The 55372-nt window shown below is 65.1% G+C and carries 58 protein-coding genes and 1 tRNA gene (2 of these 59 cut by a window edge); 19 read left to right on the top strand and 40 right to left on the bottom strand.

Annotated features, from left to right (window positions below; translation table 11 throughout):
- The 4 genes in view from GRZ55_RS14440 to GRZ55_RS14425 are tightly spaced (each overlapping or abutting the next) and all read right to left on the bottom strand, a layout consistent with a single transcriptional unit that may run on beyond the window.
- A protein-coding gene (locus GRZ55_RS14440) for an enoyl-CoA hydratase family protein (RefSeq protein ID WP_169287644.1) crosses the window boundary here: on the bottom strand, positions 1–193 show its 5' portion. Its footprint begins 620 nt before the window's first position; the window shows 193 of its 813 coding nt (coding positions 1–193); its start codon is at positions 191–193; its stop codon lies off the left edge, out of view.
- Positions 190–666 (bottom strand): MarR family winged helix-turn-helix transcriptional regulator, encoded by a 477-nt coding sequence (locus GRZ55_RS14435; RefSeq protein WP_169287643.1) that lies wholly within the window; start codon positions 664–666, stop codon positions 190–192. Before GRZ55_RS14435 ends, GRZ55_RS14440 begins: the two co-directional genes overlap by 4 nt.
- Positions 666–1421: an SDR family NAD(P)-dependent oxidoreductase gene (locus GRZ55_RS14430; protein WP_169287642.1), complete on the bottom strand. Its 756-nt coding sequence runs from the start codon at positions 1419–1421 to the stop codon at positions 666–668. The genes GRZ55_RS14435 and GRZ55_RS14430 overlap by 1 nt, the downstream gene beginning before the upstream one ends.
- Positions 1421–3712 (bottom strand): bifunctional salicylyl-CoA 5-hydroxylase/oxidoreductase, encoded by a 2292-nt coding sequence (locus GRZ55_RS14425; RefSeq protein ID WP_169287641.1) that lies wholly within the window; start codon positions 3710–3712, stop codon positions 1421–1423. The genes GRZ55_RS14430 and GRZ55_RS14425 overlap by 1 nt, the downstream gene beginning before the upstream one ends.
- 167 nt (positions 3713–3879) lie before the next feature.
- Here GRZ55_RS14425 and GRZ55_RS14420 point away from each other — a divergent pair, with 167 nt between their 5' ends.
- Positions 3880–4710 carry an alpha/beta hydrolase gene (locus tag GRZ55_RS14420; RefSeq protein ID WP_169287640.1) on the top strand — a complete coding sequence of 277 codons (831 nt, stop codon included), beginning with the start codon at positions 3880–3882 and terminating at the stop codon, positions 4708–4710.
- A gap of 62 nt (positions 4711–4772) precedes the next feature.
- Positions 4773–5009: an Lrp/AsnC ligand binding domain-containing protein gene (locus tag GRZ55_RS14415; RefSeq protein WP_169287639.1), complete on the top strand. Its 237-nt coding sequence runs from the start codon at positions 4773–4775 to the stop codon at positions 5007–5009.
- Positions 5010–5012: 3 nt separating this feature from the next.
- On the opposite strand, the gene GRZ55_RS14410 is transcribed toward GRZ55_RS14415, so the two are convergent.
- From GRZ55_RS14410 to doeA, 5 genes are all read right to left on the bottom strand, one after another.
- Positions 5013–7553 carry a TRAP transporter fused permease subunit gene (locus GRZ55_RS14410; protein ID WP_169287638.1) on the bottom strand — a complete coding sequence of 847 codons (2541 nt, stop codon included), beginning with the start codon at positions 7551–7553 and terminating at the stop codon, positions 5013–5015.
- A gap of 92 nt (positions 7554–7645) precedes the next feature.
- Positions 7646–8599, bottom strand: coding sequence for a TAXI family TRAP transporter solute-binding subunit (locus GRZ55_RS14405; RefSeq protein ID WP_169287637.1), 954 nt, complete (start codon positions 8597–8599; stop codon positions 7646–7648).
- A 387-nt stretch (positions 8600–8986) separates the two neighbouring features.
- Positions 8987–10147, bottom strand: coding sequence for an MFS transporter (locus GRZ55_RS14400; RefSeq protein WP_246734774.1), 1161 nt, complete (start codon positions 10145–10147; stop codon positions 8987–8989).
- Positions 10148–10342: 195 nt separating this feature from the next.
- A complete protein-coding gene (locus GRZ55_RS14395; RefSeq protein WP_169287635.1) occupies positions 10343–11482 on the bottom strand; it encodes a GNAT family N-acetyltransferase in 1140 nt (379 codons plus the stop codon).
- 76 nt (positions 11483–11558) lie between these two features.
- The gene (doeA, locus tag GRZ55_RS14390) at positions 11559–12752 is read right to left on the bottom strand and encodes an ectoine hydrolase DoeA (RefSeq protein ID WP_169287634.1); all 1194 of its coding nucleotides are present in this window, start codon (positions 12750–12752) and stop codon (positions 11559–11561) included.
- Positions 12753–12903: 151 nt separating this feature from the next.
- Between doeA and GRZ55_RS14385 the strand changes: the two genes are divergently transcribed.
- Positions 12904–14280: an aspartate aminotransferase family protein gene (locus tag GRZ55_RS14385; protein ID WP_169287633.1), complete on the top strand. Its 1377-nt coding sequence runs from the start codon at positions 12904–12906 to the stop codon at positions 14278–14280.
- A gap of 106 nt (positions 14281–14386) precedes the next feature.
- Positions 14387–14509: a hypothetical protein gene (locus GRZ55_RS23635; protein ID WP_256379809.1), complete on the top strand. Its 123-nt coding sequence runs from the start codon at positions 14387–14389 to the stop codon at positions 14507–14509.
- A gap of 63 nt (positions 14510–14572) precedes the next feature.
- Here the strand turns inward: GRZ55_RS23635 and GRZ55_RS14380 are convergent, their stop codons facing one another.
- The 15 genes from GRZ55_RS14380 to GRZ55_RS14310 form a co-directional block, all read right to left on the bottom strand.
- Entirely contained in the window at positions 14573–15232 is a 660-nt protein-coding gene (locus GRZ55_RS14380) for a peroxiredoxin (RefSeq protein ID WP_169287632.1), read from the bottom strand.
- Between the two features lie 190 nt (positions 15233–15422).
- Positions 15423–16106, bottom strand: a complete 684-nt coding sequence (locus tag GRZ55_RS14375; RefSeq protein ID WP_169287631.1) for a glutathione S-transferase family protein — start codon at positions 16104–16106, stop codon at positions 15423–15425.
- A gap of 20 nt (positions 16107–16126) precedes the next feature.
- The gene (locus GRZ55_RS14370; RefSeq protein WP_169287630.1) at positions 16127–16708 is read right to left on the bottom strand and encodes a VOC family protein; all 582 of its coding nucleotides are present in this window, start codon (positions 16706–16708) and stop codon (positions 16127–16129) included.
- A 241-nt stretch (positions 16709–16949) separates the two neighbouring features.
- A complete protein-coding gene (locus tag GRZ55_RS14365) occupies positions 16950–17654 on the bottom strand; it encodes a tRNA (guanosine(46)-N(7))-methyltransferase TrmB (protein ID WP_169287748.1) in 705 nt (234 codons plus the stop codon).
- A gap of 8 nt (positions 17655–17662) precedes the next feature.
- Entirely contained in the window at positions 17663–18976 is a 1314-nt protein-coding gene (gene metK / locus GRZ55_RS14360) for a methionine adenosyltransferase (RefSeq protein WP_169287629.1), read from the bottom strand.
- 192 nt (positions 18977–19168) lie between these two features.
- Positions 19169–19585, bottom strand: coding sequence for a helix-turn-helix domain-containing protein (locus tag GRZ55_RS14355; protein WP_169287628.1), 417 nt, complete (start codon positions 19583–19585; stop codon positions 19169–19171).
- A 131-nt stretch (positions 19586–19716) separates the two neighbouring features.
- Positions 19717–21318, bottom strand: coding sequence for an apolipoprotein N-acyltransferase (gene lnt, locus GRZ55_RS14350; protein ID WP_368856620.1), 1602 nt, complete (start codon positions 21316–21318; stop codon positions 19717–19719).
- Between the two features lie 74 nt (positions 21319–21392).
- Positions 21393–22454, bottom strand: a complete 1062-nt coding sequence (locus GRZ55_RS14345; RefSeq protein WP_169287627.1) for a hemolysin family protein — start codon at positions 22452–22454, stop codon at positions 21393–21395.
- Positions 22455–22481: 27 nt separating this feature from the next.
- Positions 22482–22961, bottom strand: coding sequence for an rRNA maturation RNase YbeY (gene ybeY / locus GRZ55_RS14340; protein ID WP_246734762.1), 480 nt, complete (start codon positions 22959–22961; stop codon positions 22482–22484).
- A gap of 16 nt (positions 22962–22977) precedes the next feature.
- Positions 22978–23973 carry a PhoH family protein gene (locus tag GRZ55_RS14335; RefSeq protein ID WP_169287625.1) on the bottom strand — a complete coding sequence of 332 codons (996 nt, stop codon included), beginning with the start codon at positions 23971–23973 and terminating at the stop codon, positions 22978–22980.
- A gap of 58 nt (positions 23974–24031) precedes the next feature.
- A complete protein-coding gene (gene miaB, locus GRZ55_RS14330) occupies positions 24032–25435 on the bottom strand; it encodes a tRNA (N6-isopentenyl adenosine(37)-C2)-methylthiotransferase MiaB (protein WP_169287624.1) in 1404 nt (467 codons plus the stop codon).
- A 57-nt stretch (positions 25436–25492) separates the two neighbouring features.
- Positions 25493–26290 (bottom strand): 1-acyl-sn-glycerol-3-phosphate acyltransferase, encoded by a 798-nt coding sequence (locus GRZ55_RS14325; RefSeq protein WP_169287623.1) that lies wholly within the window; start codon positions 26288–26290, stop codon positions 25493–25495.
- Positions 26287–26805: a ribosomal protein S18-alanine N-acetyltransferase gene (rimI, locus tag GRZ55_RS14320; RefSeq protein ID WP_169287622.1), complete on the bottom strand. Its 519-nt coding sequence runs from the start codon at positions 26803–26805 to the stop codon at positions 26287–26289. Before rimI ends, GRZ55_RS14325 begins: the two co-directional genes overlap by 4 nt.
- Positions 26802–27488: a tRNA (adenosine(37)-N6)-threonylcarbamoyltransferase complex dimerization subunit type 1 TsaB gene (gene tsaB / locus GRZ55_RS14315; protein ID WP_169287621.1), complete on the bottom strand. Its 687-nt coding sequence runs from the start codon at positions 27486–27488 to the stop codon at positions 26802–26804. Before tsaB ends, rimI begins: the two co-directional genes overlap by 4 nt.
- Positions 27489–27516: 28 nt before the next feature.
- Positions 27517–29691, bottom strand: a complete 2175-nt coding sequence (locus GRZ55_RS14310; protein ID WP_169287620.1) for a malate synthase G — start codon at positions 29689–29691, stop codon at positions 27517–27519.
- Between the two features lie 139 nt (positions 29692–29830).
- Between GRZ55_RS14310 and GRZ55_RS14305 the strand changes: the two genes are divergently transcribed.
- From GRZ55_RS14305 to GRZ55_RS14290, 4 genes are read left to right on the top strand one after another with little or no spacing between them, the layout of a single operon-like run.
- The gene (locus GRZ55_RS14305; protein WP_169287619.1) at positions 29831–30184 is read left to right on the top strand and encodes a helix-turn-helix transcriptional regulator; all 354 of its coding nucleotides are present in this window, start codon (positions 29831–29833) and stop codon (positions 30182–30184) included.
- Positions 30177–30731 carry an SRPBCC family protein gene (locus GRZ55_RS14300; protein ID WP_169287618.1) on the top strand — a complete coding sequence of 185 codons (555 nt, stop codon included), beginning with the start codon at positions 30177–30179 and terminating at the stop codon, positions 30729–30731. The genes GRZ55_RS14305 and GRZ55_RS14300 overlap by 8 nt, the downstream gene beginning before the upstream one ends.
- A complete protein-coding gene (locus tag GRZ55_RS14295; protein ID WP_210257352.1) occupies positions 30731–31093 on the top strand; it encodes a hypothetical protein in 363 nt (120 codons plus the stop codon). The genes GRZ55_RS14300 and GRZ55_RS14295 overlap by 1 nt, the downstream gene beginning before the upstream one ends.
- A complete protein-coding gene (locus GRZ55_RS14290; protein ID WP_169287616.1) occupies positions 31090–31482 on the top strand; it encodes a VOC family protein in 393 nt (130 codons plus the stop codon). The genes GRZ55_RS14295 and GRZ55_RS14290 overlap by 4 nt, the downstream gene beginning before the upstream one ends.
- Here GRZ55_RS14290 and GRZ55_RS14285 read toward each other — a convergent pair.
- The 4 genes from GRZ55_RS14285 to ubiE all read right to left on the bottom strand — a co-directional run bounded on the left by GRZ55_RS14285 (position 31460) and on the right by ubiE (position 35770).
- Entirely contained in the window at positions 31460–32002 is a 543-nt protein-coding gene (locus GRZ55_RS14285) for a GNAT family N-acetyltransferase (RefSeq protein WP_368856619.1), read from the bottom strand. The two genes, GRZ55_RS14290 and GRZ55_RS14285, sit on opposite strands and share 23 nt — an antisense overlap.
- 21 nt (positions 32003–32023) lie before the next feature.
- Positions 32024–33250, bottom strand: a complete 1227-nt coding sequence (gene coaBC / locus GRZ55_RS14280) for a bifunctional phosphopantothenoylcysteine decarboxylase/phosphopantothenate--cysteine ligase CoaBC (protein WP_169287614.1) — start codon at positions 33248–33250, stop codon at positions 32024–32026.
- Between the two features lie 158 nt (positions 33251–33408).
- Positions 33409–34983 carry a 2-polyprenylphenol 6-hydroxylase gene (gene ubiB, locus GRZ55_RS14275; protein ID WP_169287613.1) on the bottom strand — a complete coding sequence of 525 codons (1575 nt, stop codon included), beginning with the start codon at positions 34981–34983 and terminating at the stop codon, positions 33409–33411.
- A gap of 13 nt (positions 34984–34996) precedes the next feature.
- Positions 34997–35770, bottom strand: a complete 774-nt coding sequence (gene ubiE / locus GRZ55_RS14270) for a bifunctional demethylmenaquinone methyltransferase/2-methoxy-6-polyprenyl-1,4-benzoquinol methylase UbiE (protein ID WP_169287612.1) — start codon at positions 35768–35770, stop codon at positions 34997–34999.
- A 111-nt stretch (positions 35771–35881) separates the two neighbouring features.
- On the opposite strand from ubiE, the gene GRZ55_RS14265 reads away from it, so the two are divergent.
- Both GRZ55_RS14265 and upp read left to right on the top strand, forming a co-directional pair.
- A complete protein-coding gene (locus tag GRZ55_RS14265; protein ID WP_169287611.1) occupies positions 35882–36856 on the top strand; it encodes an adenosine deaminase in 975 nt (324 codons plus the stop codon).
- A gap of 91 nt (positions 36857–36947) precedes the next feature.
- Positions 36948–37589: a uracil phosphoribosyltransferase gene (gene upp, locus GRZ55_RS14260; protein WP_169287610.1), complete on the top strand. Its 642-nt coding sequence runs from the start codon at positions 36948–36950 to the stop codon at positions 37587–37589.
- Positions 37590–37603: 14 nt separating this feature from the next.
- Here upp and deoA read toward each other — a convergent pair whose 3' ends face one another.
- From deoA to GRZ55_RS14230, 6 genes are read right to left on the bottom strand one after another with little or no spacing between them, the layout of a single operon-like run.
- Positions 37604–38923 carry a thymidine phosphorylase gene (gene deoA, locus GRZ55_RS14255; RefSeq protein ID WP_169287609.1) on the bottom strand — a complete coding sequence of 440 codons (1320 nt, stop codon included), beginning with the start codon at positions 38921–38923 and terminating at the stop codon, positions 37604–37606.
- Positions 38924–38925: 2 nt separating this feature from the next.
- Positions 38926–39729 carry a purine-nucleoside phosphorylase gene (locus GRZ55_RS14250; RefSeq protein ID WP_169287608.1) on the bottom strand — a complete coding sequence of 268 codons (804 nt, stop codon included), beginning with the start codon at positions 39727–39729 and terminating at the stop codon, positions 38926–38928.
- Positions 39726–40118: a cytidine deaminase gene (locus GRZ55_RS14245; RefSeq protein WP_169287607.1), complete on the bottom strand. Its 393-nt coding sequence runs from the start codon at positions 40116–40118 to the stop codon at positions 39726–39728. The genes GRZ55_RS14250 and GRZ55_RS14245 overlap by 4 nt, the downstream gene beginning before the upstream one ends.
- On the bottom strand, positions 40118–41089 hold the full coding sequence (locus tag GRZ55_RS14240) for an ABC transporter permease (protein WP_169287606.1): 972 nt from the start codon (positions 41087–41089) through the stop codon (positions 40118–40120). The genes GRZ55_RS14245 and GRZ55_RS14240 overlap by 1 nt, the downstream gene beginning before the upstream one ends.
- Position 41090: 1 nt before the next feature.
- On the bottom strand, positions 41091–42230 hold the full coding sequence (locus GRZ55_RS14235) for an ABC transporter permease (protein ID WP_169287605.1): 1140 nt from the start codon (positions 42228–42230) through the stop codon (positions 41091–41093).
- A complete protein-coding gene (locus tag GRZ55_RS14230; protein ID WP_169287604.1) occupies positions 42230–43762 on the bottom strand; it encodes an ABC transporter ATP-binding protein in 1533 nt (510 codons plus the stop codon). The genes GRZ55_RS14235 and GRZ55_RS14230 overlap by 1 nt, the downstream gene beginning before the upstream one ends.
- Positions 43763–43874: 112 nt before the next feature.
- Between GRZ55_RS14230 and GRZ55_RS14225 the strand changes: the two genes are divergently transcribed.
- The 3 genes from GRZ55_RS14225 to GRZ55_RS14215 are packed head-to-tail and all read left to right on the top strand — an operon-like array spanning position 43875 to position 45684.
- On the top strand, positions 43875–45047 hold the full coding sequence (locus GRZ55_RS14225) for an iron-containing alcohol dehydrogenase (RefSeq protein WP_169287745.1): 1173 nt from the start codon (positions 43875–43877) through the stop codon (positions 45045–45047).
- The gene (locus GRZ55_RS14220) at positions 45041–45478 is read left to right on the top strand and encodes a thioesterase family protein (RefSeq protein ID WP_246734772.1); all 438 of its coding nucleotides are present in this window, start codon (positions 45041–45043) and stop codon (positions 45476–45478) included. The genes GRZ55_RS14225 and GRZ55_RS14220 overlap by 7 nt, the downstream gene beginning before the upstream one ends.
- Complete coding sequence (locus GRZ55_RS14215) at positions 45475–45684, top strand: SlyX family protein (RefSeq protein ID WP_169287603.1); 210 nt, start codon at positions 45475–45477, stop codon at positions 45682–45684. Before GRZ55_RS14220 ends, GRZ55_RS14215 begins: the two co-directional genes overlap by 4 nt.
- A gap of 59 nt (positions 45685–45743) precedes the next feature.
- Here GRZ55_RS14215 and GRZ55_RS14210 read toward each other — a convergent pair whose 3' ends face one another.
- A complete protein-coding gene (locus GRZ55_RS14210; protein WP_246734760.1) occupies positions 45744–46544 on the bottom strand; it encodes a DUF4394 domain-containing protein in 801 nt (266 codons plus the stop codon).
- 218 nt (positions 46545–46762) lie between these two features.
- On the opposite strand from GRZ55_RS14210, the gene GRZ55_RS14205 reads away from it, so the two are divergent.
- Positions 46763–47296 (top strand): sigma-70 family RNA polymerase sigma factor, encoded by a 534-nt coding sequence (locus GRZ55_RS14205; RefSeq protein ID WP_246734759.1) that lies wholly within the window; start codon positions 46763–46765, stop codon positions 47294–47296.
- Entirely contained in the window at positions 47293–48018 is a 726-nt protein-coding gene (locus tag GRZ55_RS14200) for an anti-sigma factor (protein WP_169287602.1), read from the top strand. The genes GRZ55_RS14205 and GRZ55_RS14200 overlap by 4 nt, the downstream gene beginning before the upstream one ends.
- A gap of 9 nt (positions 48019–48027) precedes the next feature.
- Here the strand turns inward: GRZ55_RS14200 and GRZ55_RS14195 are convergent, their stop codons facing one another.
- The 4 genes from GRZ55_RS14195 to GRZ55_RS14180 all read right to left on the bottom strand — a co-directional run bounded on the left by GRZ55_RS14195 (position 48028) and on the right by GRZ55_RS14180 (position 51500).
- A complete protein-coding gene (locus GRZ55_RS14195) occupies positions 48028–49191 on the bottom strand; it encodes an MFS transporter (protein WP_169287601.1) in 1164 nt (387 codons plus the stop codon).
- Between the two features lie 135 nt (positions 49192–49326).
- Complete coding sequence (locus tag GRZ55_RS14190; protein ID WP_169287600.1) at positions 49327–50319, bottom strand: BMP family protein; 993 nt, start codon at positions 50317–50319, stop codon at positions 49327–49329.
- A gap of 156 nt (positions 50320–50475) precedes the next feature.
- Entirely contained in the window at positions 50476–51138 is a 663-nt protein-coding gene (msrA, locus tag GRZ55_RS14185; protein ID WP_169287599.1) for a peptide-methionine (S)-S-oxide reductase MsrA, read from the bottom strand.
- A 32-nt stretch (positions 51139–51170) separates the two neighbouring features.
- A complete protein-coding gene (locus tag GRZ55_RS14180) occupies positions 51171–51500 on the bottom strand; it encodes a hypothetical protein (RefSeq protein ID WP_169287598.1) in 330 nt (109 codons plus the stop codon).
- A gap of 241 nt (positions 51501–51741) precedes the next feature.
- Here GRZ55_RS14180 and GRZ55_RS14175 point away from each other — a divergent pair.
- Both GRZ55_RS14175 and GRZ55_RS14170 read left to right on the top strand, forming a co-directional pair.
- A tRNA-Ser gene (locus GRZ55_RS14175) sits at positions 51742–51831 on the top strand.
- Between the two features lie 310 nt (positions 51832–52141).
- On the top strand, positions 52142–53386 hold the full coding sequence (locus GRZ55_RS14170; RefSeq protein WP_169287597.1) for a ParB/RepB/Spo0J family partition protein: 1245 nt from the start codon (positions 52142–52144) through the stop codon (positions 53384–53386).
- A 4-nt stretch (positions 53387–53390) separates the two neighbouring features.
- On the opposite strand, the gene GRZ55_RS14165 is transcribed toward GRZ55_RS14170, so the two are convergent.
- The gene (locus GRZ55_RS14165; RefSeq protein ID WP_169287596.1) at positions 53391–54374 is read right to left on the bottom strand and encodes a hypothetical protein; all 984 of its coding nucleotides are present in this window, start codon (positions 54372–54374) and stop codon (positions 53391–53393) included.
- A gap of 146 nt (positions 54375–54520) precedes the next feature.
- On the opposite strand from GRZ55_RS14165, the gene GRZ55_RS14160 reads away from it, so the two are divergent.
- Together GRZ55_RS14160 and GRZ55_RS14155 are read left to right on the top strand one after the other, a co-directional pair.
- Positions 54521–54703, top strand: coding sequence for an AlpA family transcriptional regulator (locus tag GRZ55_RS14160; protein WP_169287595.1), 183 nt, complete (start codon positions 54521–54523; stop codon positions 54701–54703).
- A gap of 26 nt (positions 54704–54729) precedes the next feature.
- Positions 54730–55372, top strand: partial view of a hypothetical protein gene (locus GRZ55_RS14155; RefSeq protein WP_169287594.1) — the 5' portion only. Its footprint extends 365 nt past the window's final position; 643 of the gene's 1008 nt are visible here — the first part of the coding sequence; it begins with the start codon at positions 54730–54732; its stop codon lies off the right edge, out of view.

Here is a 55372-nt window from a genome sequence, read left to right as displayed (position 1 = left end):
CGCCATTGGGCATGAAGACGACCACATCGACATCGTCGGCATAGACGAGGTCGCGGAAGGTGTCGCGCAGTTCGGCGTAGGACTCGAAGGTGAGCGGGTTCTTGCGCTCGGGCCGGTCGAGCTGGACGATTGCGACAGCGCCCTCCATGCGCCAGAGAAAATGCTTCGGCTTCAGTCCGGCCATCGCCGTCATGCTTCACCTTCCCAATTGCTGCGGAATGATTTGAGCGTGGCGGAGAGCGCACGCGCCTCGGACTCGCTCACCCCGGCGAGCAGTTCGGCCACCCAGACCTCATGCTCCTCAGCCATCGCGGCGAACAGTTCGCGTCCCCGCGGCGTCAGGCTGACGATCGAGGTGCGACGATCGCCCTCGCGCGCGGCGCGCATGACAAAACCATCCGCGACCAGCCGGTCCACGATGCCGGTCACGTTGCCGTTGGAGACGAGCAGGAAGCGCGAAAGGTCGCTCATCAGCATGCCTTCGGGCCGACGGTAGAGCGCCGACATCACGTCGAAGCGCGGCAAGGTCGTCTCGAAGCGGCGTTTGAGCCGATCGCGCAGTTCCGCCTCGACGGTACGCTGGGCACGCAGCAGCCGGATCCAGAGGCGCAGCCGCTCCTTGTTCGCGGCGGCTGGCTTCACGGTTGCAAGAGGGGCGGCATCCATCATGCGCCTCCCGAAATCGGAATGGCTTCGCCTGTTACCGAGATGGCCGCGTCGCTGACCAGCCACAGGGCGGCAGCCGCGACTTCCTCGGGCTGGACGAGGCGGTGATTGGGATTGATCTCGGCGAAGCCCTGTCGGGCTTCCGCTTCCGACCGGCCGGTCTTTTCCATGACGCGGCGGATCGACTCCTCCAGCATCTCGGTCTCGACATAGCCGGGGCAGATGGCGTTGACGGTCACGCCCTTCTTGAGCAGTTCGGCCGCCAGCGCACGCGTCAGGCCGATCACGCCGTGCTTGGAGGCGACGTAGGGCGCGACATAGGCGGAGCCGCGCAGGCCGGCCACGGAGGCCACGAAGATCACCCGTCCGCGGCCTCGATCGGCCATGCCCTTGAGGGCCGGACGAACGGTGAGGAACGCCCCGGTCAGATTGACGCCGAGGATGCGGTTCCATTCCTCCAGCGTCGTCTTGTGGGCGGGTGCGCTGGAGGCGATGCCGGCATTGGCGATGACCACGTCGAAGGGCCCGCGGGCTGCCTCGGCCTCCTCGTAAAGCCTGGCAACGGAGGCCTCGTCGGTCACGTCCGCCGTCATGGCATGGAGCTTCGGGTTCTCGGCCGCCACCTTCTCCAGCGGCTCGGCGCGCCGCCCGCAGATCGTCACGTCCATTCCCGCATTGGCCAGTTCGAGCGCGATGGCACGGCCTATGCCGGTGGCGCCGCCGGTGACGAGTGCGTGGGCGAAGGAGACGTTCATCAGACCTTGCCCGTCATCTGTTCCTGGCGCTCGGCCAGGCGGTAGAGCTGGTCGCGCCCGTTGAGATAGGGATCGGGCCAGGTCACGCCCTTGTCGCCCAGCTGGGCGGCGGCATGCAGCGTCCAGTAGGGGTCGGCCAGATGCGGACGCGCCAGGCAGACGAGATCGGCGCGGCCGGCCATCAGGATCGAATTGACGTGGTCCGGCTCGTAGATGTTGCCGACGGCCATCGTCTTCATGCCGGTCTCGTTGCGGATACGGTCGGAGAACGGCGTCTGGAACATGCGGCCATAGACAGGCTTGCCCAGCAGTGAGGTCTGCCCTGCCGACACGTCGCAGATGTCGACGCCGGCCTCCTGCAGCATACGCGCGATCTCGACGGCGTCGGCGGGCGTGATACCCTCCTCGCCGACCCAGTCATTGGCCGAAATGCGCACGGCGATCGGCTTGTCCTCGGGCCAGACCGCGCGAACCGCCTGGAATATCTCCAGCGGATAACGCATCCGGTTCTCGAGCGAGCCGCCATACTCATCCGTGCGCCGGTTGGTGAGCGGCGAGATGAAGGAGGACAGGAGATAACCGTGGGCGTAGTGCAGCTCCAGCATGTCGAAGCCGCAGCGCTCGGCCATCTGCGCCGACGTCACGAACTGGTCGCGGACGGCATCCATGTCGGCGCGGTCCATCGGCCGGGGCACCTGGTTGCGCGGCGACCACGGGACGTCGGATGCCGCCATCAGCGGCCAGTTGCCGTCTTCGAGCGGCGCGTCGATCTCTTCCCAGCCGAGCTGGGTGGAGCCTTTGGGGCCGGAGTGTCCGAGCTGGGCACAGATCTTGGCGTCCGTCTCCCGATGCACGAATTCCACGATGCGCTTCCACTGCGCTTCGTGTTCCGGCTCATAGAAGCCCGGACACCCCGGCGTGATGCGCCCCTCTGGCGACACACATGTCATTTCGATGTAGACGAGCCCCGCCCCGCCCTTGGCGCGCTCGGCATAATGCACGAGATGCCAGTCGGTGGGCGTGCCGTCGACGGCCTTGTACTGGGCCATGGGCGAGACCACGACGCGGTTCTTCAGCTCCAGCCCGCGCAGCTTGAACGGCGCGAACATCGGCGCGCGGGGTGTGTTCCCGTTGGCGCCCGCCTGGCGCTGGAACCAGGCTTCGGCGCTGCCCAGCCATTCGGCATCGCGCAGGCGCAGGTTCTCGTGGCTGATACGCTGCGAGCGGGTCAGCAGCGAATAGTTGAACTGAACCGGGTCGAGATCGAGATAGCGCTCGACCTCCTCGAACCATTCCATCGAGTTGCGGGCCGCCGATTGCAGCTTGAGAACCTCGGTGCGGCGCGCGTCCTCGTATTTTGCGAAGGCCTCGGCAAGCGTCGGCTCCGAGTGGAGATAATCCGCCAGCGCGATCGCGGATTCCAGCGCCAGCTTGGTGCCCGAACCGATCGAGAAATGCGCGGTCGCAGCCGCATCGCCCATCAATGCCAGGTTCTCGTGGCTCCAGCGCTCGCACAGGACGCGCGGGAAGTTGATCCAGGCGGAGCCGCGGACGTGGTTGGCGTTGGACATCAGCGAGTGGCCGCCGAGATGGTCCTTGAAGATCGCCTCGCAGGTGGCGATCGACTCTTCCTTGGTCATGTCGCCGAAGCCGAACTTCGCCCACGTCTCCTCGGTGCATTCGACGATGAAGGTCGCGGTGTCCGGGTCGAACTGGTAGGCATGGGCCCACACCCAGCCATGTTCGGTCTTCTCGAAGATGAAGGTGAAGGCGTCGTCGAATTTCTGATGCGTGCCCAGCCAGACGAATTTGCACTTGCGGGTGTCGATGTCGGGCTTGAACACATCGGCGAAGGTCGAGCGCGTGCGCGAATTCAGCCCGTCGGCGGCCAGCACCATGTCGTTGTCGGCCATGAACGGACGCGGATCGCCAATGTCGGTCTCGAACTCCATCTTCACGCCGAGTTCGCGTGCCCGCTCCTGCAGCAGCAGCAGCAGGCGCATGCGCCCGATGCCGCAGAAGCCGTGGCCGGTCGACACGGTGCGCGTGCCCTTGTGGATGACGGCGATGTCGTCCCAATAGGCGAAATGGGCGCGAATGCTCTTGGCAGAGACGGGATCGTTGTCGGCGAGGTTGTCGAGGGTTTCGTCGGAGAGCACCACGCCCCAGCCGAAGGTGTCGTCGGGGCGGTTGCGCTCATAGATCGTGATGTCGTGCGCGGCGTCGCGCAGCTTCATCGAAATGGCGAAATACAGTCCGGCGGGACCACCGCCGAGTACGGCCACCTTCATCCGACACGTTCCCCTTGTTCAGGCCTGTTTTCGACCCTGTTGAAGGGAGCATGACAGCAAGCAGCCCTTGTTTCAAGCATGAAATTTTAAGGTTGAAATATCTCGGCCATGGGCACAGGATGCGCGCTGTGGAAGCCTTGCGCTTCCTGGCACGCGGGAGGCTGGGCATGATCGACCACCACATAACCGACTGGGACGACGCCTACGCCAATGGCGCCAATATCGCCGGTGGGGACCGCTGGCCGGCGGCATGGGTTGAACCCGCGCGTGCATTCCGCGACGATCTTGTGAACAGGGGCCGGGCGCGTCTCGACCTTCCTTATGGCGAGGCCAAGCGCAACAGGCTGGACCTGTTTCTGCCCGAGGGCACGCCGCAGGGTCTGGTCGTCTTTGTCCATGGCGGCTTCTGGATGAAGCTCGACAAGAGCTTCTGGTCGCATCTTGCCGCCGGCCCGCTCGCCCACGGCCATGCGGTCGTCATGCCGTCCTACACGCTGTGTCCCGATATCCGCATTGCCGGGATCACCCAGGAGGTAGGGGCGGCCATCGCGATGGCGGCGGGAGAGATCGACGGCCCGATCCGCCTTACGGGTCACTCCGCCGGCGGCCACCTCGTGACGCGGATGATCTGCGCCAGTTCTCCCCTGCCCGCTTCCGTGCGCGCGCGCGTCGCCAACACCGTGTCGATCTCGGGCGTGCACGATTTGCGGCCCATGATGAAGACCGCCATGAACGAAACCCTGGCGATCGACGGTGCGGAAGCGGCGACGGAGAGCCCGGCGCTCCTGGAACCCATGGACGGCGCGCGGCTGTGCTGCTGGGTGGGTGGCAACGAGCGTTCCGAATTCCTGCGCCAGAACGCGCTGCTCGCCAATGTCTGGATCGGGCTCGGTGCGCGGACCATGGTGGTGGAGGAACCCGACCGGCACCATTTCAACGTCATCGACGGCCTGGGCGATCCCGATCACGCGCTGACGCGCACGCTGTTGACAGCGTAGCGCCCAGGCGGGAATCTCGCTTAGAGCCTCAACTCCTTCGGAAATAGCCAGGACGCCAGCCCATGAGACCCGTCTTCGTTCAGTTGCAGTGCCAGCCGGGCCGGACCTACGAGGTAGCCGACGAGCTCTACAAGCGAGAGGTCGCCTCGGAACTCTATTCCACCAGCGGCGACTACGATCTCTTGATGAAGATCTACATCGACGACCAGACCGACATCGGCAAGTTCATCAGCGAGAACGTGGCCAATGTGCCGGGCATCGTGCGCTCGCTGACGACGCTCACCTTCCGGGCGTTCTGATCCCTACCTCCCGATAAGCGTCTCCCAGACGTGGCGCACGCGCAGTTCCACAGCGCGCCCGTCGGCAAGATCGGACAGCTCGCGGCGGGTTTCGCCCACGATGATGGCCGGCTCGTTCTCAGGACCATAGCGCAGCGCGATCTCTCGGTGGCGCTCGCCAGTGCCGCGGGTGGTCATCACGCCGCCACGCGCCGCGCCGCCATCCGGCAGGCCCGCCCCCATGGATCGCGTGACGGTGCGGCGATGGATCAGATCGCCACGCCAGCCGAGCTGGAACGTCTCCTCGACGAGCGAGCGCTCGACCGAGTGCATGTGGGCAAGCGTGACCTGCTGGCCGGGAAAGGCGGTGCGGCTCCAGCTGGAGCCGTTGTCGGAAACCTGGACGACGGGCAGGAACAGCCAGCCGACGGCGACCGGCAAGGCCAGCACGCCCGCGCCCATCGCCACCTTGGAGGTCGTCGTCGCCTCCTTCACACCATGTGCGGCTTCGCGGCGCACCTTCCACATCTGGAATGCGTAGACACCGCCCATCACGGCGAACCCGGCGATATCCACCCACACGCTCGGCTGGATGAGCAGGATCGCGGCAAAGGTGATGACGATGCGCTCGATGACGTTGGCGCGCGTCAGCCACCAGCCTTCCTTCATCACCGCCAGGGCGTAGACGCCGACCATGCCCGAGGCGACGAGCCATAAGAGCTCCAGCCACTCCCAGTCGCCCAGTAATATCAACTGGGGGTTGTATACGAACATGAACGGAATGATGAAGGCCGTGATGGAGAATTTGAAACCCTCCACCGAGGTTCGTATCGGCCCCGCCCGCGCGATGCCCGCGGCGACATAGGCCCCGAGCCCCACCGGCGGTGTCGTGTCGGCCAGGATGCCGAAATAGAAGACGAAGAGGTGGGCGGCCAGAAGCGGCACTTCGAGTTGCACCAGGGCGGGCGCCATGAGCGTCGCCATGATGATGTAGTTGGCCGTCGTCGGCACGCCGAGCCCGAGGATGATCGAGCCCAGCGCCGTGAAGACCAGCGCTGCCCACAGCTCCCCGCCCGAAAGGGTCAGCAGGATGGACTGCATCCTCAGCCCCAGTCCCGTCAGCGTGATGATGCCGATGATGATGCCGGCCGTTGCGCAGGCAGCTGAAATCGGGATCGCCTGGCGCGCACCCTCCTCCAGCGCCTTCACCATGTCCTTGAACCAGTCGGCCCAGGCCTTGCCGAACAGACCGCCGACGCTGGTGGCTTTCTGCGTGTTTTCCTTCTTGACCGCGATCTCCGAGCGCTGCCGGTCGAGTGCCTCCTCGATGCCCTCGAAGGGATCGCCGCCGCGCATCTGCACGCGAACCGCACGCCACACGATGATGGTGTTGCGGGCGACCAGTGAGATCAGCAGGGCCATCGGGATCGCCCAGAACGCCGACATTGTCGGCGTGTAGCGCAGCACTGTCAGCATCAGGATCAGCCCGACGATGGGGATGAGCAGGTAGATCTGGCTGAACAGCGCGGGAAAGAAGGGCGGCAGTTCGTTGCGAGGAAGGCCGTGAATCTTGTGCTTGAGCGCATGCATGTGCACGCAGAAGATGATGCCGGCCAGATCCAGCAGGGCCGGCAGGAGGGCTGCCTGGATGATCTGGACGTAAGGTATGCCGGTGATTTCCACCATGACGAAGGCAGCCGCACCCATGACGGGCGGGACGAACTGGCCCGTGGTCGAGGCGGCGGTCTCGATGCCACCTGCGGATTCCGGCCGGAAGCCGACCCGCTTCATCAGGGGTATGGTCAATGTGCCGGTGGTGGCGACATTGGCGGTCGACGAGCCCGAGAAGGAACCCATCAGCGCACTGGCGAGGACGGCGGATTTGGCCGGCCCGCCCCTGTAGTGGCCCAGGCCGGACATCGCCACGCGGGTCAGATAGTCGCTGATGCCCGTACGCTGCATGACGGCGCCGAACAGCACGAAGAGGAAGACGAAGGTCGAGGCCACGGCCAGTGGAATGCCGAACACGCCCTCTGTCGTGGGGTAGAGATGGCGGATGATGCGCTCCGGCGTATAGCCGCGATGCGCGATCAGTTCGGGCATGTAGGGTCCGAGATAGGCATACCCCATGAAGACGATGGCGATGGCCGGCAACACCGGGCCGATCGCGCGGCGGGTGGCTTCCAGCAGCGCGACGATGGTGACGGCGCCCATGAAGAGATCGGTCGCGGTCTCGATGCCGGCGCGCATCACCATGGCGTTGAAGTTGAAATAGAAATAGAGCGGGCCGGAAATGGAGGCGGCTGCCAGCAGCGCGTCGAGGACCGACATGCGGCTCATGTCCCAGCGCTTGAACGTCGGATAGAGCAGGAAGATCAGCGCCAGCACGAAGGCCAGGTGGACGGCGCGCAGATTCTGCGCCGGCATGAGGCCGAAGCCCATCTGGTAGAGTTGGAACAGCGAGAAGACGATGGCGATGCCGGCGATGCCCCAGCCCACCCAGCCGCGCACGTCGCGCTGCAGGGCCGACTCGTCCGACTGATACTTCACCGTGGTATCGTTCATCGGTTCACGCTCTCCTCGATAGTCTACAAAGAAACGGGGCGGACTCGAACCCGAATCCGCCCCGTCCCGTCTAGCACAGCTTGGCGCTAAGCCTAGTTGTTGTTGTAGAAGGCTTCCGCACCGGGATGCAGGTCGATCGGCATGCCGTCGAGCGCGGTGTCGAGGGAGACGTCGCAGCCACGGACATGGGTGTCGCAGAGACGCTCGAGCGTCGCATCGTCAAACAGGATGGACAGCATGTTCTCGACCACGTCGGCGTCCATGTCGGCGCTGACGACGAGCATGGCCTGGACGGTCACGGTTTCCACGTCGCCTTCCAGATCGCCATAGGTGTCACCGGGAATGGTGAAGGCGGTGTAGAAGGGATACTGGTCCTCCAGTTCCGCGGCGCGATCGGACGAGATCGAGACCAGCGCGAAGTCGTGGGTGGCGTCGAGGTCGATGACGGCGGCGGTCGGAATGCCCGCGGTCAGGAAGGCGGCATCGATCGAACCGTCACGCAGCGCATCGACGGCCTCGCCGAAGGGCAGGAACTGCTCGTTGATGTCGTCGTAGGAAATGCCGTGAACGCCGAGAATCTGGCGTGCGTTGGCTTCCGTGCCGCTGCCAGGAGCGCCAACGGCGACACGCATGCCGGAGAGATCGTCGACGGTGGAGATATCGCGATCGGCCAGCGTGACGATCTGGATGACCTCGGGGTAGAGCATCGCAAGACCGAGATTCTTGTCGAGCGCCTCGCCCTCGAACATCTCGTCGCCATTGAAGGCGTAGTAGGCGATGTCGTTCTGGACCATCGCGATCTCGGCCTCGGCGCCCTGGATAAGGCGAACGTTGACGACACTCGCACCGGTGGATTCGGCCGTGGCGGTGAGGCCGTCGACCTCGGCCGACCAGGCTTCGGCCATGGCGCCGCCGAGCGGGTAGTACACGCCCGATACGCCACCGGTCGCCAGCGACACCTGCTGGGCCATGGCGGCGCCGCCAATGGACAGGGCGAGCCCGAGCCCGGCGATGCCTGCGGTCAGGGTACGGATTGGATTCTTCATATTGGACCTCCTTCTGGATGGTGCCGGGGACCAGCCTTTGCGGCGGTCCTCTCGGCGCTTCCTGTTTTTTCCGGCTCAACTGTCCTGTGGGCCGGTTGTCATGTAGCCCACGATATGGGCCGGTTCGGCGGGCCGCCTGGGCGGCCCGACATCTCCTCACGGGCGGGAAGCCGCCCCTGCATTCCTTCCAATGCGGAATCGAGGAATTGCGGCACTGCCTCTGGGCCACGACGCAGCCGGTCGTGCGCTAGGGGTTGCAGCGCGCGGGATTTCCTCACCTTGATCCAGAACTGGAAAGCATTCACGGATTTAAGACCGCCCGTAACGGTCAAGTCAACCATTGTCGGCAAGAGTCGCACCGTCAGCATTGCCGGTCCACCGTCCGTTTCATGCCGCCAGGGGCTGCCGTCGACCGGTTCGCCACAGGATCAGCAGCATGATGAGGATGTTCATGAAGTTCCAGGCGATGCCATTGAGGAAAGCCGCCTGATAGGAGCCGGTGATGTCGTAGATCAGGCCGGACAGCCATCCGCCGAGGGCCATGCCGACGATCGTCGCCATGATGACGATGCCGACCCGCTGGCCAGCCTCGCGCGCCGGAAGGTACTCCCGGACGATGATGGCATAGCTTGGCACGATGCCACCCTGCGACAGGCCGAAGATGAGCGAGACAATGTAGAGCGAGGCCAGCCCGTCAAAGGGGATGTAGGCCATCAGCGCCAGGCATTGCAGCACCGAGCCGACGAGCAGGGTCTTTACCCCGCCGATATAGTCGGCCAGGAAACCTGAGGCGAGCCGGCTGACAACGCCGCCGACCAGCATCAGCGACAGCATCTCCGCGCCCCGCGCCACGCCGAAGCCGAGATCCACGCAATAGGCGACGATGTGGACCTGCGGCATCGCCATCGCCACGCAGCAGCCGAGCCCGGCGATGGCGAGCAGCATCTGCAGGGCGCGCGGCGACAGGTCGATCTGGCGCGGCGGCAGCCCGCCCGAACCGTTTCCCGTGGCACCGGCCGTCATATGCGGCGGACGGCGGCGAAGGAACCAGGTCAGCGGGATCATGGTCACGATGCAGAACAGGCCGATTGCGATGTAGGTGAAGCGCCAGCCTTCGGTGGGCAGGCTCAGTTGCATGACCAGCGGCCATATGGCGCCGGCGAAATAGTTTCCGCTGGCGGCTGCCGCCACGGCCACGCCGCGCCGCTTCTCGAACCAGTGCGAGATGTCGGCGATGAGCGGGCCGAAGGTGGCCGAGGCGCCGAAGCCGATCAGGCACTGCAGGATCGCAAAGGCCCAGATCGAATTCACGAAGGCCGCGCCCACAAAGCCGACCGCGAGCGCAACCGCCGCCACGATCAGCGGCACGAGGATGCCGGTGCGGTCCAGGATGCGGCCGATGAAGACATTGCCGAAGGCAAAGCCCACCATGGTCAGCGTATAAGGCAGGGACGCGTCCGCCCGCGCGACGCCGAATTCCACCTGCACGGCAGGCAGGACAACGACCACGGACCACATGCCGACGCTACCGATCGTGGCGATCAGCATGCTGACGGCCAGCCGCAGCCAGGAATAGCGGCCGTCGAGTTCCACTCGATCCGTGGGCTGGTTGTGCACGTCGCTCCTCCACGCGCCCGACCGGTGCCGGGCGTCAGGCGCTGGCATACCGTCTCGTGCCGGCTTCAATCAGGTCCACGCAGGGCCAAGCGGGGTGCCAGCGCACTCCCGGCCCTGGACGGGTGGCTAGCGCCCCAACACCAGCTTGCGCATGCCGGCCGGCGCGGAGAGCACCAATTGGCGCGCCAGCGGGCGGAGCCGGCCATGCGCGAAGGAGGCCGCACTGCCCGCGATCGACAGCGAAAGCGCGTAGTCGGCGACGCCGATGCCCGTCGCGCCACGAGACCAGTAGCGTTTGTAGGCGTCGGCCGGCGGCAGGAGATCGTAGCGCGAAAAGCCCTTGTCGAAGCACCATTCGATGGTGCGCCGCATCTGTTCCTGCCCGACGCTGAGCCTGCCGAAGGACGGCTCGAACGCGCCGAGATAGGCTGCATAGCTGCCGTCCTGATCGAAGCCCAGCTCGACGGCCACGGGCCTGTCGTCGATGGAAAGCACGGAGACGTGGCCGTTCCTTGCGGCGGCGCAAGAACACAGGACGTCACACCAGTCTTCGCTGTGGAGAACGGGACTGGCGACACCGACCTCGTCCAGCCAGGCGCGCTTCCATGCGATCGCGCTCAGCAGGGCGTCACCGGCCGCCGCGCCGCTCCTGACCTCGAAGGAGACCCGCCCTTCGTCTTCCAGCCGGCGACGATCGCGCCGCCAGTTGGCGCGTTTCTTGGAACTGAAGGTTTGCAGGTAGGCATCGAAGCTGCCGAAGGCGGCCAGATCGATGAACAGGGCCTCGTCAGGCTGGCTCATCACCGCACCGGCTGCCTCGAGCAGCGCACCCAGCGGGTTGTTCTGCCGAAGGCGGCGCAGCAGCAACACGTCGCAGCCATAGTCCGCCCGCAGCCATTCGGCCAGGGCGCCGAGCGTCCCCGCCGTGAGCGGTCCGGGCGGTTCAGGTGAATATTGCCCGAGAGGAGCGGCCAGCGGCAGGGCCTGGCTGATGCCGTAGCTCCGCTCGATGCGCAGCGGCAGGATCCACTGCGCCGGTCCCTGTCCGAGCGCGCAGAAAAGAGGGAGCTCGTCCTGCTGGCGTGTTCGAGCGGCCAGCGCGGCCAGGCTGTGCGGTCCGGAAAAGCCGTCGGGCGACAGCGCGACGGTGGCCTCGCCGGCGGCGATCCGAGCGATCGCGACGTCCGGCGACAGGGCGTGCCAGACCGCGGTCCTGTCGTCGATGTCGACCGGAGCGACCGCCCCGCCCCCCGCCTGAACCTGCATCGGACCTCCAAAATTCGCCCCGATCATGCCGGCAAAGGCTTTTCTTGGCGTTAACGCAGGCCCGGCCGCGGCCGCGCTAGTCCTTGACGAAGAGCCGTCGCGGCACGTCGGCGAGGCACTCGTGCCCGGTTTGCGTGATCAGGATGGATTCTGTGATCTCCAGCCCCATCGTCTCCAGCCAGAGCCCGGTCATGAAATGGAACGTCATCCCCGGCCGCAATTCGGTCCGGTCGCCGGGACGAAGGCTCATCGTTCTCTCGCCCCAGTCCGGCGGATAGGACAGGCCGATCGAATAGCCGGTGCGGTTGTCCTTGATGATCCCGTATTTCGCGAGAACCGCGAAAAACGCGTTGGCGACGTCCTCGCAGCTGTTGCCGGGTCGTGCCGCCTCCAGCCCGGCTTCCATGCCTTCCAGCGTGGCCTTCTCCGCCTCCAGGAAATCCTGCGGCGGCTTGCCCAGGAAGACGGTGCGCGACAGCGGGCAATGGTAGCGGTTGTAGCAGCCGGCGATCTCGAAGAAGGTCCCCTCGCCCGCCAGCAGCGGCCGCTCGTCCCAGGTCAGATGCGGCGCGGAGGCGTCGAGTCCCGACGGCAGCAGCGGCACGATCGCGGGATAGTCGCCGCCGATCCGTCCCTCGGGTCCCTCCACGCCGCGGATGCCCGCATCGTAGATCTCGGCCACCAGATCGCATTTGCGCATGCCCACCTCGACCTTGTCGAAGATGCGGGCATGCATGGCTTCGACGATCCGGGCCGCCTTGCGCATATAGGCGATCTCCGTCTCGCTCTTGACCGCCCGCTGCCAGTTCACCAGCGCCGTGGCGTCGGCGAAACGCGCATTGGGCAGATGGCGCTGCAGGGAGGCGAAGGCGGCGGCCGAAAACCAGTAATTGTCCATCTCGACGCCGATTGCGAGCCTGTCCCAGCCCCGCGAAGCCAGGATCTCCGAAAGCCGGTCCATCGGGTGGCGCTCGGTCGACTGGACGTAGTGATCCTCGTAATAGAGGATGTTTTCCGGGGCCAGATAGGCCGTGCGCTTGGCGCCGTTGGCATCCTGCTTGCGGCCGAACCAGACCGGTTCGCCGTCCGGCGGCACGATGACCGCCTGGTGGACGTAGAACGACCAGCCGTCATAGCCCGTCAGCCAGTTCATGTTGGACGGATCGGACACGATCAGCAGATCGACACCCTTCGCTTCCATGGCCCGGCGGGTTCTTGCCAGGCGGTCTGCGAACTCGGCATGGCTGAAACGGAGTTGGACGTCGGTCATGGTCGCTCCCGCGCTTGATATCCGCTTTCGTGCCAGATGAGGGCGGGCTTGGGAAGCGGCTGGACCAATGGCAATCGGGGGCAGTGGGGTGGATGACAAGCCCCGGCCGGACTATCAGGGGAGAGGAACCGCAAAAAACCAGGAGCCGACGATGATGGACCGCGACAACGAACTCAATGCCTGGGACCGCGACCACTTCTTCCATCCCTCCACCCATATGGGGCAGCATGCGCGCGGGGAGAGCCCGAACCGCATCATGAATGGCGGGGAAGGCGTCTACGTTACGGATGTGAACGGACGGCAAAGCCTGGATGCGTTCGCCGGCCTCTATTGCGTCAATGTCGGCTATGGCCGCACCAAGATCGCCGACGCGATCTCGAAGCAGGCGCACGAACTCGCCTATTACCATTCCTATGTCGGCCACGGCACCGAGGCCTCGATCCGCCTGTCGAAGATGGTCATCGACCGGGCGCCGGCAAACATGAGCCGGGTCTATTTCGGCCTCTCCGGCTCGGACGCCAACGAGACCAACGTCAAGCTGATCTGGCTCTACCACAACCAGATCGGCAAGCCGGAGAAGAAGAAGATCATCTCGCGCAAGCGCGGCTATCACGGCTCTGGCCTCATGACCGGTTCGCTGACCGGGCTCGAACTCTTCCACAACGCCTTCGATCTGCCGCTCGACCGCGTGCTGCACACCGAGGCGCCCTATTTCTACCGGCGCGAGGATCGCTCGATGAGCGAGGCCCAGTTCGCCCAGCACTGTGCCGACAAGCTCGAGGAACTGATCCTGGCCGAGGGACCGGACACGGTCGCTGCCTTCATCGGCGAGCCGATCCTGGGCACGGGCGGCATCGTGCCGCCGCCGGCCGGCTATTGGGAGAAGATCCAGGCCGTCCTGAAAAAATACGACATCCTGCTCGTCGCCGATGAGGTCGTGACCGGATTCGGCCGCATGGGCACGATGTTCGGATCGGACCACTACGGCATCCAGCCGGACCTCATCACCATCGCCAAGGGGCTGACATCCGCCTACACGCCGCTGTCCGGCGTCATCGTGGGAGACAAGGTGTGGCAGGTGCTGGTCGAGGCCTCCGACCGCATGGGCGCGTTCGGCCATGGCTGGACCTATTCCGCGCACCCGCTCTGCGCGGCGGCCGGCGTGGCAAATCTCGAACTGATCGACGAGCTGGATCTCGTCGCCAATGCCGGCAAGGTCGGCGAATGGTTCCGCCGACGCTTGTCCGACGCGCTGTCGGACCACAGGCATGTGGGCGAGGTGCGCGGCGACGGCATGCTGGCAGCCGTCGAGTTCGTGGAGGACAAGGACGATCGCCGGTTCTTCGATCCCGCGCAGAAAGTCGGCGCGCGTATCGCAGCGGCGCTGGCCGAACGCGGCGTCATCGGACGGGCCATGCCGCAGGGTGACATTTTGGGCTTCGCGCCGCCGCTCTGCCTCACCAATCGTGAGGCCGACATCGTCGTGGACGCCACGATCGAGGCGGTGGAGGCGGTATTCCCAGGCTGAACGCCCCGGGGCGAATGGCTGCCTTGCAACATTCGCCCTACTCACCGGGGCGCAGGCGGTCTATCTGAAAAGAGTGGAGGAGATTTTCGTCACCGGAGATTTCCAGATGACCCTGTCCAGACCCCGCTTTCCCCGCACGCGTCGTTTCCTGACCGCGGCGCGCGACGTAATCGTCGAAGCCCGCCGTCTTCAGGTCGAGGCGCAGTCGCGCACGCAGTGGCCGCTCTGATGACCGTACAGGTCGGGCCGAGCGGATTTTCGTCCGCTCGGCCCGCTTGATGGCGTCGATTGTTCAGCCTGCAGGCTGCTTCGTCTTGCGCAGATAGGGCAGCACGGTCTCATAGCTGCCGAAGCGCGTCGTCGCGTCCTCGTTCGATACGGCGGCCGTGATGATGACGTCCTCGCCCTGCTTCCAGTCGGCGGGCGTTGCCACCTGGTGTTTGGCCGTCAGCTGGATGGAATCGATCGCGCGCAGGATTTCCTGGAAATTGCGTCCCGTCGTCATCGGATAGGACAGCACCAGCTTGATCTTCTTGTCCGGCCCGATGACGAAGACCGAGCGGACGGTGGCGTTGTCGGCCGGCGTCCTGCCATCCGAGCTGTCACCGGCTTCGGCCGGCAGCATGCCGTAGAGCTTGGCGACCTTGAGGTCACGGTCTCCGATCAGCGGGTAGTCGACACGGTATCCGGTGGCGGTCTCGATGTCGGCCTTCCAGCGATCGTGATCGGCGACCGGGTCGATGGAAATGCCGATGATCTTCACGTTCCTCTTGCGGAACTCGTCCTCGAGGCCGGCCATGGCGCCGAGTTCCGTCGTGCAGACGGGCGTGAAATTCTTCGGGTGGCTGAACAGAACCGCCCAGCCATCGCCGATCCATTCGTGAAAATTGATGGTGCCGTGCGTGGTCTCGGCGGAGAAGTCCGGTGCAGTGTCGTTGATACGGATGCTCATGGGGCACTCCCTTCTTGATCTGGTCGCCCAGATATCGGGGTGGAGCGCCGCGTCCGCAATGGCCTGCCTCTGGCTTAGGTCAGCCCTTCTCAGGCATCGCACGCCGGCAGCAAGACATCCCAAAAGGAATGCGGCCGCGGAGAATATTATTCCCCGCGGCCGTCAGGCCGAAACCGGTATTCGTGGGTGACTATTGTGACTTCACATACTGGATGTAGCCGCGGACGTCGCCTGCCGGCTCGGCATAGGCGTTGCCAAGGGTCTTTTCCATGGCGGCCAGGAAGTCCTTCACCCAGGCAGGCGTCGGGTAATCGATGACCGCCAGGAACTCCAGCGTCGCCGCCAGGCGGATATCGGCTATCGAAGGCTTGTCGCCGCCGATGAAGGACTGCCCGTCCATGTAGAACTTGTGGAAGACCTCCAGCTGTTCGGCCAATGCCGCCTCTGCAGCCTTGGCGGCCGCCTGCTTGGCCGCGTCATCGGCTTCGCTGGCGCCGACCTCGCCCGCATAGAGAGGGAAGCCGAGCGACGGATAGGTGGCGCGTGCGAGATGCGGATAAAGCGTGCCGATGATGTAGAACATGGCGCTGTCGATCATGGCCCGCCGTGCCGGATCGGTCGGGTAGAGATCGCTCAGGCCGTGCTTGTTGGAAAGATACTGCATGATCGCGCAGCTTTCCCACAGCGTGCCTTTGGGCAGCCCGGCCTCCTCGATCTGCGGCGTCAGATGAGCCGGATTGCGCTCTAGGAAGTCGGCGTCGCGGGTCTTGCCGTAGACGTCATGCTCCTCGAAATCGAGTCCGGCCGCGCGCACGAAGACGCGCACCGACATGTTGTTCACGCTCGGCTTGATGACCTTCAACTGGATCGACATTTTCTCTTCTCCCCTTCGTTTCAGTATGGATTCTTCGGCGACCTGTCGGCCGAAAGCGTCGCCTGCGACCGCTCCACCAGAAGCTCGATGGCATCGGCGAGATGCTCTTCCTTGATGTTGTAGTCGCCGCGCTCGACGCGGATTTTGTGGGCTTCGAACAGCACGTCCGTGTGGGTGTGACCGACCGGCGGCTCGAAACGGTAGGACGCCAGTTCGATCGTCAGTCCCAGCGGGTCGTTGAAGTAGATGGAGTCCATGAAGCCCCGGTCCTTCACGCCGGAATGCTTGATGCCGCGCGCATCCAGGCGCTCCACGGCCTGCAGGAACGTCACCCGCGAGACGTTGAACGCGATGTGGTGGACGGCCCCCTGTTCGGTGGATGTGCGGGTCGCGTCCGGCTTGCGGTTCTCGTTGGTGAAGATCGTGATCAGGCGACCGTCGCCAGGGTCGAAATAGAGATGGCTCTCCTCCGCCCGGTCGAGATTGGGCTGGTCGAAGACGAAGGGCATGCCCAGCACCCCTTCCCAGAAATCGATGGATGTCTGCCGATCGGCGCCGACCAGCGTGATGTGGTGAACGCCCTGGGTCTGCAGCTTCTTCATGCGGTTCTCCTCTCGTGACACGCGCCCGACCGAGGACGCAGCGCAGGCTCGTGCCGGCCGGACGTCGAAGAGGGTGCCGCGGATCCGCAACGACAATGCGGAACCTGCGTGCGAAGGTGCCTCCTCCCCCGGCGCGGGAAACAATGCTCCCGGTTAACTAGGCGAGCCTAGCCGTTCTCAAGGCGCAATTGCAGCGCGCGAGCGTGAACGATGCGTTCACAGCTTGAGCACTTTTTTTCTGTCAGGAAGCGCGCAGGAAGGTGAGGTAAGCAGGCGTGCGGCCCTCGCGAAGCGCCTTGGCTTCATAGCGTGTGCCGGGCCACCCTTCATAGGGCGTACGCCAGTCCGCGGCACTGGCCGCCTGCCATTCGAAGCCGGGATGCGCCCGGCAGTGCAGCAGCGTCCAGTCGACGTAGGTGTCGATATCGGAGGCAAAACGGAAGATCCCGCCAGGCTTGAGCACGCGCGCAAAGCGGTCGAGATTGCCCGGATTGACGAAACGTCGTTTCCAGTGACGGGGCTTGGGCCACGGATCGGGGTAGAGAAGATCGATGCCGTCGAGGCAGGCCGCTGGCAGCCAGTCGAGGAGCACCGTCGCATCGTCGTCGTGGAGCCGGACGTTGTCGTGCCACTCCTGCGACAGGGCGGAGATCAGCTTCGCCATGCCGTTGACAAAAGGCTCAACGCCGATGAACCCCGTGGAGGGGTGGCGCTGCAATTGCGAATGGAGATGCTCGCCGCCGCCGAAACCGATCTCCAGTCGCAGCCCGGATACGGGGACGGCGAAGAGCGTCTTCGGATCGGCCGGCGCCGGCTGCGACAGATCCAGCTTGAGCCGCGGCAGGATCTCGTCCATCGCCGCGGCCTGTGCGGATTTCAAGGTCTTGCCGCGCCGGCGGCCGAAGAAGGCTTCCGTCGCGCGCGACCGTCGCTCTTCTCCAGCCATGCCGTGCATCAGCCCTTGATCGCCTTCTTGAGTTCCTTGGCGAGATCGGTCTTCTCCCAGGAGAAGGCACCGTCGCGCCCGGCCTTGCGCCCGAAATGGCCATAGGCGGCCGTACGGGCATAGATCGGCTTGTTGAGCGCCAGATGGTTGCGGATGCCGGAGGGCGAAAGGTCCATGACCTCGCGGATCGCCTTCTCGACATCTTCTTCCGTCACGCCGTGGCCGGTACCGTGAAGGTCCACATAGACCGACAGCGGCTGGGCGACACCGATCGCATAGGAGAGCTGGATGGTGCAGTTCTCGGCAAGGCCCGCGGCCACCACGTTCTTGGCGAGGTAGCGCGCGGCATAGGCGGCCGAACGGTCGACCTTGGTCGTGTCCTTGCCGGAAAACGCGCCGCCGCCATGCGGCGCGGCGCCGCCATAGGTGTCGACGATGATCTTGCGACCGGTCAGGCCGGCATCGCCGTCGGGACCACCGATGACGAACTTGCCGGTCGGGTTGACGTACCAGTTGCAATCGGACGCGATTGCCAGGCCGCCCTCGTCCATCGCCTGGCGGATATAGGGCTCCACCACCGAACGCACCTTCTTGCTGTCCCAGTTCTCGTCGAGATGCTGGGTCGAGAGCACGATCTGGGTCGCTTCCTTGGGCTTGCCGCCCTCGTAGCGCACGGTTACCTGGCTCTTGGCATCGGGACCGAGCCCGCCTGCATCCCCCTCGCCGGCATGGCGCGCGGTGGCCAGGAGCTCGAGGATCTTGTGGCTGTAGTAGATCGGGGCCGGCATGAGTTCCGGGGTCTCGCGGCAGGCATAACCGAACATGATGCCCTGATCGCCCGCGCCCTCGGCCTGCTTCTCGCCGGCGTCGGAGGCCTTGTCCACGCCCTGCGCGATATGCGCGGACTGCCCGTGCAGAAGCACGTCGATGCGGGCCGTCTTCCAGTGGAAGCCGTCCTGCTCGTAGCCGATGGCGCGGATCGCCTTGCGCGCCGCGGAACGGAATTTTGACGGGTTGAGCATCGGCTCGCCGCGCTTGTCGGTCAGGACGTTGCCGTCCTTGTCCTTCTTCAAAAGCGTGTGCGGCACGCGTACCTCGCCCGCGATGACCACGCGGTTGGTGGTGGTGAGCGTCTCGCAGGCGACGCGGATCTTCGAAGCGTCGGTGGCCGACACCTCCGCATAGCGGTCGGCATCTTCCGGCGTGACCTTCTTCATCTCGCGGTAGCACAGATCGACGATCTCGTCCGAAATTCGGTCGCAGACCTTGTCTGGATGGCCCTCGGAAACGGATTCGGATGTGAATAGATAGTTCTGACGCAAAGCGGGTGTCCCCCTCTCGAAAGTTAAAAAGCCCACTGCCGTTGGGCAGGGGCACGAACTGTTAGACAAGCAATCGCGAACCCGTCAAGGTCGCGCATCCGAATGCCGGGGTTCGGCCAGGCTCAATGACGTGCATATCCATCGATGAGAAACGGAGGGTTTTCAGTGGATTGCGAGGGTGGCGGGACGTCCCTAGCCCTGCTCGTCTTCCTGGGCCGACAGCGTCTTGACCAGTTCCACGATCTTGCGCCTGACCTTGGCGTCGCGAATCTTCACGAATGCGCGATTGAGCTGCAGGCCCTCCGAGCTGCCGAGAAAATCGACGACGAAATCCGTGCTCTGGCTTTCGGCGAAACCGCCGGTTGCGAGTTCGCCGGGGGCGTCCTCGAAAAAGAAGGATACCGGGACGCCCAGAATAGAGGAGATCGCCTGCAGCCGGCTGGCGCCGACACGATTGGTACCCTTCTCGTATTTCTGTATCTGCTGGAAGGTGATCCCAAGGCTCTCGCCCAATTTCTCCTGACTCATTCCAAGCATGTTGCGTCTTAATCTGATGCGGCTGCCGACATGTGTGTCGATAGGATTGGGTTTTTTCTTGGTATCAGCCATTCCGCGCCAATCCTCCTACCCGGTCACCGCCGCCGCTGCTGACAATGGCGAGCGACAAGGTCACTTTTCATGCAGCCGGCGAACTCCGGGTCTTTCTCCGAATCTCATATGATGGCGTAATATATCAACTGTCAATTCGCTCTGCGCCGCGGGATTGAGCCTGTTGCTACAATAAGGAGGCCCAGCGCGAAAAAGATCATCGGCTGGCCCCAGCGGACCGCGGTCCATGCCCGCGCCGAGGGATCTGCCAGCTGGATCTGCGCATCGAGCGCGCCCACCGCATCCATGCGGAACGCGTCCACGATCCGTCCCCGGGCATCGACCACGCCCGAAATGCCGTTATTGGCGGCACGCACCATCGGCAGTCCCAGCATGACGGCGCGGATCTGCGCCTGGCGGAAATGCTGGTATGGCCCGGGCGTGTCGCCGAACCAGGCGTCGTTGGTAACGTTGATGAGCAGATTCGTCTCCACATCCGAGCCGTTCTCGCCGGGGAAGATGATCTCGTAGCAGATGAAAGGCAGGAGACGCGCGCCCTGGCCGCCATCCAGCGGGCGTCTGTGCGTGCCCGGCGTGAATCCGGGGAAGGCCTGCACGAGCTGCCGCAGGCCGAAACGGCTCAACCAGTCCTGCAGGGGAAGATACTCGCCGAAAGGCACGAGATGGACCTTGTCGTAGCCATCGACGATCTCGCCCTGGTCGTTGATCATCAGGATCGAGTTGTAATAGCGGACCCCACCCTCGGAGGCGGCGCCTTCCACGCGCACCGCTCCAGCCGCCAGCAGCTGCCCCTCCTGCAGGAGTTCCGAAAGCGCCACCAGCGCATCGGGACGGTCGGTCAGCAGGAAGGGGAAGGATGTTTCCGGCCAGATAATCAGTTGCGGCGCGGCTGCCCCCTCGGCCGGCGGGAGCGCGGACAGCTCGATCAGCGCGGAGAAGATGCGGTCGCGGGCCGCCCCGTCCCATTTCTCACCCTGGTTGATCGATGGCTGGATGATACGCACCGAGAGGGTCTCGCCGCTGGGAGCGACATCCTGCGTCAGCCGCCACGCACCGAAGCCGATATGGGCCGCGACCAGCAGCAGCGCGATCGCAATCCCCGCCGTCAGATGGCGGCGATTGGCGAGAAGGCCCGGCATGGCGAAGACGAGGACGGAGAGCGCGCTCATGCCGAACAGGCCGGTCAGGGTCACGGACTGCATCAGGAGAGGGATCGGCATGGCGACATAGCCGATCGCATTCCACGGAAAGCCGGACAGGACGGTGGCCCTCACCCATTCGGCCGCCCCGAAGGCCAGTGCCAGCGCGGCAATCCGGCCAAGACCGTCGCTCCACACCAGCCGCGCGGCCAGCGTCGCCAGCCCGTAGAATATCGCCAGGCCGGCCGGCAGCACGATCACGGCAAGCGGTAGCGCCCAGGCAAAATCCTCCGCCTCGACAAGAAGAGCGTTCCCGACCCAGAAAAGCCCCGCGAGGAAATAGCCGAAGCCGAACCACCACCCGACGGCGAACGCAGGAAAAGCGGCCCGCATCCAGCCCTTTCCCGGCGCGGTCCCGACACCGTCGAGCAGCCAGACGATCAGCGTGAATGAAATGAAGCCGACGGCGAAGAAGTCGAACGGAGCCTGCCCCAGCGCCAGGACGGCGCCGGCCAGCAGCGCCACGAGAGCCTGCCGCCAACCCCACAAGAGTATTACCCGGTCGGCAAGGCGCTCCATCGGCTGATCAGACACTCCGAATCGAATTGGCGGAAATCTAGATCATCGCGCGGCGGGGCGAAACCTGCCGCCCGCTCCCAATGCGAGGATCAGGCGGCGTCGGCGGTCCGCTGGACGCGCCGTCGGCGCTCGCCCAGCTTGGTCTGGACGATGCGCACCCGCTTCACACGCCGCGGATCGGCATCGAGCACGTGGAATTCGAAGCCAGGTATCGCCTGCACCACCTCGCCGCGGGCCGGAACCCTGCCCAGCGCGGTGAAGATCAGGCCGCCGATCGAATCGACATATTCGCCATGTTCGCCGGGCGTGAAGCCTTCGCCCACCATGCGCGCCACCTCGTCGATCTCGGCGCGCGCGTCGACGACGAAGACGCCCTCGCCCGACTGCGTGATCATGGGCTCCTCGTCATCGTGCTCGTCCTCGATGTCGCCCACGACCATCTCGATGATGTCCTCGAGCGATACGAGACCGTCGGTGCCGCCATATTCGTCGATGACGAGCGCCATCTGGATTCGGCTCGCCTGCATGCGGGTCATCAGATCGGATGCCAGCATGGAGGGGGGGACGAAGAGCACGGGACGCACGAGGCTGACGTCCTTGATGCTCTTGACCAGATCGACCTTGGCCAGATCCAGGGTCGGCCCCGTCACGGGAACCGGGCCTTTCGCGCCGTTGCGGCCGCGCTTCTTGCTGGCTCCCCGGGTGATGTGGGCGACGACGTCGCGGATATGGACCATGCCCCGCGGATCGTCGAGCGACTCGTCATAGACCGGCATGCGCGAATGGCCCGACTTCTCGAACAGGACGAGCAGTTCGGCCAGGCTCGTGTGGACGTCGATCGCCTCGATTTCCGCGCGCGGCACCATCACATCCTCGACGCGCACCTCGCGCAGCCTGAGGATGTTGTTGAGCATGGCGCGTTCGCCGGGGGAAAACGAGGTCGCGTTCTCGCCGTGCTCGGCCAGTGCGTCTTCGAGGTCGTCGCGGATGGACGAGCCGTTGCGAACGCCGAAAAAGGAAAGCAGGCGCTTGAAGAGCGTTGGAGGTGTGCCGGATTGCCCGGCGCCGGTACTTTGGGCGTCTTCGGACTGATCCGCCGCCTTTTCGCCGCCGGTTTCCAGGGCGACAGCAGGCTCAGGGTTCTTGGTCATCGTCTTCCGGTCGTTTGAAGCCTTCAATTAGTCGTAGGGGTCCGAAATGGCAAGTCGCGCCAGAACGCGGCGTTCCAGCGCTTCCATGTCTTCCGCCTCGTCCTCGTGCTCGTGGTCGTGGCCCAGAAGATGCAGGATACCATGCACTATCAGATGTGTCAGATGGTGTTCGAAACTCTTTCCGTCCAGTGCCGCCTCGGCGGTTATGGTTTTGAAGGCGAGTACGATGTCGCCCAGAAGCAGCGGCAGCTGCCCGACAGGGCTGGGCATGCCGGAGGGAAAGGACAGGACGTTGGTCGGCTTCTCCTTGCCGCGCCATTCGGCGTTCAGAACCGCGATCTCGTTGTCATCGGTGAAAATGATGCCGAGTTCGCATCCATCGGGCGGAAGCACGCCCGTTTCGGCCACGGTGGCCTCGGCCGCGCGTGCAACGATCGCCGCGAGTTCTTCCTCAGGCGGCCATTCGCCCGCCTCGACCGTCAGGTCGACCAGAAAAGGTGGTCTCATTCCGTTTCCGACAGGCTCAAAGCGCGGGACCCGGCCTGCCGCTCGGCGTACCGCCGGCGCGGTCGTAGGCCCGGACGATCTCGGCCACCAGCGGATGGCGCACGACATCGCCCTCATTGAAGCGGACCTTGACGACGCCGTTCACGCCGTCGAGCACGCGAAGCGCCTCGACGAGACCGGATGTCGTGTTGGGCGGCAGGTCGATCTGGGTCGGGTCACCGGTCACGATCATGCGCGCGTTCTCGCCCAGGCGGGTCAGGAACATCTTCATCTGCATCGGTGTGGTGTTCTGCGCTTCGTCGAGGATGATGGCGGCATTCGCCAGCGTACGCCCGCGCATGAAGGCCAGCGGCGCGATCTCGATCACGCCGGCGGTGATGGCGCGCTCGACCTTGTCGCCCGGCATCATGTCGTAGAGCGCGTCATAGAGGGGGCGCAGATAGGGGTCGACCTTCTCCCGCATGTCGCCAGGCAGGAAGCCCAGCCGTTCGCCAGCCTCCACTGCCGGCCGCGACAGAACGATGCGCTCCACCATGCCGCGTTCGAGCAGCATGGCTGCGTGGGCAACGGCCAGGAAGGTCTTGCCCGTTCCGGCCGGCCCGACGCCGAAAACCAGTTCCGAGCGCTCGAGCGCCCGCATATAGGCATCCTGGTTGAGCGAACGGGCGTGGATCGTGCGCTTGCGCGTCGAGATCTGGGCCACCGCCAGCCGCGATTTGCCTTCGAGCGTCGGCAGGCTCGGCTGATCGTCGGCGGCCACTGCCATCCTGACCGCCCCGTCCACTTCGGACGGCGACAGCTCGCCGCCCTTCTGCAGGAGCGTGTACAGATGATCCAGCGTCCGGCGCGCCTGCTCGGCCAGCGACGGACTTCCCTTGACCGTGATCTGGTTGCCCTTGGAGCGGATGTCGACGCCGAGTTTCTGCTCGATGCGAGCGAGGTTCTCGTCGAACTGGCCGTAGAGCGCGCTGGCCAGCTTGTTATCGTCGAATGTCAGCACAATGTGCGCCATGTCGGAAGCCCCGGAGGACGTAGTGCTCACTTTCGTGGCGGCGCTCAAAGGCTTCTCCTCAAGCTGGCACTCCGATCTCCGCAAACAGGGAGTTGCTTCCTGCCTGCGTGATTCGAACATTTACAATGTCGCCGATTTCGCCGGCCGTTTCATCAACAATAACGGGCTGCAGCCATGGCGAGCGTCCGACCCGCTGACCCGGCATGCGACCGGGCTTTTCAAGCAACAGTTCCATGTCTCGCCCCACCAGGCTTGCGGCAAACGCGCTCTGCTGGCGGGACAGTAGAGCCTGAAGCTTCTGCAAACGCTCATCCTTCACCGCTTCGGAGACCTGAAACTCCAGATCTGCCCCGGGTGTTCCGGGACGGGGCGAATATTTGAACGAAAACGCCTGTGCGTAGGTCACCTCTTTGATGAGGCGCATCGTGTCCTCGAAATCGGCGTCGGTCTCGCCGGGGAAGCCGACGATGAAGTCTCCCGACATCGCGATGTCGGGACGAGCGGCCCGGATACGGTCGATGAGGCGCAGATAATCGGCGGCGGTGTGGCGCCTGTTCATGGCCTTGAGGATGCGGTCGGAACCGGACTGAACCGGCAGATGCAGATAGGGCATCAGCGTGCCGAGGTCGCGATGGGCGGCAATCAGGGCGTCGTCCATGTCGCGCGGATGGCTGGTCGTGTAGCGAAGCCGCGCAATGCCGGGAATCTCCGCCAGGCGGAACAAGAGCTGCCCCAGACCCCATTCGCTGCCGTCTGGCCCCGCGCCATGCCAGGCGTTGACGTTCTGGCCGAGCAGCGTGATTTCCCGCACGCCGGCCTCGGCGAGGCGTTCGGCCTCGGCCACGATCTGGACCACGGGGCGCGAAACTTCCGAGCCCCGCGTGTAGGGAACGACGCAGAAGGTGCAGAACTTGTCGCAGCCTTCCTGCACGGTGAGGAAGGCGGTAACGCCGCGTGCGCGCACGGCCTTGCGCTGCAGCGCCGGCAGATGCTCGAACTTGTCCTCGATCGCGTATTCGGTCTCGACCACCTTTTCGCCGCCTCGCGCCCGCGTCACGGCGGAGGCGAGCCGGTGATAGGTCTGCGGGCCGATCACCAGATCGACGGCGGGCGAACGGCGGATGATCTCCTCGCCCTCGGCCTGCGCGACGCAGCCGGCGACGCCGATCAGCGTCTCGCGTCCGGCAAGCGCCCGCTCCTCCTTGAGCTGGCGCAACCGGCCAAGTGCGGAATAGACCTTCTCTGCCGCCTTCTCGCGAATGTGGCAGGTGTTGAGCAGGATGAGGTCGGCCTCTTCCATGATTTCCGTCGGCCCGTAGCCATCGGCCGCCAGCGCGTCGGCCATGCGCTGCGAGTCATAGACATTCATCTGGCAGCCATAGGTCTTGACGAAGACCTTCTTGCCGGCGCTCCCCGAGGGTGCGGCCGCCGGTTCCGGCATCTGCGGATGTGCTCTTTCCATGAGCGCGTCTCTAACGGTTTTTGACGACAAAAAACAGTCCGGGCATGCGCCTTTCCATCAATCGTGACCGCGAACCTGTGCGCTGCGGCTGGCCACCGCCATCGAGCGCACCATGGTCTCCGTCCTGGCGGCCAGCGCCTTTCGATCACCGGCCTCGCCCGGCAGGATCGGCTCGCCGAAGGTGATCTCGACATCGACCGCGCCTCCCTTGAGCAGCATCAAGAGATGAGGCGCAAGTGTCTGGTCGCCGATCCAGGCATAGCGCGTGCGCTCCAGGCGCCCCAGCGGAATGCCGTAGGAGCGCAGATAGGAGACCGATACGGGTTGAACGGTGGCGAAGGGCTGGGAATCGTCCTCGTCATAAAGAGCTGCAAAGAGCGCGGTCTTGAAGGGCAGGACGGTGCTGCCATCCCCCGTCGTGCCCTCCGCGAAAAGCACCAGCACGTCGCCGCGCTTGAGCAATTCGGCGATTTCCGCCGTCTGCTCGGCCGAGCGCCGTCGCGAGCCGCGTTCGATGAACACGGTGCGCCGCAGCCGCCCGATCGTGCCCATGACAGGCCAGTGCGCCATGTCGCCCCGTGCGATGAAATGCACGTCCGCCACGGAGCCGATCACCATCACGTCCGTCCACGACACATGGTTCGACACGATGAGCAGGGGCCTCGACGTCGATGGCTTTCCCACGACGTGAACTTTGATGGCCAGCAGCCGCAGGATCAGCCGGTGCCATGCCCGTGGGATGAAGTCTTCGCCGATCCATCCGGTCCTGCGGGCGATCAGGTGCAGGAGCGCGCCGGCGCCCGTGCCGATGGCGAAGATCGTGAGCGCAAGGACGACCCTCAGCCAGCCGATCATTCGCGTGGCCCGCCACCCTTCGCACGCCACAGATCGCGCCGCATGATCAAGGCGTTGCCGGATCCCGCCTCCTCGGCGGCGTAATAGGATGGCCGGCGGCCGACTTCGGTAAAGCCCAGGCGCCGGTAGAGGGCGATGGCTGCCCGGTTCCCCTCGTCGACTTCGAGGAAGACCCGGGCCATGCGGTCGGCATGCATCTGGCGCAGCGCCGCATCCATCAGCGCCCATCCGATGCCCCGGCCCCGGTGCGCCTGCGCGACGGCGATGGTCAGGATTTCGGCTTCGTCGGCGGCCATGCGCATCAGCACGAAGCCGGCGGGCGGGTCGGCGGCCCGGCCGATCTCGATCGCGATGAAGCCGGAGACTGCTTCCTGCGCGATCAGGGCAGCAAATTCGGTCTCGCTCCAGGGCCGCGAGAAGGCGTCCTGGTGAAGGGTGGCGAGCGCATCCGCATGCGTCTCGTCGATCCGCTCCATCATGTATTCGCGCCGTCCGAGCCGAAACGGAAACCTCATGGGGCGTCCTTCCGGGGCAGCGCGAAGCCGGTCTGCGGCTTGGCGTCGGCGCCACGCAGATAGAGCGGGCTGGGCGGACGGCCGGGCAGTCCCCGTTGCGCGGCCAGGCGGGCATAATATCCGATGTCTGCGGTCGCCGCGCGCGAGACGATTTTCCTCTCGATGCCGCCGGCGGCTGCGAGCACGGCGTCGGCCCCCGAACCGGCGAGCACCGCCACGCCCTCGCCCGCCATGCTGGCCGCTTCCGCAAGCGTCACCAGCGCGGGGGGCTGACTTTCCTCGCCCGCGGCATCGTAGCGTGCCGCATAGATCCCGCCTCTGCCGGCATCCAGAAGCACCAGGATCTCCTCGTCCGGATGGTCGCGCCGGGCCGCCGCCGCCAGTGCCTCCAGCGAGGACACGCCGACGGCCGGGATCTTCAGCGCCAGCGCAAGCCCGCGTGCGGCGGCAACGCCGACGCGCACGCCGGTGAAGGAACCGGGCCCCACGCAGACCGCGACCATGTGAAGATCACCATAGGCGAGGCCGGCGGTATCGAGCGCCGCGTCGATCACCCCCATGAGGTGCTCGGCATGGCCCTTGCCGAGATCGACCGCCGCGCGGCCCAGCTCCCGGTCCGTCTCGGTGTCGAGCAGACAGGCGGCGCACAGGCTTGCGGCGGTGTCGATGGCGAGGAGGTTCATGCGGCTGTCGCCGTCCCGATCGACCGGTTCAGCCCGCCTCGTTGCGTGCTTTCAGTTCCAGACGGCGCGCGTGGAGCACGGGTTCGGTGTAGCCGCTCGGCTGCTCACGCCCCTTGAAGACGAGATCGCAGGCGGCCTGGAAGGCGATGGAGTTCTCGAAATCGGCGGCCATCGGGCGGTAGAGCGGATCGCCCTCGTTCTGCCGGTCGACGATCGCGGCCATGCGTTGCATGGTCTCCATCACCTTTTCCTTCGAACAGACGCCGTGATGCAGCCAGTTGGCGATGTGCTGGGAAGAGATGCGCAGGGTGGCGCGGTCTTCCATCAGGCCCACATCGTTGATGTCGGGTACCTTGGAGCAGCCCACGCCCTGGTCGATCCAGCGCACGACATAGCCCAGAATGCCCTGGGCATTGTTGTCGAGTTCCTTCTGGATGTCCTCTTCCGACCAGTTGGGCCGCGTAGCGACCGGCACCGACAGGATGTCCGAGAGCTTCGCACGCGGGCGCAGCTTCAGTTCCGCCTGGACGGCATGGACATCGATCTTGTGGTAATGCGTGGCGTGCAGCGTCGCCGCCGTCGGCGAGGGCACCCAGGCAGTGTTGGCGCCAGCCTTGGGGTGGCCGACCTTCTGCTCCAGCATGGCGGCCATGAGGTCCGGCATCGCCCACATGCCCTTGCCGATCTGGGCGTGGCCCTGCAGCCCGCATTCCAGCCCGATGTCGACGTTCCAGTTCTCGTAGGCGGAAATCCACGCGGCCGACTTCATGTCGCCCTTGCGGATCATCGGTCCGGCCTCCATCGAGGTGTGGATCTCGTCGCCGGTGCGGTCGAGGAAACCCGTGTTGATGAACACGACCCGCTCGGCAGCCTCCCGGATGCATTCCTTGAGGTTGATCGTGGTGCGACGCTCCTCGTCCATGATGCCCATCTTGATCGTGTTTGGCGCCATGCCGAGCGCGTCCTCGACGCGGCTGAAGATCTCGACGGCGAAGGCGACCTCTTCGGGCCCGTGCATCTTGGGCTTGACCACGTACATGGAACCGGCACGCGAATTCCCCCGCCGCCCGCCGGGCCCGATATCGTGCAGCGCGATCATGGCCGTCATCATCGCGTCCATGATGCCTTCGGGCACTTCCGTTCCATCCGACAGGAGGATCGCCGGGTTGGTCATCAGGTGGCCGACATTCCTGACCAGCATCACCGAGCGGCCAGGCAGCGTCAGGGTCGCGCCATCGGGAGCGGTATAGTTGCGGTCGGGGTTGAGCCGGCGCGTGATGGTCTTGCCGCCCTTGGCGACCTCCTCGGTCAGGTCGCCCTTCATCAGGCCGAGCCAGTTGCCGTAGACGACGATCTTGTCTTCCGCGTCCACGGCGGCGACCGAATCCTCGCAGTCCTGGATGGTGGTCAGGGCGGCTTCAAGCATGAGATCGGCAATGCCGGCCCGGTCGTCCTTGCCGATCGGATGCTCATTGTCGATCACGATCTCGATGTGGAGGCCGTTCTTCGTGAGCAGCACCGCGTCCGGCGCGTCCGCAGGGCCGCGATAGCCGACAAACTGGCTGGCATCCTGCAATCCGCAGCCGGTGCCTTCGGTGTGCAGCACGAGGCGACCGTCCTCGATCGTGATGGAGGTGACGTCTTCCCACTTGTCGTCGACAAGCGGTGCGCTGTCGTCGAGGAAGGCACGCGCCCAGGCGATCACTTTCGCGCCACGCACCGGGTTGTAGCCCGAGCCCTTCTCGGCGCCGTCATCCTCCGCAATCGCATCGGTGCCGTACAGCGCGTCATAGAGCGAACCCCAGCGCGCATTGGCGGCATTGAGCGCGTAACGTGCATTCATCACCGGCACGACGAGCTGCGGACCGGCGATTTTCGCGATCTCGGCATCGACATTCTGCGTGGTCACCTTGAAGGCAGGACCTTCCGGCAGGAGATAGCCGATCGAGCGCAGAAAGCCCTCATAGGCGGCCAGGTCCGCCGGCGCGCCGTTCTCCTTGTGCCAGGCGTCGATCTCTTTTTGCATGTCTTCGCGCCTGGCCAGAAGATCGCGGTTCTTCGGCGCCAGATCATGGACGATCGCGGAGAATTCGCTCCAGAAATGTTCGGGATCTATGCCTGTGCCCGGGAGGGCCTGCTCGACCACGAAAGCGTGGAGGCGGGGATGGATCTTGAGCGAGTGGGTTTCGACGAAATCCGTCATGCTTTGTCTCCTCTGGCGGGCTCCCGGGCCGCGCCCGCTTTGACCATGATGGAGCGGTCCGGTCAATTCGTCATTGGGGGCCAGGGAAATCCTAAACCGAATGGTTGACAATAAAGTCCCGTGAGGGATATTAAACCATATGGTTCACACTTTACCTGCCGCTCTCGATCGCGTCTTCCACGCCCTGTCCGATGGGACAAGGCGGGCCATGCTTGAACGCCTGAAGGAGGGTGAAATGAGCATCGGCGAACTGGCCGCGCCCTTCGCTATGAGCTTTGCCGGCGCTTCCAAGCATGTGCGGGTTCTCGAAAGCGCCGAACTGGTCAGCCGGCGCATCTCCGGCCGCACGCATTACTGCCGGCTGGAGGCGGCACGCCTCGCTGAAGCCCAGGCATGGCTGAAACACTATGAGCGCTTCTGGACACAAAGCCTCGACACGCTGGAAGCGCTGCTCAAGGCCGAGGACGGTCAGAAAGGGATGGACGATGATTGAGGCACGATACCCCGACGGCCAGGGCATCTCCCGCGAGCCGGGCTGCGTACGCATCGAACGGCTGCTGCCGGGGCCCGCGGAACGCTTGTGGGCGTATCTCGTCGATTCCGAAAAGCGCCGCCTGTGGCTCGCCGCTGGCGAAATGGAGCCTCGGGTGGGCGGCGGCGTCACGCATCTTTTCCGCCACCCGGAACTGTCCGATGAGGCAACGCCAGAGGCCCATCGCGGCTTCGACGACAGTCCACCGATGCATGGACGGGTCACGCAATGGGACCCGCCGCGTCTGCTGGCCTACACATGGCCAGGGGATGACGGCTCGAGCGAGGTCACCTTCGAGCTCTTTCCCGAAGGGCGTGACGTTCTGCTCGTGCTGACTCACCGGCGGCTGGCCGCGGCTGCCACGATGGTCAGCGTGGCGAGCGGCTGGGACGCACATCTGGGCATTCTCATCGATCGGCTGAAGGGCCAGCCGCCGCGCGGTTTCTGGTCGAACCATTTCCGGCTCACCCGGATCTATGCCCGGCGCTTTTCCGAAGGAGACAAATGATGAGACCCGTTTACTCTGGCGGACCGAACATCGCCATGAAGGTGCCGCCGCACCAGTTCGAAACGACGGTAGCCTTCTATCGCGACACGCTGAGGCTGGCCGAGATCGAAGAGCTGAAACCGAACATCGTTTTCGCGTTCGGGAAGAACCGGCTCTGGATCGATCCGACGCCGCAGATCGAACAGCCCGAATTGTGGCTCCAGGTGCAGACAGACGACCTCGGCGGCGCGGCCGATCATCTCGGGCAACTCCGCTCGCCGCGTGCCGATGCGATCGAGCCGCTGCCGGATGGATTCTCGGGCTTCTGGATATCGAGCCCCGCGGGCGTCGTCCATCTCGCCAGCAAGAGGAGTGACCCATGATCCGTATCAACATCACCAGCGTGATGGTCGATGATCAGGCCAAGGCGGAGAGGTTCTACACGGAGGTGTTGGGTTTCGAGAAGAACCTCGACATCCCCGTCCACGGCGCGCGGTTCCTGACCGTCAAGAACAGCGATGGATCGGGCGTCGACCTGTTTCTCGAGCCGGCTGGCTACGAATTCGCGAAAGTCTACCAGAAGGCGCTGTTCGACAATGGCGTGGCCGCGACGTCGCTCGGCTGCGACGACATCGACGCGGAATATGAGAGGCTGAAGGGACTGGGCGTGCCGTTCCGCACGCCGCCCAAGGCCGAGGACGAGACCGGCTTCCGCTTCGCGGTTTTCGAGGACGGCTGCGGCAATCTCATCATGCTGACCCAGGAGACATGATTGGGTCATCCATCGCTGGGCGGCGGAAGTGAATCAGCATGCTGCCCTGAAAGTCTCCGGAGCCGCTCCGGCCAAAACCGAGTTTTTCGGCAAGCCGAAGTGATGATCGGTTGCCCTCGGCGATGATGCAGCTCAGTTCTTGCGAAGGGTGATGCCGATCGGACCATTCAAGAACCAGCCTCATGGCCTCGCCCGCCATTCCCTGCCCGTGAAACTCCGGGAGAAGCGCCCAGCCTGCTTCGAGTGTGCCGCCTAGCGGGGGCAGGATGTCGCGCCGGAGATCCATGATTCCGGCCTCGCCGATCAATCGGCCGGAGTCTCGTTCCTCCACGATCCAGAAACCGAAGTCGAGCATCGCCCACATGCCGCGGAACCGCAGGATGCGAGCCCAGCACTCGCTGCGTCCGAGCGGCTTGCCGCCGATATGTCGGACTACCCCCCCATCGGACCAGAGCAGCGCATAGTCGTCCAGGTCTTCGGCCCGGTGTGCCCGCAACCTGACGCGATCGCCTTCCAGCACGGGAGCTTCCGACACGGCGTGCTACCGGTCGGCCAGCCGCTCGGCGACTAGGGCGGCCAGACGTTCGGCCACCTGGTCCTTGCCCAGCTCCGGCCATTCCTCGACGCCGTCGGACGAGACGATGCGGACCCGGTTGCGGTCGCCGCCCATCACGCCCTTTTCGTTGATGCCACTATCGGCCGAAACGTCGTTTGCAACGATCATGTCGGCGCCTTTGCGCTTGAGCTTGGCCTGTGCGTTCTCGACGACGTTTTGCGTCTCGGCGGCGAAGCCGATGACCAGCGAGGGGCGGTTGGCGTGATGGCCGACGGTCGCCAGTATGTCGGGGTTTTCCACCATGCTGAGCGAGGGCGCGCCCTCGCCCGGCTTCTTCTTCATCTTCTGGTCACTCGCGCCCTCGGTTCGCCAGTCGGCGACGGCGGCCACGAACACGCCGGCATCGGCGGGAAGTTCGGCCTCGACTGCCGCCATCATCTGGCGCGCGGTTTCCACACGCGTGGTCTTCACGCCGACCGGATCGGGAATCGTCACCGGCCCGGCGACGAGCCGGACTTCGGCGCCGAGCCTTGCCAGTGCCGCTGCGATGGCATGGCCCTGCTTTCCCGACGAGCGGTTGGCGATGTAACGCACCGGGTCGATCGGTTCGTGCGTCGGGCCGGAGGTCACGACTATTTTCTTGCCCACCAGGGGCTTCTCACTCTCGTCGAACGACGTCTCGACCGCGGCCACGATCTCCAGCGGTTCGGCCATGCGTCCCTCGCCGCCCTCGCCGCTCTCCGCCATTTCGCCGCGGTTGGGACCGACGAAGGCGATGCCATCGCGGGCAAGTGTCTCGCGGTTGCGGCGTGTGGCGGGGTGTTCCCACATCTTGGGGTTCATGGCGGGTGCGATCAGCACCTTCTTGTCGGTCGCCATGAGCACGGTCGAGGCGAGATCGTTGGCAAGCCCCGAGGCCATCTTGGCCATGAGGTCGGCGGTGGCCGGCGCCACCACGAGCAGGTCGGCCTCGCGCGACAGCCTGATATGGCCGACATCGTGTTCGTCCTCGCGGTCGAAGAGATCGGTGAAGACGCGGTCGGCGGTCAACGCGCCGACGGCCAGGGGCGTCACGAATTGCTGCGCAGCCTGGGTCATCACGCACCGCACGGAGGCACCGCGTTCACGAAGCCTGCGGATGAGGTCGAGACATTTATAGGCGGCGATGCCGCCGCCAATGATCAGAAGGATGCGTTTTCCGGCAAGTGCCAAGGATGCCTCTCCCGTATCAGGCCGGCTTCAGCGCCGGCACGATGCCGGTATGGATGAAATCCTCGCTCTTGAAAAGCAGAGGGAGGGTTCGAGTCCTGGCGAGCGCGTGGGAGAAGCAGCAGCAGGAAGAATGACTGCAATGTAGGCATTGCAGTCAATCAGCCCATCTGCAAGGCGATCCAGAACAGAGCCGCCGCAATGACCCATAGCGCGATACGGCCGGAGCGGGTGTGACGTGCTTCCGATCGGCCGATGGCCTGCGCCGTCTCATCGTCGAAGCGCAGTCCCTTCTCGGCCATGGCGTCGATCTCGCGCGACAGCCTTTCGGCGCGGGCCGCCAGTTCCGGGGCCTGGCGGGCCAGCGAGACCAGCGCCAGCGCGCCGTCGCGCGTGTCCTCCAGAAAACCCCGCGGGCCGAGATTGCCCTGAATCCAGTCCCCGACGACAGGCTCCGCCGCCTTCCACATGTTGAAGGACGGGTTGAGATTGCGCGCAACGCCTTCGACGACGACCATCGTCTTTTGCAGGAGAACCAGCTCCGGCCGCGCCTGCATGTCGAAGATTTCAGTCACCTCGAAAAGCAATGCCAGCAGCCTGGCCATCGAGATGGTTTCGGCCGGCTGGCCGTGGATCGGCTCGCCGATCGCGCGGATGGCCTGGGCAAAGGCATGAACGTCATGGATCGGCGGGACGTAGCCGGCCTCGAAATGAACCTCGGCGACGCGGAGATAATCCCGCCGGATGAAGCCGTAGAGGATCTCGGCCAGGAAACGCCGCTCCTTCTTGCCGAGACGGCCCACGATGCCGAAATCGACCGCCACGATCGTGCCGTCGGCTTCGACGAACAGATTGCCCGGATGCATGTCGGCGTGGAAGAAGCCGTCGCGCAGCGTATGGCGCAGGAAGGATTGGATGACCGTCACGCTGAGCGCGTTGAGGTCATGGCCGGCCGCGCGCAGGGCCTCGATGTTCGACATCTTGATGCCGTCGATCCACTCCATGGTGACGACGTCGCGGCCGGTGCGTTCCCAGTCCACCCAGGGAACGCGGAAACCGGGATCCTGCCGGATGTTCTCGCCAAGTTCCGACAGCGCGGCGGCTTCAAGCCGCAGATCCATCTCGATCTTGGTGGTCTGGGCCAGCATGCGCGTGACCTCGACCGGCCTCAGCCGCCGCGAGGCGGGCATGAAGCGCTCCTGCATGCGGGCGGCGAGAAAATAGCTTTCCAGATCGTTGAAGAAGCGCCGGCGAACGCCCGGCCGGATCGCCTTGACCGCGACCTTGGTGCGAACACCGTCGCGCTCGACCTCGGCCGGGTGGACCTGGGCGATCGAGGCCGCGGCGATCGGCTCGCCGAAATCGAGAAAAAGGTCGTCGATCTTGCGGCCGAGCGATTCCTCGATCGAGGTGACCGCGATCGCGCGCGGAAACGTGCTCATGCGGTCCTGGAGTTCGGCCAGGTCCATGGCGACGTCCGCGCCCACGACATCGGGACGCGTTGCCAGGAACTGGCCGAGCTTGACATAGGACGGGCCCAGCCTGTCGACCGCCTTGGACATGCGCGCGGACCGCGAATCCTCCTTGGAGCGCCGCCGCGCCACGAGCCGCGACAGCCGCCAGGCGAGATGCGCGGGGCCGGTCAGCTGATCGCCCGGCAGCGCCGCGAAGACGCCTTCGCGTGCCAGAATCCAGCCGGCTCTCAGAAGCCGGAAATAGGCGCCGGGCGTGCTCATGCGGATACCGGCCTCACAGCTTCCAGGCCGAGTGGATGGTGGCGATGCCGCCCGTCATGCCGCGCCAGCTGACGCGATCGAAGCCGGCCTTGCCGATCATCGCGCCAAAGGCTTCGGGTCTGGGAAACTTGCGGATCGATTCCACGAGGTAGCGATAGGGCTCGCCATCGCCCGCCACCGCCTGCCCGATACGCGGAATGGCGTGGAACGACCAGGCCTCATAGGCCTTGTCGAGCAGCGGCATGTCGACCTCGGAGAATTCCAGGCACAGGAAGCGGCCGCCGGTCTTCAGCACCCGGTGCGCTTCGGCCAGCGCCGTCTCGATGCGCGGCACGTTGCGGATGCCGAAGGCGATCGTGTAGGCGTCGAAGCTGTTGTCCTCGAAGGGCAGTTCCTCGGCATTCGCCTCCACAAAGGCCAGCGCGTCGCCGAAGCCGCGCTTGTGGGCCCGTTCGCGACCCACCTCCAGCATCAACCCGTTGATGTCGAGCACGGTCACGTCGGCCTGCCGGTGCGAAGCCTCGAAGATGCGGAAGGCGATGTCGCCCGTGCCGCCCGCCACGTCGAGCGAGCGCCAGCCGGGGCGCTTGGGCGGATTGAGCCAGCCGACCATCGCATCCTTCCACACACGGTGAAGGCCCGCCGACATGATGTCGTTCATCAGATCGTAGCGTTCGGCGACCTTGCGGAAGACGTCGTCGACCAGAGGCTGCTTCTGCCCCTTCTCGACGGTGCGGTATCCGAAGGAAGTTTCCATCGCGCCGGTGCTGGCGGCTCGGTCGGTCATGGTGGCATACCTGTTGCAAATCGCGCGGACCATAGCCCAACACGTTTCCCGGCGCTATCGTTGCCGGGCGCGGTCATCGGCCGCGCCCCATCTTGCCCATCAGAGGTCGTGATGCTGCCCAAAGCCGAGATCCATTGCCATATCGAAGGGGCCGCGGCGCCCGAACTCGTCCTGCGGCAGGCGCAAAAATACGGCGTCGACATGTCCGCCTTCATCCGCGACGGCTCGTTCGTGTGGAGCGACTTCACCTCTTTCCTCGCCGCCTATGACGCCGCCGCCGGCCTGTTCAGGACACAGGAGGATTACGCGCTTCTGGCCGAGACCTATCTGACGAGCCTTGCCGCGGACGGTGCCGTCTATTCGGAGTTCTTCACCTCGCCCGATCACGCCAGCCGCGCCGGCCTCTCGCCCCTGGCCTATACGGACGGGCTCGGCGAAGGCATCCTCCGCGCAAAGGCTAAGACCGGCATCGAGGCCCGCATGATCGTCACCGGGGTGCGTCATTTCGGCGTCGGCTCGGTCGAGGCAGCGGCACGATTTGCGGTCGAATGCGGCCATCCGCTGGTCACCGGCTTCGGCATGGCGGGCGAGGAGCGGAGCGGCCATCCCCGCGACTTTGCGCGCGCCTTCGACATCGCCCGGGAAGCGGGGCTCGGTATCACCGTCCATGCCGGCGAACTTGCCGGCTGGGAAAGCGTTGCCGCCGCGATGGACCATCTGCGGCCCACCCGCATCGGTCACGGCGTGCGCGCCATCGAGAACGCCGATCTCGTGGCCCGCATCGCGGACGAGGGCGTGGTGCTCGAAATCTGCCCGGTCTCCAATATCGAACTCAAGGTCTTCGCAAGCTTCGCCGCTCACCCCTTCGCCAAACTGCGCGATGCCGGCTGCCGGGTGACCCTCAATTCCGACGACCCACCCTATTTCTGGACGACGCTGAAGCGCGAATACGAGGTGGCGGCCGAGCATTTCGGCCTCGACCGCCCCGCTCTTCTGGAGGTGACGCGCACCGCCATCGCGGCAGCTTTCGTCGACGAAGAGACGCGGGCTGCCCTTTTGTCGCGTCTGGCGCCGGGCGAAAGCTGACAAAGCTGTGGTTTGCGGGGACCGGTCCGGTTTCTCCATCGGGCCGGGCCGTTTATGGTGACGGCCAGGTCGGGCAGAAAAAGGCAAGAACATGAACAAGAAGCTCAAGGGCGTCACCGTCGTCGATCATCCCCTCGTACAGCACAAGCTGTCGATCATGCGCGACAAGGAGACCTCGACGGCGAGCTTCCGGCGGCTCCTGCGCGAGATCTCGCTGCTCCTCTGCTACGAGGTGACCCGCGAACTGGAACTGACGACGCGCCGTGTCGAGACCCCGCTGACGACGATCGACGCGCCGACGCTGGAGGGCAAGAAGCTCGTCTTCGCTTCCGTTCTGCGCGCCGGCAACGGGCTTCTCGACGGCATGCTCGACCTCGTGCCGGCAGCCCGCGTCGCCCATATCGGGCTCTATCGCGACCATGACACGCTGGAGGCGGTCGAGTATTTCTTCAAGGCGCCCACGGATCTCGCCAACCGTCTCGTGATCGTCGTCGATCCGATGCTGGCGACAGCCAATTCCGCCATTGCGGCGGTCACCAAGCTCAAGGAGCGCGGCGCCACCAATCTGCGCTATCTCTGCCTGCTGGCGGCACCCGAAGGCATCGAGCGCTTCAACGCCGCGCATCCCGATGTTCCCGTCTTCACGGCATCCGTCGACGACCACCTCAACGAGAAGGGCTATATCGTGCCCGGTCTGGGCGATGCCGGCGACCGGATGTACGGCACCAAATAAGGAAGTCTGGCCGGTCAGGCGGCCGCGGTCACCCGGCGCAGGACCGTCTCCGGTCGACGTGGGCGGGCCTCCCCGATCCTGTAGGCTCCGGCGACGGCCGCCGCCGCGCCGCGGGCCGCATCCTGCGTACGCGCATGGATGAGGGCCAGCATTTCCCCCGCGCGGACCTCGGCGCCGACGGGAAGAAGGCGCGTGATGCCCACCCCGTGGTCGATGGGCAGCGACGGGTCGGTGCGCCCGCCCCCGAGTTCCACCACCGCCAGCCCGATATGGCGTGTCTCGATGCCGATCACGAACCCATCGGCCGGTGCCATGACCGCCTGCTCCACCGGCGCGATCTCGAGAAGGTCGCGATAGGTCTCCATGAAATCCGTTGGCCCGCCAAGGCTGGCGACCATCCTCCCGAAGATCTCGGCCGCACTGCCGGTGTCGAGCGCGTCGCGGGCTCGCAGGCCGGCATCCTGGTGCGAAGACGCCCTTCCGGCAGCCACGAGCATTTCCGCGGCGAGCGCGAGCGTGACCTCTTCGAGGCGCGGATCGCGATGGCGGCCGGTCAGGAAATCGACGGCATTCATCGCTTCCACGGCATTGCCGGCCGCCGACGCCAGGGGTTCGTTCATGTCGGTCATCAGGGCGGTGGCAGGAAGCCCGGCGCCCACCGCCGTCTCCACGAGGCTGCGCGCCAGATTCGCGGCATCGCGGGCCTTCGACATGAAGGCTCCATTGCCGACCTTGACGTCGAGCACCAGCGAACCCAGACCCGCCGCCAGCTTCTTGGACAATATGGAGGCCGTGATGAGCGGGATGGATTCAACCGTACCGGTGACGTCGCGAATGGCGTAGAAACGGCGATCCGCCGGGGCCAGTCTGGCCGTCTGACCGATAATGGCGCAGCCGCATTCGCGCACCGTGCGCCCGAACAGCGCATTGTCGGGCTGGCTCGCATAGCCGGGGATCGAGTCCATCTTGTCGAGCGTCCCGCCCGTGTGGCCGAGCCCGCGCCCGGAGATCATCGGCACATAGGCGCCGCAGGCCGCCACGATGGGCGCCAGCATCAGCGAGACATTGTCGCCGACACCGCCGGTCGAGTGTTTGTCGGTGACCGGGCCCGGCAGATCCGACCAGTCCAGCCTGTCACCGGAATCGCGCATCGCGAGCGTCAGCGCCACCGCCTCGTCCCGCTCCATGCCTTTCAGGAAGATCGCCATGGCGATCGCCGAGACCTGGGCATCGGTGAAGCGTCCGTCGGTGAGTCCGGCGACGAACCCGGCAATCTCTGAGGGTGAAAGGGGTTCGCCGTCGCGCTTGCGGCGTATGATCTCTTGCGGGAGCATGGTTAGCCCGTCCGGCCCTCGGCGAGCATTGCCTTGAGGATCGCTGCCAGCCGCCGGCCGCCCAGCGGCGCGACCTCCTTGGTTTCGTCGTGGGAAAGCTCCTGCCCCGTCATGCCGGCCGCCAGATTGGTGATGACCGAACAGGCCGCGACCCGGAGTCCCAGGAAGCGGGCGAGGATCACCTCCGGCACGGTCGACATGCCGACCGCATCGGCGCCCAGCACGCGCGCCATGCGGATCTCCGCCGGGGTCTCGAAGGACGGGCCGGAAAACCACATATAGACGCCTTCGTGAAGATCGATGCCGGTGGCCACGGCGGCACGCTTGAGGCCGGCCCGAAGCTCGGCGTCGTAAGCCTCCGTCATGCCGACGAAGCGCCGGTCGGTCGGCTCGCCGAACAAGGGGTTGGAGCCCGAGAAGTTGATATGGTCGCTGATCAGCATGACCGAGCCCGGCGCCATGTCCTCACGCAGCGACCCGGCCGCGTTGGTCAGCAGAAGCTTGCCGATGCCGATACCGGCCAGCGTTTCCAGGACGGGGCGCATGGCGGCGGCATTGCCGTGCTCGTAATAGTGGGCGCGGCCGGACAGGACCAGCACGTCCGTACCTGAAAGCCGGCCCGCCACGACCTCGCCGGCATGGCCGGTGACCCCGCTCTCGGGAAAGCCCGGCAACTCGCCATAGGGAATGCGCACCGCATTCTCCACTTCGCCCGCAAGCGAGCCCAGCCCGGAGCCCAGCACCAGCGCCATTTCGGGCGCGCGGCCGTCGAGCCGTTCCACCAAGCGGTCAATCGCCTGCTTCATTTCAGGTCGTCTCCTCGAAAGCCAAGCGGCAGGATGTCGGCCATGGTCAGCGTTTCGACCACGCCATTGCCGTCGCATAGGTGCAGCTTCGCCTCTGGCCCGGCAAACTCGGCCAGCCGCTGGCGGCAACCGCCGCAGGGGGTGATGCGGTCCATCTTCTCGGCCACCACGGCAATCTCGGTGATGCGGCCGCCGCCGCCCATCACGTAATGGCCGAGTGCGGTGGTCTCGGCGCACCAGCCTTCGGGAAAGGACGCGTTCTCGATGTTGCACCCCGCGAAGACGCGGCCGTCCTCCGTGCGCAACGCCGCCCCGACGGGAAAACGCGAATAGGGCGCGTGGGCCTTTTCCATCGCCGCGCGGGCGGCCTCGAACAGATCGTGGCTCATCATCGCTCCTTCACATAGGGCACGCCGCCGGCGCGCGGCGGGATGGCCCGGCCAATGAAGCCCGCCAGAAGGACCACGGTGAGCACGTAGGGCAGCGCCTGGAGGAACTGTGCCGGCACGCGGCCGACCATCGGCAGCGGCGTTCCCTGCAGTCGGATGGAGATGGCGTCGAGGAAGCCGAATAGCAGGCAGGCGAGCATGGCCGGGCCGGGCCGCCATTTGGCGAAGATGAGGGCGGCCAGCGCGATGAAGCCGCGGCCCGCCGTCATGTCCTTCACGAAGCCGGCCCCGATGGACATCGACAGATAGGCGCCGGCGAAACCACACAGGATGCCGGTGCAGATCACCGCGCGGTAGCGCAGCCAGGCGACCGAAATGCCGGCCGTGTCGACGGCGGCCGGATTTTCGCCGACCGCCCTGAGCCGCAGCCCGAAACGGGTGCGGAAGAGCACCCACCACGAGAAGAAGACCATGAAGAAGGCGATATAGACCAGGATCGAATGGCCGGACAGGACGACCGAGTAGATCTCGCCGATGATGGGGACGCCGCGCAGCTCGCTGGCGAAAGGCAGGGTGATCGCCGTAAAACGCTGGTCGCCGGTCAGCGAGGGCGTGCGCCCGCCCTGCATGAACCATGCCTGCCCCAGAATGACGGTGGCCCCGGCCGCGATGAAGTTGATCGCCACGCCCGACACGATCTGGTTGCCGCGATTGGTGATGGAGGCGAAGCCGTGGACCAGCGCGAAGGCGGTGGAGACGACGATGGCCGCCATCAGGCCCAGCCAGGGATTGCCGTAGACGGCGGCCATGGCCGCGCCGGCGAAGGCCGCCGCCAGCATCTTGCCTTCAAGACCGATGTCGAAGACGCCCGCCCGCTCGGAAAAGAGACCGGCAAGACAGGCAAACAGCAGTGGGATCGACAGCCTGATCGTGGAATCGAAGACCTGGGCGAAGAAGGTTACGACTTCCATGTCACGCGCCCTCCCTGCCGGTGCGGCCCAGTCCGACGGATCGCGGGCTCACGCTTGCGAAGGCGGCCGCCAGCCATGGCCGGAACATGTGCTCCAGCGCCCCGGCGAACAGGATCACGAGCCCCTGAATGATGACGATCATGTCGCGGCTGATATTCGGCATCATGAAGGCGATTTCGGCGCCGCCCTGATAGAGCATGCCGAAAAGGATTGCAGCGGGCACGATGCCGGCGGGATGCGAGCGGCCCATGAGGGCGACCGCGATGCCCACGAAGCCGGCACCGGTGACAAAATCGAGCTGCAGGCGGTTGGTGTCGCCCATGACGGGATTAAGCGCCATCATGCCGGCCAGCGCGCCGGAGATCAGCATGGTGATGACGACGATGCGCGCCTCGCCGATACCCGCGTAGCGTGCCGCCTTCGGGCTGTGGCCCTGCGTGCGGATCTCGTAGCCGAGCCGCGTGCGCCAGATCAGAATCCAGACAAGGAAGGCGCAGACCAGGGCCAGCAGGAATGAGATGTTGAGCGGTGATGAGCGGATCGTGAAGCCGAAGGCCTCGAGCATCCAGTTCAACTTGGGCAATTGCCCGCCTTCGAAGAAGGTGCGGGTCTGCGGGGCCATCTGGCCGGCCGGCTTCAGCGGACCGACAAGAAGATAGACCATCAGGCTGGCGGCGATGAAGTTGAACATGATGGTGGTGATGACGACGTGGCTGCCGCGCTTGGCCTGCAGGATAGCGGGGATGAAGGCCCAGGCCGCGCCCGCCAGGGCAGCGCCCAGGATGGCCACCGGGAAGGTGATCCACCAGGGCACGAGCGTATCGAGCCACAGGCACACCAGCGCCACGCCGAGCCCGCCGACATAGGCCTGCCCCTCGCCCCCGATGTTGAACAACCCGCCATGAAACGCCACCGCCACCGCCAGGCCCGTGAAGATGAAGCTCGTCGCGTAATAGAGCGTGTAGGCGATGTTCTGGCCGCTGCCGAAGGCGCCTTCGACCAGAAGCGACGCCGCGCGAACCGGGCTCTCGCCGGCCAGAAGCACGACCAGACCTGAAACGCTGAAGGCCACGATGACGTTGATCAGCGGCAGCAGCCCGTAATCGGCCCAGCCGGGCAGCTTTCCATGTGGAATCGCCATTATTCCGCCGCCTCTCTCGATTCCACGCCCGCCATGAGCAGTCCCAGTTCGCCCTCGTCGGCATCGCTGTCGCGCTCGCCGACCACGCGGCCGTCGAACATGACCAATATGCGGTCCGACAGGGCGCGGATCTCGTCGAGTTCGACCGAGACGAGGAGCACCGCCTTGCCCTGGTCGCGCATGTCGATCAGGCGGCGGTGGATGAATTCGATCGCGCCGACATCGACGCCGCGCGTCGGCTGACCCACGACAAGCACGTTGGGGTCCTTCTCCATCTCGCGGGCCAGCACGATCTTCTGCTGGTTTCCGCCCGAGAAATTGGCGGTCTTCAGCCGTTCGTTGGGCGGGCGGATGTCGTATTTCTCGATCTTGTCGCGGGCGTCGGCGCGGATGGCCTCGATGTCGAGGAAGGGTCCGCGCAGGTAGAAGTCGCGGTCGTGATAGCCCAGCATGGAGTTCTCGTACTCCTCGAAGGGCAGCACGAGGCCGACATAATGGCGGTCTTCCGGCACGTGGGCCAGGCCGCGGTCGCGAAGCTCGCCCGGATCGGCATTGCCCGTCACGTCGATCGGCTCGCCGTTGAGCAGCACCTGGCCGGATTTGGCCTGCCGGATGCCGGATATGGTCTCCAGGAGCTGCGACTGGCCGTTGCCGGCCACGCCTGCGATGCCGACAATCTCGCCGCCGCGCACATCGAAGGAGACGTCGTTGACCACCGTCACGCCGCGCGAATCCACGACGGTGAGGTTCCTGACCGACAGCCTGACCTCGCCCGGCCGCGCCTCGCCCTTGTCGACGCGCAAGAGCACGCGGCGGCCGACCATCAGCTCGGCCAGTTCCTCCACCGTGGTCTCGCCCGTCTTGCGGGTGGCCACCATCTGGCCCTGGCGCATGACCGAGACATTGTCGGTGATCGCCATGATCTCGCGCAGCTTGTGGGTGATCAGCACCACCGTCTTTCCCTGCTCCTTGAGCTGGGCCAGGATGCGGAAGAGGTGGTCGGCCTCGGCCGGCGTCAGCACGCCGGTGGGCTCGTCAAGGATCAGGATCTCGGCGCCGCGATAGAGCGCCTTGAGGATCTCCACGCGCTGCTGCAGCCCGACCGGCAGCTCCTCGATGATCGCATCGGCACTGACCTCGAGCCCGTATTCGCGCTCCAGCCGCCGCAGTTCGGAACGTGCCTTGGCGAGCGAGGACTTCAGAAGCGCCTCGCCCTCGGCGCCGAGGATCACGTTCTCGATGACGGAGAAGTTCTGCACCAGCATGAAGTGCTGATGCACCATGCCGATGCCCTGCTTGATGGCGTCGTCGGGCGAGTTGATCGTGGTCGGCCGGCCATCGACGCGGATCTCGCCGGAATCGGCCTGGTAGAAGCCGTACAGGATCGACATCAGCGTCGACTTGCCGGCCCCGTTCTCGCCGATGATGCCGTGAATGGTGCCCTTCTCGATCTTGAGATCGATGTCCTTGTTGGCGTGGACGGCGCCGAAGCTCTTGTTGATGCCGACAAGTTCGATCGCCGCTTGCACCATCGGCTGGCCCCTCGTTTTTATCGTTTGGTCAACGCTAGCATGCCGGCCTCCCCCTGCCAACGCGCCTGATTACTCTCGACAAATGGGAGCGCGCTTGTCAATTTCCCTCGCCATGACAACCACCCTTGCCCCCTTTTCTTTTCACACCACCCCTGGCCTCGTCTTCCGGCCGTCGGCGGCGGGCGAGCTGGGCGCGATCGCGGCCAGCCGGCTCGGCGGGTCGGTCCTGTTCGTCACCGATCCGGGCCTCACCCGGCTCGGCCTGGGCGAACCCGCCATCGCCTCGCTGCAAGAGGCCGGGCTTAAGGTCACGGTCTTCGACGCCGTCGAGGCCGACCCCTCGCTTGCCACCCTCATGAAGGCGGTCGAGATCGGCCGGGCGGCGAATGCCACCGGCGTCGCCGGTTTCGGCGGCGGTTCCTCGCTCGACGTCGCCAAGCTGGCCGCGCTCCTGCTGGGCTCGGGCGAGGATCTGGACGAGGCCTGGGGCGTGGGCAATGCGAAGGGGCCGCGCCTGCCGCTGGTGCTCGTGCCGACAACCGCCGGAACGGGATCGGAAGTCACGCCGGTCTCCATCATCACCGTCGGCCAGGAGGAAAAGCGAGGCGTCTCCAGTGCGCTTCTTCTGCCGGACATTGCCGTGCTCGATCCCGATCTCACCCTCGGCCTGCCGCCGGCGATCACCGCGGCCACCGGCATCGATGCCATGGTCCATGCGATCGAGGCCTATGCTTCCAGGAGCGCCAACAACAATCCCCTATCGAAGACGCTGGCGCGCGAGGCGCTGCGGCTTCTTGCGGCCAATATCGAGACAGCCGTCTTCGACGGGCAGAACATGGAGGCGCGCTCGGCCATGCTGCTCGGCTCGATGCTGGCGGGTCAGGCCTTCGCCAATTCGCCCGTCGCGGCGGTGCATGCGCTGGCCTACCCGATCGGCGGAACCTTCCACGTCCCGCACGGGCTCTCCAACGCGCTCGTGCTGCCGCATGTGCTGCGCTTCAACGCGCCGGAGGCCGCCCATCTCTACGCCGAGATCGCCGGCGACTGCTTTCCGGATCTGGCGGGAGGAGACGACACGCAGGGCCGCTGTAGCGCCTTCATCGAGCGGCTGGCGGGCCTGTCGGCCAGGGTCGGGCTTCAGCAGCGCCTGCGCGATGTGGGCATTGGCGAGGAGCATCTGGCAAAGATGGCTGCCGACGCGATGAAGCAGCAGAGATTGCTGGTCAACAACCCGCGCGCGGTATCGCAGGCCGATGCGCTCGACATCTACAGGGCCGCCTGGTGAGCCGCCCCGTCCCCACCACGCGCGCGGATTATCGCGCCTTCCGCACGCTGACCACGCGATGGATGGACAACGACATCTATGGCCACATGAACAACGTGGTCCATTATTCGCTGTTCGACAGCGCGGTGAATGGCTGGCTGATAGAGGAAGGCGTGCTCGACATCGCGGGCGGCGACCAGATCGGCCTCGTGGTTGAGACCGGCTGCCGCTATTTCTCGGAGATGGCCTTTCCGGACACGGTCACCGCGGGCCTCAGGGTCGCCAGGCTCGGCACCTCGTCGGTGCGCTACGAGGTTGGTCTGTTCCGAAACGACGAGACGCAGGCGGCCGCGGAAGGCTTTTTCGTCCATGTCTATGTCGATCGCAGGAGCCGACGGCCGACGCCGGTCGGGGATGCATTGCGCATGGCGCTGGAGTCCATTGCCACATGAACACCGACGATGACCGGCTTACACGCCTCGAGATCATGGCCGCCGAACAGGATCGCACCATCGAGGAACTGTCCGGGCAGATCGCCGGGCAGTGGAGGGAGATCGAGGCGCTGCGCCAGAAGCTCGATCTCCTGACGAAGCGCCTCATGGAAGTGGAGGCGAACGCGTCTCCGGACATCCCGGTGACCCGGCCGCCGCACTGGTAGGGAAGCGACGATGACCGGAGCCAGGGACTCCGGCCATCGCGTCCCCCGCATCCTCCGGCTTACATGGCCGGAAGGATTGCGATATCGCGCACGGTGCCCTCGACGCCGTCGAGCTCGGCTTCCATGACGGCTTCGCCGGTTTCGATGTCGACCGTGTAGATGCCGTTCCCGACAACCATCCACAGCACGTTGTCATCCATGCCGCGCACCTCGAAATCGATCGCGTAGTGATCCGCGTCCACGCCGAGCATGCCGATCGTGGCGAGGGTGCCGTCATTGGGTGCCGTCTGGCGCAGCAGGGCGCCGAGCGAGGCATCGATATCCCACATGGAGGTGGTTTCCGGCGTCTCCATCGGCACCCCGTTGGTGTAGGCGGTCGCCACCACGTTCGGCTCGGCATCGGCGTTCATGTCGCCGTCGTCAAAATGCAGCGATCCGTCGACCAGGGTCTCGCCCGTATCGACATTGATGCGCAGATTGGTGCCGTCGGAACCCATGACGCGGAGGCGGTCGGCCACGGGGTTGAAGTTGACGCTGGCCGTCACGCCTTCGGGCAGCATCTCCGACAGCATCTCGCCTTCGGTGGCCATGCCGGTGTCGAGGTCGATGGTCACCAGCGCGCCATTGCCGGCAACCCCATAGAGCATGCCGTCGGCCGGACGCACGTCGATGCCATGCAGGCGTTCGACACCTTCGACGTCGACCATGTTCATCACTTCGCCCGTGGTCGTCTCGAACCAGACCAGGGTGCGGTCGTCGACAAGGCCGACCGCGGGCGCGGCGACGGCTGCCGAAGCGATCGCCATGGTGCCGGCGCCAATCAGCGACAGCGTCGCAATACGATTGAGAATGGGGGACATTTCTCTCTCCTTTTGGAATTCATTTGCATTCGCGCAGGAGGCCGGTGCCTTCGGGCCCTCGATCGTCCTGCATGGGTGCTACACATGGAGAGCTGCTCCTGGATGCACGGGCCTCAACTTTTTTTTCGTTTCAGGCATCCAAAGACGACCGCCTGGGGTAGAACGGTGTGATTGACGTTGAACAGCGATTTGGTCGGGCGGGTTTGAATCTCACTCATTTGTCTTCACTGGAACGGTTGCTCGGCCGCATAGCCGATGGCGAGCGGTCGGCGCTTGAGAACCTCTTTCGTCTCGAAGCCGGACGGATGATCGCGATCGCGCGTCGGATCGTCAGGCGCAAGGATCTTGCCGAAGAGGTGGTTCAGGACGTGTTCTGCACCGTCTGGCGCCGGGCCTCCCAGTTCGACGCCGCCAAGGGGTCTGCGCGGGCCTGGTTGACGACCATCGTGCGTCACCGCGCCCTCAACCTGCTGCGCGACAGCGCGCGGATGGATTTTCACGACCCCGCCACTCTGGCTGATCTCGGCGATCGCGCGGGCGACGCCCAGCATGCCTATGATGCACTGCCGCCCGGCGACGAGTTGCGGCGGTGTCTCGACGAACTCGAGCCGAACCGGCGCCAATCGATCGTGATGGCCTATGTGGTCGGCTTTACCCACGGCGAAATCGCATCGCAGCTGAAAGCTCCTGTCGGCACGGTCAAGGCTTGGATTCGCAGGGGCGTGATCGCGCTTCGGGAGTGCCTGTCATGACACCCGAGGAAATCCGTACCGCACGCGCCGGCGAATACGTGCTCGGCCTCCTGGACGACGAGGCGCTCGCGCGTTTCGAGGAGGAACTTGCCGCGGATCAAGAACTGGCGCGCGAAGTCGCCAGTCTGGCGGGACGTTTCGAAGCGCTGCAGGAACACCTTCCGCACGAAACCGCGTCGGAGGAGCTCTGGCGAAAGATCGCGGAGCGCCTCGATCGAGAAGGCGAGGCTGCATCTGCGTCCGCACCGACTTCGCCGCCTCGCGTCGCGCCGCCTCGCAGGAGAGGTCTGTCCGGCTGGCAGAACGCGCTTCTGGCCGCGTGCCTTCTGGCGGCCTTCGGCCTCGGCTATGTGGGCGGACAGTTCATGCAGCCCGCACCCGAACCTGTCGTCGTGGTCGTGCTGGTTGATGACGACGAGGTGCCGGCGGCCTTCATGGAGGCCTATGGCGACGATCGGGTTCGTATCGTGCCACTGCGTGACTTCGACGTGCCGGGTGGCAAGGTAATGGAAGCCTGGACGATGTTCGATGAGGATGTCGGACCGGTGTCTCTCGGAACCTTCAGCCAGCCTCGGGAACTGGTTCTGGCCGGGCCGGATCTGCCCCGGCCGCAGGCCGACCAGTTTTACGCCATCACGCTCGAAGACGCTCCGGGTTCGCCGGTGGGCAGGCCGCTCGGCCCGATGCTTGTCCAGGGACTGGCCGTGCGTCCGCCGCGATAGAAGCCTGTCTCATGCCGGGCGACGCATCGCGCCGATCGCGAGCGGCGTCAGGCATGCCACGCCCGTCAGCGCGATTGCCGAAAGGAACCAGCCGAAGCCGTTCCACCCCTGCCCCTCCAGCATCCAGGCGGCGAGCGGCGGACCCGCCAGCGTCCCGATCCCGCCCGCCTGGCTGACGATCCCCAGTGTGAAGGCGACGGAGCCGCTGGGCGGTGTGACGAACGGGATCGCCGCGAACAGCGCGGAAGCGACGACGGCACCCCCCACGGCAAGCAGAATGGCGGCGGCTGTCGTCATGGCGCCGGATTCGCTTCCGAAAGCCAGCGGCGCGGCCAGCGCGCATACAGAAAATCCGGCAACGCCCAGGGCGGCCATGAAGCCCGCCCCCCTCCCGCGCACCAGAATGCTGGCCAGAAGATTGCCGGCCGGCACCGTCAGCGCGACAAGACCGGCGGGCAGAAGAAGCGCGCCTTGCAACGCATAGCTGGGCAGGAAGGTGAAGAAGGCGACCGACAGGATGACGAAGAGGCCAAAGCTGGTAGCGACAAGCAGGACAGGCAGCGCTAGTGAGGATCCCTTCGTCCTGATCGGTGCTATTGCCGGCGCCTCGCCAAGGCTGGAGAGCGCCAGCCTGCTCGCCTGCCACAGCAAGCCGTACAGCACCGTCAGTGCGGCCAGGAAGACGGGCGGCCCGCCAAGCGGAACCAGCCAGGCCGCCATCAGATCGGCCGTGGCATAGCCCAGCGGAACGAAGCCGCTCCAGATCGCCAGGACCGGTCCCTTCCAGCGTGTCGGGGAAATATCGTTCAGAATGGCGGGAAGTGAGATGCAGACGATCAGATAGCCAACCGCTTCGACGAGCCTTGCCCCGAATATCGCAACGGGTGCAACAAGAAGCGCCAGCGCCAGGCCGCCCACGACAAGCAGGATCGAGCCACAGCCTGTGGCGCGAACGGCCCCCATCCGGCCAATCGCCAGGCCCGTGGGCAGAGCCGCCACCGCCACGAACAGGCCGAGCATCGCTGTCAGCCAGCCTGCGCCCTGCAGCGAAAGGCCGATTTCGTCCCGATACCACAAGAGGACGGGGGCAATCTTGCCAAGCTGCGCACCGGCCAGAACGCCGGTCAGTATCACAAGCGAAACGGCAGCTAGGCGGAGGGTAGGCAAAGACATGGGAAGACCTGTGCAGGGGTGGAGGACTACGCCTTCGCAACCCGGTTCACAAGCAGCGATGTGCTGTGCCAGAGACGAAAACCGCCGGCCCTCGGAAGGACCGGCGGCGTGTTTCGATAGACTGCCCGCAGTCGATCAGTAGGGGCAGTTATTGTCGGTGGAGAAGTCGTGGACCTGGATTTCGCCGGCGATGATGGCCGCCTTTGCCGCTTCCACGGCTTCACGCATCTCGGCGGTGATCAGATCCTCATTGTGCTCGTCGAGGGCATAGCCCACGCCGTCCTCGGCCAGGCCGAGATTCTGGATGCCATAGGAGAAGTCGCCGTTGTGGGCGTCCATGAAGGCCTCGTAGACGGCGACGTCGACGCGCTTCAGCATCGAGGTGAGAACCGAGCCGGGGTGCAGGTGGTTCTGGTTGGAGTCGACGCCGATGCCGAACTTGCCCGCGTCGGCGGCTGCCTGCAGCACACCCACGCCGGTTCCGCCGGCGGCGTGATAGACGACGTCCGCGCCCTGCTCGATCTGCGAGCGGGTGATTTCACCGCCGCGGGTCGGATCGTTCCAGGCAGCCGGCGTGTCGCCGGTATAGTTGCGGATGACGGTCGCGCCTTCATCGGCAGCCATCACGCCGCCGATATAGCCGCATTCGAACTTGCCGATGAGCGGGATTTCCATGCCGCCCACGAAGCCGACCGTGCCGGTCTCCGACTTCATGCCTGCAAGCATGCCGACGAGGTAGGAACCCTCCTGCTCCTTGAAGACGATCGAGCGCACGTTGGGCTGGTCGACAACCATGTCGATGATGGCGAAATCGACCTCGGGATAGTCCTGCGCCACCGGCTCGAGAGCCGATGCCCAGGAAAAGCCTGCCATGACGATCGGGTTGCGGCCATCTTCCGCGAAGCGCCGCAAGGCCTGTTCGCGCTGGGCCTCGTTCGAGATTTCGAACTCGACATACTCGATGCCGGTTTCGTTCTTGAACAGCTCGGCTCCTTCATAGGAGGCTTCGTTGAACGACTTGTCGAACTTGCCGCCGAGATCGAACAGCAGGCCAGGCCGGATTTCGTCTGCCATGGCCGGAACGGTCAGCGCGGTGGCGGCCAGAAGGCCGATGATGAAACGATTCATGTGATCCACACCCTGTAGGTTGTCGGTCGCGTTTTCTTCTTGTACGGGGCGGCCAGGGCCGCGCCGGCTCCAGCGGTCAGATGCCCGCCTGAGGCCAGTCTTGCACGGCAAACGGCAAATATCACCCGGAATCTTGACCTTCCGGAAAAATCCGTCTCAGGCGACCGAAGCCGGTATGGGACAGGCGACGCCCGTGCCCTGGAGACCGCAATATCCGCCTGGGTTCTTGGCCAGATATTGCTGGTGCTCGGCCTCGGCGAAATAGAACTGGGGCGCCGGTGCGAGCTCGGTGGTCACCCTGCCGCGGCCGGAGGCGGCAAGAGCCGCCTCGTAATCTTCCTTGGAGCGGGCCGCCAGTTCCTGCTGCTCGGTGCCGAAGGTGTAGATCGCGGAGCGATAGGTCGTTCCCACATCATTGCCCTGGCGCATGCCCTGGGTCGGGTCGTGGCTTTCCCAGAAGATGCGCAGCAGATCGCGATAGCTGATCTTGGCCGGATCGAAGACCACCAGCACCACTTCCGCATGGCCGGTCATGCCGGTGGTGGTCTCGCGATAGGTCGGATTGGGCGTCAGACCGCCGGCATAGCCGACTGCGGTGACCCAGACGCCCTCGGTCTGCCAGAAAAGCCGTTCGGCGCCCCAGAAGCAGCCCATGCCGAACATGGCCTTCTCGAGGCCTTCGGGATAGGGGCCGTGGAGCGGGCGCCCGGAGACGGCGTGCTCGCTCGAGGTGGGGATCGGGTCGGCGCGGCCGGGCAGCGCCTCTTGCGCGGTGGGCATGCGGGTCTTCTTGCCGAGGAGGTCACCGAGGAAGAACATCAAACACCGATCCTTTCCCAGGCCGGCGCCGTTCAAGCCCCGTCGTGGAGGCGCCCGGCGCGGCGCGTTGGTCTGCGCCCCATGATATAGAACACCATGGCCAGGATTACGAGCACCCCCACCACCCCCMCCCCCAGCAGGCCCTCGAACAATGTCTTCGCCAAGTAGAAGTCCGAGTTGGCTACATTTGAGACAGCGTCGGCTAGCAGTCCAGGAGCGATCTGCGCCCAGGCTTCGGCGAGCGTCGTTGTGAGCAGGGCTTCGGCGGCGATGGATCGCGTCGCATCGACGACCGCAACAACGACGGCAGCAGCGAGCAGCAGTGTCGAGATGACCCTGAACGCAAATCTGATGACAGCCATGCAATCTTCCGTTTGGCTTGTGGGCCATGGCGCGCAAGTACCGCCCCGACCTCATCCCGGTCCCCACATATGCCAGGCGCTGGCAGCGCGCAATCGATGACAGGCCGCCCATAATGCCGCCTGGCGGGACGTGTGCGCGCGCTGGCTGCGAAAAAGCGCCGTTCATGCCTTGGCAGGCGCGCGCCAATCGACTAGATGAGCCACGCACGACCTGCCCCGGCCATCAAGAACCGGGGGCTGCGGAGAGGTGGCCGAGTGGTTGAAGGCGCACGCCTGGAACGCGTGTATACGGGAAACCGTATCGAGGGTTCGAATCCCTCTCTCTCCGCCATATGCGCCACCTAAGCACTTGATTTTATTGGCTTTTCGCATCAGGGCGATATAGCAAACTACACCCACACATACACGTCTGCTACGGGACTTCGCGGGGTCTGGCGAGGCTTGGCGCAAAATGCACTCGGGCGAGTTTGGAGACGATTCGGCATGTTCTCTAGTCGGCCTCGCCCTGCCACGCAGTCGTTGCAAGCAATTTTATTCAAATTTTAGCTGTTAACCTTTTCTTAAGCACGCCATATTTCTGCGCGTTTCTAATGCCTACATGAGGGAGAGTTGAAGCGGGACGCGTATTGAGTACCAAGCCCATGAAGATGACCACCGAAAAGTTTCGCAAGATGTGGGGCAAGACCTCCCTCGTTGCGCCCAACGCGGTAAAAGTGGGCAAGCGCCTCCGGCCGGTCCGCAAGGATGATGAATTTAAGGCGCTCATGGCCTCCCTTGAGGAACACGGCCAGCAAGCCCCCATCATCGTGAGGGAGGACTGGCCAGATGACCGGGACGGGGAGTGGATGCCCACCCGCGTCCTCGTGGCTGGCGCCCGCCGCCTGGAGGCCGCCAAGGCCCTTGGGTGGGAACGTGTGGAGGCCATCGTCCATATCAACATGAGTGACGATGAGGCGGAGGCAATTGAGATTGTCGAGAACCTCCACCGGCAAGAGCTAACCTCGGCCGAACGCAAAGAGCAAGTTAAGCGGTTGCTGGAATTGCAGTCTCCCTCAGGTGTCGAAACCGCGACACATGTCGCAGTTTCCAACAAGGGCGGCCGGGGCAAGAAGGGTGTCGCCGCCAAGGTGGCCGAGGCCACCGGCCTCTCCGTTCGCCAAGTCCAACGAATCCAGAAAGAGATGAAGCCGGAGCCCGAGGCGTCCAATGTGGTCCCGCTCCGGCTACCGGCCGATACCGCGTCCGTGCCGGCCGTGAAGCGCGGCCCCAAGGTGGAATCCACCACGGGCATTTCGCTGATCGATGCTGCCATCAAGGGCCTCGAAATGGAGGAGGCCGGCGAACGCATCGCGGACATTGCGAAGGCCGTTGGCCTCCAGCCAGATCGTTATCGCGATGCCCGTGACGTGGCCCTCATTCATGGGATCGAATACCTCACCCCGCACCATCGCAAGGTCGCTGACGAGGCTCTCAATGTGCTGGGGGAAGGTTACCTCACCGAAGCCCGCGCCATGGTGGACCACATCGCCAATCTGCTTTGGGACCCCACCGCGAAGGGCAATCGGAGAAAGGCCATTGAGGAAAATCAGGGGGAGTTTCTGAGGATCATGAGCGTGGCCGACACACTCTCCGATCTGCTGGAGCGGCATGGTGTCCCCTATCTTGACCCGGAGAGGAGGCTAGACGCGGCCGAGTATCTGAGCCGTGTCCGCAAGGAAGTGGCCGAAACGGTCAACAGAATGCGGGAGGTCAATGGCTCCCAACCGTTTCCCGCCGCCTCGGCCGACAACTATCAGGAATGGGCCGCCGAAATGAACCGGGTTTGGAGCCGCGCGCCTGAGCAATGGCGGGCCAAGTGGCTGGCAACGTCACGTAATGTAGGCTGACTACCTACTCGGCCGGAGTGATCTGTCCGGCTAAGGGTGGCACTTCGCCGGCCTTGTGGGCGGCTACCAATGCGTTCCAAGCCTGCCGCTTCTCCTCCGGTGTACGGGGATCATTGTGGAGGCGGACATAGGTCGCCGCAACGGCCACATGGTCCTTATAGCCTTCCATGGCCCGATAGGCCCGGACAGTATCATGCTTGGGCACCATGCGGGGTTGGCCAGCGAAATGGACCTCCAGCTTGCGGAGCATGGCAGCATCCGAGCGCCGGGGCTTGCCCGAGTAATCGCTCTCAGCGTCCAGACGGGCCATGCGGTGGAGGACCTCGGAATATAGGATGCGCGCCCGCGTCCCTTTAATGGTGCTCTCAAGCAATCCGATCTGGTCCGCCAGACCCATAGCGCATAGTGCGCACCACCAAAGGCCCTCGTGGATGGGGAGTCCGCGCTCAGTGAAGTGGCGAAGGGCGGCATAGACGATGAGCGCACCGTCCGGGGACGGATAGCGATGGGCCTCTCCCAAGGTCCCGCGACACTTCTCAGCCACGGCACGGGCCGCCGCTACGGCCTCCTCGTTTGTAGCCCATTGCGGATAGGCCGGCGCCTCCTTGCGCCACGCATAAATCTGGCGTTCGCTAAAGCCTGTCGCCTCCGCAATCTCCTTGACCGTCATCGTGCCGGACCATGCTCGGGCCTCGGCCGCCGCTTCGATCCGGCGCACCTGAGGCTCCACGCGCAATGCGCACATGAGGGCCTTGAGCACGACAGGGCTGAGCGGACGACGCGCGCAATGCCAGTCGAGGAGCCGGCCGGCCTGTAGCACGGCGGATGCGGTGGGCTTGGGGACGCTCTTGGATTTGCCCGTCTTTGCCAGCCACGGGGAGCCGAGGGCCTCTATCACCTGGACAGCCGCCTCCTCGGCCCTTTCGACCGTGCGGAACCGGGGGAGGAGTGAACCGGGGCGTGCCATGGCCGAAAGATAGGAGGTCAAGGCGGCAACTCCAAGGCGCAAGTATAAAGTGCCCTGCAAAATCTCCTAAGTTAATCGTATCGAAATAACGCGCGACATCCTGAATTCGTTGACTCCATATCCAAAAGTGAAAGACAATACGCCTCACAGTCAACGGACGTTTAGTCATGCGAGTTCTTTTGCCTCTATCTGTTGTTTGCCAGCGCGTCTCTTTGTCCCCGACCACGATCCGGGACCTCGTTCGCGAAGGCAAATTTCCCAAGCCGGTGAAGCTTCCGGCGCGGCGGGTGGCGTGGGCCTCGGATGAAATCGACGGCTGGATTGACGAGCGACTGAGCGAACGGGCCTGAGGCCCTCAACACAAAGGACAGTTGAAATGAGCACTTTGACGAACTTGGCGGCCATGGCCGTTGCCGCGACGGGCGTCTTTATGGGCCGCCAGGTCACGGATGCCGCCCACAATTGGGAGCCCGAAACGCGCGAACCCTCCGAGCCCACCGAGCGGAGCCAGGATCGCCTCCTCAAGCTGGAGGATGACGCGGCCAAGAACTCGGCCGATGCGGCCGGCGTGCACCAGGCACATGAGGATTGGCGTCGTGAAAAGGACGCGATGCAACGCGAAATCGCCGGCCTCGACGCGGAGGAAATGTCGCGCGGATTGACCAAGGCACAGGAGCGCGAACGCGACCACCACAAGTCCCGTTTGGCTCAACATCTGACCCGCCAGCCGGCCATCTTGGCCCGTGGCCAAGCACTCATCGCGCGTCGTCTCACGGCCGAGGAGAACGCTGAGGGCGGCCGAAAGCTCCTCGACCGGCTGGCCTCGACGGGCGCGGCAATCGAGGACCACCCGGCCGAGCCTCAGAAGGAACGCGGCGAAAGCTGGCTCGATTCCGCCACGCGCCACGGTCGCGAAGTTGCCGGCAAGACCGAGGAGCGCCACGAACTTGCCGAGGCATCCCGGCCGCTGGATGAGGACCTTGCCGACATCCGCAATTTGATCGGCCAGTGGGCGCGGG

Source organism: Chelativorans sp. ZYF759 (assembly GCF_012911015.1).
In the GTDB taxonomy this organism is placed as follows: Bacteria; Pseudomonadota; Alphaproteobacteria; order Rhizobiales; family Rhizobiaceae; genus ZYF759.
This window is presented reverse-complemented; position numbering and strand designations above follow the sequence as displayed.

Coding starts and splice junctions, on each gene's coding strand:
- GRZ55_RS14415 (WP_169287639.1), top strand. CDS start 4,773: ATGAGACCCGTCTTCGTTCAGTTGCAGTGCCAGCCGGGCCGGACCTAC.
- GRZ55_RS14235 (WP_169287605.1), bottom strand. CDS start 42,230: ATGGCGATTCCACATGGAAAGCTGCCCGGCTGGGCCGATTACGGGCTG.
- GRZ55_RS14305 (WP_169287619.1), top strand. CDS start 29,831: ATGGTTCACACTTTACCTGCCGCTCTCGATCGCGTCTTCCACGCCCTG.
- GRZ55_RS14250 (WP_169287608.1), bottom strand. CDS start 39,729: ATGAAGCAGGCGATTGACCGCTTGGTGGAACGGCTCGACGGCCGCGCG.
- GRZ55_RS14210 (WP_246734760.1), bottom strand. CDS start 46,544: ATGTCCCCCATTCTCAATCGTATTGCGACGCTGTCGCTGATTGGCGCC.
- GRZ55_RS14195 (WP_169287601.1), bottom strand. CDS start 49,191: ATGTCTTTGCCTACCCTCCGCCTAGCTGCCGTTTCGCTTGTGATACTG.
- GRZ55_RS14420 (WP_169287640.1), top strand. CDS start 3,880: ATGATCGACCACCACATAACCGACTGGGACGACGCCTACGCCAATGGC.
- doeA (WP_169287634.1), bottom strand. CDS start 12,752: ATGACCGACGTCCAACTCCGTTTCAGCCATGCCGAGTTCGCAGACCGC.
- GRZ55_RS14240 (WP_169287606.1), bottom strand. CDS start 41,089: ATGGAAGTCGTAACCTTCTTCGCCCAGGTCTTCGATTCCACGATCAGG.
- msrA (WP_169287599.1), bottom strand. CDS start 51,138: ATGTTCTTCCTCGGTGACCTCCTCGGCAAGAAGACCCGCATGCCCACC.
- GRZ55_RS14385 (WP_169287633.1), top strand. CDS start 12,904: ATGATGGACCGCGACAACGAACTCAATGCCTGGGACCGCGACCACTTC.
- GRZ55_RS14325 (WP_169287623.1), bottom strand. CDS start 26,290: ATGATCGGCTGGCTGAGGGTCGTCCTTGCGCTCACGATCTTCGCCATC.
- GRZ55_RS14395 (WP_169287635.1), bottom strand. CDS start 11,482: ATGCAGGTTCAGGCGGGGGGCGGGGCGGTCGCTCCGGTCGACATCGAC.
- GRZ55_RS14215 (WP_169287603.1), top strand. CDS start 45,475: ATGAACACCGACGATGACCGGCTTACACGCCTCGAGATCATGGCCGCC.
- GRZ55_RS14295 (WP_210257352.1), top strand. CDS start 30,731: ATGAGACCCGTTTACTCTGGCGGACCGAACATCGCCATGAAGGTGCCG.
- GRZ55_RS14430 (WP_169287642.1), bottom strand. CDS start 1,421: ATGAACGTCTCCTTCGCCCACGCACTCGTCACCGGCGGCGCCACCGGC.
- GRZ55_RS14310 (WP_169287620.1), bottom strand. CDS start 29,691: ATGACGGATTTCGTCGAAACCCACTCGCTCAAGATCCATCCCCGCCTC.
- GRZ55_RS14245 (WP_169287607.1), bottom strand. CDS start 40,118: ATGAGCCACGATCTGTTCGAGGCCGCCCGCGCGGCGATGGAAAAGGCC.
- tsaB (WP_169287621.1), bottom strand. CDS start 27,488: ATGAACCTCCTCGCCATCGACACCGCCGCAAGCCTGTGCGCCGCCTGT.
- GRZ55_RS23635 (WP_256379809.1), top strand. CDS start 14,387: ATGACCCTGTCCAGACCCCGCTTTCCCCGCACGCGTCGTTTCCTGACC.
- GRZ55_RS14435 (WP_169287643.1), bottom strand. CDS start 666: ATGGATGCCGCCCCTCTTGCAACCGTGAAGCCAGCCGCCGCGAACAAG.
- GRZ55_RS14160 (WP_169287595.1), top strand. CDS start 54,521: ATGCGAGTTCTTTTGCCTCTATCTGTTGTTTGCCAGCGCGTCTCTTTG.
- miaB (WP_169287624.1), bottom strand. CDS start 25,435: ATGGAAAGAGCACATCCGCAGATGCCGGAACCGGCGGCCGCACCCTCG.
- ubiE (WP_169287612.1), bottom strand. CDS start 35,770: ATGACCGACCGAGCCGCCAGCACCGGCGCGATGGAAACTTCCTTCGGA.
- GRZ55_RS14345 (WP_169287627.1), bottom strand. CDS start 22,454: ATGACCAAGAACCCTGAGCCTGCTGTCGCCCTGGAAACCGGCGGCGAA.
- ubiB (WP_169287613.1), bottom strand. CDS start 34,983: ATGAGCACGCCCGGCGCCTATTTCCGGCTTCTGAGAGCCGGCTGGATT.
- GRZ55_RS14265 (WP_169287611.1), top strand. CDS start 35,882: ATGCTGCCCAAAGCCGAGATCCATTGCCATATCGAAGGGGCCGCGGCG.
- GRZ55_RS14170 (WP_169287597.1), top strand. CDS start 52,142: ATGAAGATGACCACCGAAAAGTTTCGCAAGATGTGGGGCAAGACCTCC.
- GRZ55_RS14370 (WP_169287630.1), bottom strand. CDS start 16,708: ATGAAGAAGCTGCAGACCCAGGGCGTTCACCACATCACGCTGGTCGGC.
- GRZ55_RS14230 (WP_169287604.1), bottom strand. CDS start 43,762: ATGGTGCAAGCGGCGATCGAACTTGTCGGCATCAACAAGAGCTTCGGC.
- rimI (WP_169287622.1), bottom strand. CDS start 26,805: ATGAGGTTTCCGTTTCGGCTCGGACGGCGCGAATACATGATGGAGCGG.
- GRZ55_RS14190 (WP_169287600.1), bottom strand. CDS start 50,319: ATGAATCGTTTCATCATCGGCCTTCTGGCCGCCACCGCGCTGACCGTT.
- GRZ55_RS14300 (WP_169287618.1), top strand. CDS start 30,177: ATGATTGAGGCACGATACCCCGACGGCCAGGGCATCTCCCGCGAGCCG.
- GRZ55_RS14225 (WP_169287745.1), top strand. CDS start 43,875: ATGACAACCACCCTTGCCCCCTTTTCTTTTCACACCACCCCTGGCCTC.
- GRZ55_RS14365 (WP_169287748.1), bottom strand. CDS start 17,654: ATGGCTGGAGAAGAGCGACGGTCGCGCGCGACGGAAGCCTTCTTCGGC.
- GRZ55_RS14335 (WP_169287625.1), bottom strand. CDS start 23,973: ATGGCGCACATTGTGCTGACATTCGACGATAACAAGCTGGCCAGCGCG.
- GRZ55_RS14375 (WP_169287631.1), bottom strand. CDS start 16,106: ATGTCGATCCAGTTGAAGGTCATCAAGCCGAGCGTGAACAACATGTCG.
- GRZ55_RS14355 (WP_169287628.1), bottom strand. CDS start 19,585: ATGGCTGATACCAAGAAAAAACCCAATCCTATCGACACACATGTCGGC.
- GRZ55_RS14200 (WP_169287602.1), top strand. CDS start 47,293: ATGACACCCGAGGAAATCCGTACCGCACGCGCCGGCGAATACGTGCTC.
- deoA (WP_169287609.1), bottom strand. CDS start 38,923: ATGCTCCCGCAAGAGATCATACGCCGCAAGCGCGACGGCGAACCCCTT.
- GRZ55_RS14380 (WP_169287632.1), bottom strand. CDS start 15,232: ATGAGCATCCGTATCAACGACACTGCACCGGACTTCTCCGCCGAGACC.
- ybeY (WP_246734762.1), bottom strand. CDS start 22,961: ATGAGACCACCTTTTCTGGTCGACCTGACGGTCGAGGCGGGCGAATGG.
- GRZ55_RS14290 (WP_169287616.1), top strand. CDS start 31,090: ATGATCCGTATCAACATCACCAGCGTGATGGTCGATGATCAGGCCAAG.
- GRZ55_RS14425 (WP_169287641.1), bottom strand. CDS start 3,712: ATGAAGGTGGCCGTACTCGGCGGTGGTCCCGCCGGACTGTATTTCGCC.
- upp (WP_169287610.1), top strand. CDS start 36,948: ATGAACAAGAAGCTCAAGGGCGTCACCGTCGTCGATCATCCCCTCGTA.
- GRZ55_RS14400 (WP_246734774.1), bottom strand. CDS start 10,147: ATGCTGATCGCCACGATCGGTAGCGTCGGCATGTGGTCCGTGGTCGTT.
- GRZ55_RS14405 (WP_169287637.1), bottom strand. CDS start 8,599: ATGAAGAATCCAATCCGTACCCTGACCGCAGGCATCGCCGGGCTCGGG.
- GRZ55_RS14410 (WP_169287638.1), bottom strand. CDS start 7,553: ATGAACGATACCACGGTGAAGTATCAGTCGGACGAGTCGGCCCTGCAG.